Here is a 57671-nt window from a genome sequence, read left to right as displayed (position 1 = left end):
AGACGTGCGGCTCGTCGCCGTTGTCCGGGGTCAGGATGACCTTCTTCTGCTTCTCGGTCTCCTCGATCGTGATGCGACCGGTCGCCTCGGCGATCGGGGACGCACCCTTCGGGGTACGGGCCTCGAACAGCTCCTGGACACGCGGCAGACCCTGGGTGATGTCATCGGCCGAGGCCGAACCACCCGTGTGGAACGTACGCATCGTCAGCTGGGTACCGGGCTCACCGATCGACTGGGCCGCGATGATGCCGACGGCCTCACCGATGTCCACGATCTTGCCGGTGGCCAGCGAACGGCCGTAGCACTGCGCGCAGACGCCGACGGCGGAGTCACAGGTCAGCACGGAGCGGACCTTGATGTTCTCCACGCCCGCCTCGATCAGCTTGTCGATCAGCACGTCACCGACGTCCTCACCGGCTTCGGCGAGCACGGTGCCGGACGCGTCCGTCACCGCGACGGCGAGGGTCCGGGCGAACACCGAGTTCTCGACGTTCTCGTCGCGCACCAGGGTGCCGGTCGAGTCCGCCTTCGCGATGACGTAGTCCAGACCCTTACTGGTGCCGCAGTCGTCTTCGCGGATGATGACATCCTGCGAGACGTCCACGAGGCGACGGGTCAGGTAACCCGAGTCGGCCGTGCGCAGAGCGGTGTCGGCCAGACCCTTACGGGCACCGTGCGTGGCGGTGAAGTACTCGGCCACCGACAGGCCCTCGCGGTACGAGGAGATGATCGGACGCGGCATGATCTCACCCTTGGTGTTGTTCACCAGGCCTCGAATACCCGCGATGTTCCGGATCTGCAGCCAGTTACCACGAGCACCCGAGGACACCATGCGGTTGATGGTGTTGTCCTCCGGGAAGTTCGCGCGCATGGCGGCCTGGACCTCGTCGGTCGCCTCGGTCCAGATCTTGATCTGCTCCTGACGACGCTCGGTGTCGGTGACCAGACCCTTCTCGTACTGGCCCTGCACCTTCGCGGCGATCTTCTCGTACTTCGCGATGATCTCGCCCTTGTTCGGCGGGGTCAGGACGTCCGAGAGCGCGACGGTCACACCCGAGCGCGTGGCCCAGTAGAAACCGGCGTCCTTGATGCGGTCCAGCGACGCGGCGACCTCGACCTTGGGGTACTCCTCGGCCAGCTTGTTGACGATCTGGCTGAGCTTGCCCTTGTCGGCCTGCTCGCGGACGAAGGGGTAGCCCTTCGGCAGCGTGTCGTTGAAGAGGATCTGACCGAGCGACGCGTCCACGAGGCCGTGGTCGTCGTAGCCCTCCGGGCCCTCACCCTCGAGGAAGGTCAGACCCGGGATGCGGATGCGGACCTTCGCCTGCAGGTCGAGCGTGCCCTCGTCCCGAGCCATCATGGCCTCGGCGACCGAACCGAACGCGCGGCCCTCACCGGCAGCACCGGCCTTGACCGTGGTCAGGTGGTGCAGACCGATGATCATGTCCTGCGAGGGCAGGGTCACCGGACGGCCGTCGGACGGCTTCAGGATGTTGTTCGACGCGAGCATCAGGATGCGCGCCTCGGCCTGGGCCTCCACGGACAGGGGCAGGTGCACGGCCATCTGGTCGCCGTCGAAGTCGGCGTTGAAGGCGGTGCAGACCAGCGGGTGCAGCTGGATGGCCTTACCCTCGACGAGCTGCGGCTCGAAGGCCTGGATGCCCAGGCGGTGCAGGGTGGGGGCGCGGTTCAGCAGCACCGGACGCTCGCGGATGATCTCCTCGAGCACGTCCCAGACCTCGGGACGGGTGCGCTCGACGGCACGCTTGGCGGCCTTGATGTTCTGCGAGTGGCCGAGGTCGATCAGGCGCTTGATCACGAACGGCTTGAACAGCTCCAGAGCCATCTGCTTGGGCAGACCGCACTGGTGCAGCTTCAGCTGCGGACCGACGATGATGACCGAACGGCCCGAGTAGTCCACGCGCTTACCGAGCAGGTTCTGGCGGAAACGACCCTGCTTACCCTTCAGCATGTCGCTGAGGGACTTCAGGGCGCGGTTGCCGGTACCGGTGACGGGACGACCGCGGCGGCCGTTGTCGAACAGGGCGTCGACGGCCTCCTGCAGCATGCGCTTCTCGTTGTTCACGATGATCTCGGGGGCACCGAGGTCGATCAGGCGACGGAGGCGGTTGTTGCGGTTGATCACGCGACGGTAGAGGTCGTTCAGGTCCGACGTGGCGAAGCGGCCACCGTCGAGCTGAACCATCGGACGCAGCTCCGGCGGGATCACCGGGACGACATCCAGCACCATCGATGCCGGCGACATGCCCGTGGACAGGAAGGACGAGACGACCTTCAGGCGCTTGATCGCACGGATCTTGCGCTGGCCCTTGCCCTCGGAGATCTGCAGACGCAGCGACTCGGCCTCGGCGGCCAGGTCGAAGGTCTCCAGGCGCTTCTTGATCGACTCCGCGCCCATGTAGGCCTCGAAGTACTGACCGAACCGGTCCTGCAGCTCGTGGAAGACGTCGTCCTCCGGCTTCAGGTCACCGACGGACAGGGTGCGGAAGTCCTCCCACACGCGCTCGAGCTTGGCGATGGCCTCGTCGGTGCCCTTGCGGAGCTGAGTCATCTCCTTCTCAGCGGCGTCCTTGACCTTCTTCTTCTGGTCGGCCTTGGCGCCCTCTTCCTCCAGGGTCGCCAGCTCCTCCTCCAGTTTGGCCAGACGCTCGGCGATCTTCGCGTCGCGACGGTCGGAGAGGGTCTTCAGCTCCAGGCGGATGTTGCCCTCCTGGGTGGCCAGGTCGCGGTGACGCGCGTCCTCGTCCACCGAGATGACCATGTACGCGGCGAAGTAGATGACCTTCTCGAGGTCCTTCGGCGCCATGTCCAGGAGGTAGCCCAGGCGCGACGGGACGCCCTTGAAGTACCAGATGTGGGTCACGGGAGCGGCGAGCTCGATGTGTCCCATGCGCTCACGACGGACGGAGGACTTGGTGACCTCCACGCCGCAGCGCTCGCAGACGATGCCCTTGAAGCGGACACGCTTGTACTTGCCGCAGGCGCACTCCCAGTCCCGGGACGGTCCGAAGATCTGCTCTCCGAACAGGCCGTCCTTCTCCGGCTTCAGGGTGCGGTAGTTGATCGTTTCGGGCTTCTTGACCTCACCGAAGGACCAACGACGGATGTCGTCGGCGGTCGCGAGTCCGATGCGAAGCGAATCGAAAGTGGTCGGTTCGAGCACGTGTTCTCCTGTGTCGATTCTCTAAATCTGTGTGGAAGGTCGTGAAGAGACTTAGATCTCTTCGACCGAGACGTTCTCGAAGCGGCTCGAGATGTTGATGCCGAGCTCTTCCGCTGCGCGGAACGCTTCGTCGTCGGTGTCGCGGAGGTTGACCGCATTGCCGTCGGCGCCGAGGACCTCGACGTTCAGGCAGAGCGACTGCATCTCCTTCATGAGCACCTTGAACGACTCCGGGATACCGGGCTCCGGGATGTTCTCGCCCTTGACGATCGCCTCGTACACCTTGACGCGGCCGAGGATGTCGTCGGACTTGACCGTGAGGAGCTCCTGGAGGGCGTATGCCGCACCGTAGGCCTCGAGGGCCCACACCTCCATCTCACCGAAGCGCTGTCCACCGAACTGCGCCTTACCACCGAGCGGCTGCTGCGTGATCATCGAGTAGGGACCCGTCGAACGCGCGTGGATCTTGTCGTCCACGAGGTGGTGCAGCTTCAGGATGTACATGTAGCCCACCGAGATCGGCGCCGGGTACGGCTCACCGGAGCGACCGTCGAACAGCGTGGTCTTACCGGTGTGGTCGATCAGGCGGACACCATCGCGGTTCGGCAGCGTCGCATCCAGCAGACCCGAGATCTCGGACTCCTCGGCACCGTCGAACACCGGGGTGGCGACCTTCGTGCCGGGAGCGGCCTCGCGGGCGTTCTCCGGGATCTTGACGGCCCACTCCGGGGTGCCCTCGATCTTCCAGCCCTGCTGAGCGATCCAGCCGAGGTGAACCTCGAGCACCTGACCGAAGTTCATTCGACCCGGGATACCGAGCGGGTTCAGGATGATGTCCAGCGGCGTTCCGTCGGCGAGGAACGGCATGTCCTCGGTCGGCAGGATGCGCGAGATGACGCCCTTGTTGCCGTGGCGGCCGGAGAGCTTGTCACCCGCGGTGATCTTGCGCTTCTGGGCGATGTAGACCACGACGCGACGGTTGACGCCCGAGCCGAGCTCGTCGTCGCCGTCCTCGGCGTTGAACTCCTTGACCGCGATGATCGTGCCCTGCTCACCGTGGGGCACCTTCAGCGACGTGTCGCGGACCTCGCGGCTCTTCTCGTTGAAGATCGCGCGGAGCAGGCGCTCCTCAGCGGACAGCTCGGTCTCACCCTTCGGCGTGACCTTGCCGACGAGGATGTCACCGGGACGAACCTCGGCGCCGATGCGGACGATGCCGCGCTCGTCGAGGTCCTTCAGCAGCTCCGGGCTGACGTTGGGGAGGTCACGGGTGATCTCCTCCTTGCCGAGCTTGGTGTCGCGCGCGTCGACCTCGTACTCCTCGATGTGGATCGAGGAGAGGGTGTCGTCCTTGACCAGGTCCTGGTTCAGGATGATCGCGTCCTCGTAGTTGAAGCCTTCCCACGTCATGAAGCCGACGAGGAGGTTCTTTCCGAGCGCGAGCTCGCCGTTCTCGGTGGACGGACCGTCGGCGATGACCTCGCCGGCCTCGATCCGCTCGCCCGCCGAGACGATGACGCGCTGGTTGTAGGACGTGCCCTGGTTCGAGCGGTCGAACTTGCGCAGGTAGTAGTCCTGCGTGCCGCCCTCGTCGAGCTGGATGGTCACCTTGTCGGCGGACACCTCGGCGACGACACCGGCCTTGGCGGCGGTGATCACGTCACCGGCGTCGATGGCGGTGTAGCCCTCCATACCGGTCCCCACGACGGGGCTCTCGGAGCGCAGCAGCGGCACAGCCTGACGCTGCATGTTCGCACCCATGAGGGCGCGGTTGGCGTCGTCGTGCTCGAGGAACGGGATCAGCGACGTCGCGACCGACACCATCTGGCGCGGGGAGACGTCCATGTAGCCGATCTCATCGCGCGGGAACAGGTCGACCTCGCCGCCCTTGCCGCGACGGGCCAGCACGCGCTCATCCGCGAACGAACCGTCCTTCTTCAGCACGGCGTTGGCCTGCGCGACGATGTAGTCGGCCTCCTCCGCTGCGGTGAGGTAGTCGATCGTCTCGGACACGCGGCCGTCGATGACGCGACGGTACGGGGTCTCGATGAAGCCGAACGCGTTGATGCGCGCGAACGATGCGAGCGAACCGATGAGGCCGATGTTCGGGCCTTCCGGCGTCTCGATCGGGCACATGCGGCCGTAGTGCGACGGGTGGACGTCGCGGACCTCGACACCGGCGCGCTCACGCGAGAGACCACCGGGGCCCAGCGCCGAGAGGCGACGCTTGTGCGTCAGACCCGCGAGCGGGTTGTTCTGGTCCATGAACTGCGACAGCTGCGAGGTTCCGAAGAACTCCTTGATCGCGGCGACGACGGGGCGCACGTTGATCAGGGTCTGCGGCGTGATCGCCTCGATGTCCTGCGTGGTCATGCGCTCGCGAACGACGCGCTCCATGCGGGACAGTCCGGTGCGGACCTGGTTCTGGATGAGCTCACCGACCGCGCGGATGCGACGGTTGCCGAAGTTGTCGATGTCGTCGACGTCGATGCGGATCTCGGCCGGCTCGCCCTTGCGGACGCCCGTGTACGAGGTGTCGCCGGCGTGCAGACGCACGAGGTACTTGATCGTCGCGACGATGTCCTCGACGGTCAGCACCGACTCGCTCAGCGGGGTGTCCAGACCCAGCTTCTGGTCGATCTTGTAACGGCCGACCTTGGCCAGGTCGTAGCGCTTCGGGTTGAAGTAGAAGTTGTCCAGCAGCGCGCGGGCGGCCTCGGCGGCGACCTGCTCGCCCGGACGCAGCTTGCGGTAGATGTCGCGGAGCGCGTCCTCCTTGGTGAGGATCGTGTCCTTGGACAGCGTCTCCTCGATCGAGGGGTAGCCGGCGAACTCGGCGAGGATGTCCTCGCTGGACAGACCCAGGGCCTTCAGGAAGACCGTGACGGACTGCTTGCGCTTGCGGTCGATGCGCACGCCGACCTGGTCGCGCTTGTCGATCTCGAACTCGAGCCAGGCACCGCGCGAGGGGATGATGCGGGACGAGACGATGTCCTTGTCGGAGGTCTTGTCCGGCGTCTTGTCGAAGTAGACACCCGGGGAGCGGACCAGCTGGGACACGACGACACGCTCGGTGCCGTTGATGATGAACGTGCCCTTGTCGGTCTGGAGCGGGAAGTCGCCCATGAAGACCGTCTGGGTCTTGATCTCACCGGTCTGGTGGTTCATGAACTCGGCCTCGACGTACAGCGGGGCGGCGTACGTCTTGCCGCGCTCCTTGCACTCCTCGATCGAGTACTTCTCCGGCTCGAGGTACGGGTTCGTGAACGAGAGCTGCATCGTCTCGCTGAGGTCCTCGATCGGCGAGATCTCCTCGAAGATCTCCTCCAGACCGCTGACCTCGGGGACGTCGGTGCGACCCTCGGCCTGCGCCTCGGCGACGCGGGCCTTCCACTTCTCGTTGCCGACGAGCCAGTCGAACGACTCGACCTGAAGGGCGAGCAGATCAGGGACCGTCAGCGTGTCGCTGATCTTGGCGAACGAGACGCGCGAGTGTGCGCGTCCGTTCTTGGGGTTGGTGGATGCGTTACTCGCAGCTGCCAAGGGAATGACCTCCATGGGCCCCGGCCGGGCCTCGTGATTCCTTGTCGTCAGGTGGATCGCGCGATCCCCGAAACCCGAGCCGTCCTTGCGGACGGAGACACGAGCACAGCCGACCACCATATGAGGGCAGGGGGATACGAGCGCAACTACCTACATTACACACGATTCGGCGACACGTCCACCGCCAATGCTTGAAGGTTGCTGGGTCCCGGTGTATAACCCTCGGGCTCAGACCGCCGACGGCATCAGAGTCGGGGCCGCCGCGTCCGGACGAGCCGCCCGTCGCTCGCTCGCGCGCCGCAGCATCAGGCCCACGCCGACGCCGATCAGCAGCGCCCCGAGGGCGCCGATCCAGAACCCGGGCACCTGCACGCGCAGGTCGTCCGTGACGCCGCGGATCTCCGGAGCCAGCGTCCCCATCAGGAGGAGGTTCGCCCCCACCAGCAGCACGCCGCACACGAGCGCCACCGCCCCCGACGCCCGAGTCGCCAGCAGCAGCACGGCGAAGACGACCGTGGCGAGCAGCAGCATCCACAGGCCGCCGAGGTCGGCGCGCAGCTGCACCAGCAGGCCGAGAGCGAAGCGGCCACCGCCGACCAGCGCGAGAACGGCCGCGGCGAACGCCAGCAGACCGACGAGGGCGCTCACGAGTGCGGCAACGGACCCGCCGGCTCCGCGCGCGCCGGCGAAACCGGCGACCAGCAGCACCATCGCCGCGAGCAGTCCCGGGCCCGACGCGAACCACGCGGGCGTGAGTTCCATGCCGATCACACTGCCGTGGAACAGGCGCAGCAGCGGCGACATGAGCTGCGGATCGCCGGCGTAGGTGGCCACGGCGACGAGCGAGATCACCAGCAGCACGAACCCGACCATCACCGCGGAGCTCCGCGACCAGGCGATGCACAGCCCGGCGAGGCCGAGCAGCAGAGCGCCACCGCTCGCGGCCGCGAGCGCATCGACGCTCGGCGAACGGGCGTACCCGGCCAGTTGCGTGGCCAGGGAGGACGAGCCGAGGAGCCAGAGGCCGCCACCGGTCAGCAGCAGGGCCAGCACCGTGACGCCGAGCCGCCGCAGAATGTTCATCTCTCCCCCACCCCGACGATGGCGGAGGCCGTCCCCTGCGGCCTGCGTCACCGTCCGATTGTGGGCGAGCCTAGCCGAGCGTCGCGGGTGCCCGAGGGGTATCGCCGTGTGTCGGTTCAGGTCAGCCGCGACGACGGCCGCCGTGGAAGGCGATTGCGGGCGGTCCCGAACTCACTCCCGCAGCCGGAGCCGATCACCGGGACGGAGCTGACCGAGCACGTCCCGGTCCGCCGCGGCGACCACCGCGATCACCGGATAGCCGCCCGTGACCGGACCGTCGGCGAGCAGGATCACGGGACGGCCGGAGGGGGGCACCTGCAGGGCACCGATCACCATGCCCTCGCTCGGGAGCTCGGTCGTGTCGGCTCGGCTCAGTTGCGGCCCGTCCAGCCGGACGCCGACGCGGTCGGCCTGCGCGGACACCGTCCATTCCGACCCGGTCAGGACCCGCCAGGCCTCCGGCGCGAAGCGGTCCAGCCGCGGACCGCGCCGCACCCGGACGGTCGCCGGCCCCCGCGGAGTCGTCCACGGCGCCACGTCGTTCGGCGGGGGCGGGGCCGGGGGCCCGACCGGCAGGACGACACCGGCCACGACCGGGTCCGGACCCAGGCCCGACATGGTGTCGGTGGCGCGCGAGCCGAGAACCGGTGCGACCGCGATGCCCCCGGCGACGGCGAGGTAGACCCGCACGCCATGATCGGCGATGCCGAGGGTGAGCTCCCGGCCCGCGCGCAGCAGCGTGGCACGCCAGAGGTCCACCGGTCGATCGTCGATCCACGCCGGGACGGCCGCGCCGGCGAGGCAGACCCACGCGTCGACGTCGCTGCGCACCCGCAGCCCGCCCAGCGTGATCTCCAGGGCGGCCGCCGTCTCCGGATTGCCGACCAGTCGGTTCGCCACCCGCAACGCGCCCTGGTCCACCGCCCCGGAGGGAGCGATGCCGATCGCCCGCAGCCCGGGACGCCCGAGGTCCTGGATCGTCGTTCCGGGCGATGCGGCGAGCACCCGCAGACTCATTCCGGCCCCCTCCGCTCGAACCGGACGCGCGTCCCCGGCGCGAGCAGGGCCGGCGGGGTGCGGTCCGGATCGAACAGCGTGAGGTCGGTGGAACCGATCAGACGCCAGCCGCCGGGGGTGGCCCGCGGGTACACGCCCGCGTGGCCGTCGGCGAGCGGGTCCGCCCCGGCCGGGACGCGCGTCCGGGGCACGGCCAAGCGCGGCACCCGGTGCGGCCAGTCGGTGCTGACGAGGTAGCCGAATCCGGGCGCGAAGCCCGTGAGCGCCACTCGCCACGGCGCGGACATGTGGTCCTCGATCAGGCGGTCGACCGTGACCCCCAGCAGCGCAGCGGTGTCGGCGAGGTCCGCCCCGTCGTAATGCACCGGGATGACGACGTCCTCTCCGTCGTCCGTCACCGCCACCGCGCCCGCCGCTGCGGACGCGATCCAGGACCGAACCGCGGCCGGTCCGATCCGGGTGCGATCGAACGCGACCAGGACGGTGCGTGCCGCGGGGACCACGTCCACGACGCCGGCCGGCGGCTGCCCGAGCGCGTGCGCCAGCGCGAGCACGGCCGCATCGTCGTCCGCCTCGATCAGCAGCGCCTCATCCCCGAACGGACGGATCTCACTCATCGCTCACCAGACCGTGCGGACGATGACGCCCGCGGCCGCCAGAGCGGTGCGCACGGCCACGGCCATCGCCACCGCTTCGGCGGTGTCGCCGTGCAGGCAGAGCGAGGCCGCGTCAACCGCGACCGTGCTGCCGTCCACGGCCGTGACCGTGCCGTCCGCGGCGAGCCGCACCGCACGCGCGGCGACCTCATCCACGTCGTGCAGGACGGCGCCCGGCTCTCGCCGGGGAACCAGGGTTCCGTCCGGACGGTAACCCCGATCCAGGAACGCCTCGCGGACCACCGGGATGCCGGCCGCGCGCGCCCGCCTTTCGATCTGTCCACCCAGGACCAGCAGCCCGACGTCGTGCCCGAGCTCCGCTGCCAGGTCGCGAACGGCGGCCACCACCGCGTCCGCGTGGTCCGGGTCCCCGACGATCTCGTTGTAGAGCGCCCCGTGCGGTTTCACGTAGCGGACGTCGACACCGAGCTCGGGGAACCTGCGCAGCTGCCGTGTGAGCGCGCGCGTCAGCGCCGGCCCGTCCACGTCCATCCGGTGTCGACCGAAGTTCGCGGGGTCCGGGTAGGAGGGGTGGGCGCCCAGGGTGACCCCGAACCGCGCTCCACGATCGGCGGTGGCTCGGATGGACGCATCGTCGCCGGCGTGCCCGCCGCACGCGACGTTGGCGCTGGTGATGAGCGCGAACATGCTCTCGTCATCCGCGGTCGGAACGCCGTCCACCGTCTCGCCGAGGTCGGCGTTCAGATCGATCGACGCTGTCATGGGGCCACTGTATCGGCTATTCCGTGACGTCGAATAGGATGCTAGCATCCGAGCATGACAGTAGAATCGGCACCGGCGAGCGAGGCGAAGGCGCAGTTCAACGTGTACCTGCCCCGCCCGCTGATCACGGCCATCAAGCATCGCGCGATCGATGAGGGCGGGAGCCTCTCGGCTCTCGTCGAACGCGCCCTGACCGCCTACCTCGACACCCCGACAGGAGACCGCTCATGACTCTCACCGTGCAGGCCATCCGTTTCACCACGGACGTCCCGGCGATGCGCACGTTCCTGGAACGCCTCGGCCTGGTGGCCGTCATCACCGCCTCGGATCCGGAAACGGACGCGGACACCTGGGCCGTGATGCGCTCCGGGTCCGGCGACGTGCTCCTGCACGCGCTGGCGACCGCGACCTCTCCCGCCGTCGCGGGTCAGACTGAGCTGAGCTTGGAGACCGACGATCTCGATGCGCTGGCGGACCGCTTCGGCCTCACCCCGATCGATGAGTCGTACGGTCGCATGGTGCAGCTCACCGATCCCCTGGGCGATGAGGTGTGGGTGAACGGAGCGCAGACCGACTTCTACGGCTATGCGACCGCGGACGCCTCTCCGGACCCGGCGGTCTCGGTCGCCCCGGTCCGTTTCACCGACCCGTCGGGCGCGTACGGCGCGTTCCTGGAGCGACTGGGGATGACCGCCGCGGAGGGCGGGGACGAGTGGTTCCGCTCCTTCCGCGCCGACCGCGGTTCGGTGGGCCTGCACGTGGCCCGGCCCGGTGAGTTCGAGCAGTTCCTGCGCGGAGATCACGGCGCCCGCGTGCACCTCACCCTGTCCACCACGCAGGATCTGCACGCCCTCGCCGACCGACTCCGGGCGGACGGGATCGACGTGCGCGTCGACGAATCGTTCGGCACGATGCTCGAACTCACCGATCCGGACGGCTGCCCACTGCAGATCCATCCGGCCTGAGGAAGACCGTTTAGCCTGTGCGAGTGGAACGGGTGCGCGGAGTGCGGGTGACGGAGGGAATGGTCGATCGCTGGCGCGCGTGGCTGATGCCGCGCGTGCAGCCGTTCGTGGTCGATCAGGATGAAGCCGAGGCCCTGCGGTCGATCGCGCACTCGCGTGTGCTGAGCGACGAACTGCGCGACACCTTCCGCCTGTACGCCATCCCCGACCATCACCACATCGTCTGGCTGGACCGCGCGGGCAGCGCGTCACTGAGCCCGGAGACCGTCCGGACGCAACCGACGCGGCATCTGTGGCCGACGCGGTCCACGCCCTACGATCGCCGCCGCACGACGTCATGGGTCGCGCGCTCCATCCACCCGGTGGATCACTCCCCGCCGCCGGAGGGAGTGTGGCGTCGCGCGGCCGACGTCCTGCCCGACGCGCGACGCCTGGCCGGACGCTTCCCCCTCACGTCCGGACCCAATTGCTTCGCCACCGTGATGGCGGCGGCGGGCGTCCCGGACGCCGAGGGGACGTGGATGCAGCGCGAGCCGTTCGAGGACTGGCTCGCCGACCACACCATCGCCGGCGGCAACGATTCCCTTCCCGGCACCGTGCTCGTCTGGCGGGACCGGGGCGGTTCGGTCGGGCACGCCGGCGTGACCCTCGGCGACGGGCACTACCTGCACAAACCCTCGCAGGGATGGATGACTCCGGCCCTCGTGCTGCCGGTGCGGGACGGCATCATCGCCGCACGGACCCCGGGTCAACACCTGGAACGGCACACCATCCGCTGACGCGCGCTACTGCACACGGCGGGCCGTGGACGCGGATGTCTTCGGCACGCCACGCGCGTTGCGGTGCGCTCGTACCGAAGCCCGCTGACGCGCGCCCGCCCGGTGGCACAGTCGGGATCGCGGTGGATTCCGCGCGAGGGAGGCGAAGATGTCCGATACCCAGAACATCCCGGCCACGATGCGAGCCGCGGTGGTGGTGTCCGCGGACCGTCCGCTGGAGCTGCGGACGGTCCCGGTCCCCCATCCGGGCCCGGGTGAGGCACTCGTCCGAGTGATCACCTCGGGGGTCTGCCATACCGACCTGCATGCGGCGCGCGGGGATTGGCCGGTCGCCCCGAAGTCCGAGCTCATCCCCGGACACGAGGGTTTCGGTGAAGTCGTCGCGCTCGGCGAGGGCGTGACCGAGCTGGAGATCGGACAGCTCGTCGGCAACGCCTGGCTGTGGAGCGCGTGCGGTGAGTGCGAGGCCTGTCGCACCGGATGGGAGACGCTGTGCGAACAGCAGCGCAACGGCGGCTATTCGGTGGACGGCAGCTTCGCGGAATACATGCTCGTCGACAGCCGGTTCGCCGCCCGCATTCCCGACGGCGCGGATCCGGTGGAGGTCGCGCCCGTCCTCTGTGCCGGAGTCACCGTGTACAAGGGTTTGAAGATGACCGACGTGCGCCCGGGGCAATGGGTGACCATCAGCGGCATCGGCGGGCTCGGCCACGTCGCCGTGCAGTACGCGCGGGCGATGGGAATGCGCGTCGCCGCGGTCGACGTGGACGACGACAAGCTCGACCTCGCCCGCGAGCACGGCGCCGAAGTCGTCGCCAACGCCGCCACCGAGGACCCCGGACGCGTGATCCAGGCGGCGACCGGCGGCACGCACGGTGCACTGGTCACCGCCGTCCATCCACGCGCATTCGGACAGGCGCTGTCGGTGGTGCGGCGCGGGGCGACGATCGCGTTCGTCGGGCTGCCGCCGGGAGATTTCCCCGCGAACATCTTCGACATCGTGCTGCGCGCGATCACGATCCGCGGGTCCATCGTCGGCACCCGCCAGGATCTGGCCGAAGCTCTCGATTTCTACGCCCGCGGCGAGATCCACCCCACCGTGACGGCGGCGCACCTCGAGGACATCAACGAGATCTTCACCCGCATGGAGCGCGGCGGCATCGAGGGACGCATCGTGATGCAGCTCTCTGACGCCTGAAGCGGACTCGTGTCCCGCTCTTCGCCGATTCCCTGCCTTCGCGCGACGAGAGCGGGACACGTCGCGCTCGGAAGGGGTGTCCGCGGAACGGTCTAGGCTCGGCGCCATGAGTACCCACGAGACCTCCGCCACCTTCACCGTCGAGATGACGCCGGCCCCCGGGCTCTTTCCCCAGAGCGGGCGCTTCGACGTCGTGAAGGAGTGGACCGGCGGAGTCCGCGGCAGCGGCGTCGGCGTGATGCTCTCCGCCGGAGACCCGCGCACCGGCGCGGCCGGGTACGTCGCCCTGGAAACCGTGGACGGGTCGATCGACGGGCGCGCCGGCACCTTCGCCCTGTCGCAGCAGGGCACCATGACCGCGACCGGCCAGACTCTCGCCTACGCCGTCGTGCCGGGCTCCGGCACGGGCGAGCTCACCGGACTGACCGGGACCGTCGAGCTGACCGTGGATGAGGACGACACGCACCGTGTCGTCCTGCACTACGCCCTTCCCGACACCGCGTGAGAGGGTGAGGCCATGCCCGAACCCGTCCGCCGCGCGCTGACGATCGTGTCCGCGTGCCTGGCGGGGACGCCATGCCGATACGACGGTCGGGCCAAGCCGGACGCGGAGATCGTCGCGGCCGCCCGGCGCGGCGAGGTCGTGCCGCTGTGCGCCGAAGTGGCCGGGGGGCTGTCGACACCACGCCCGCCGGCGGAGATCCGGGGCGGAGACGGGGCCGACGTGCTCGCGGGCCGCGCGCGGGTGGTCACGGACGCCGGCGACGATGTCACCGCCGCCTTCGTCGCGGGCGCGCGCGAGGTCGCCGACCGGGCCGTGGGTCTGGGCGCGAGTCACGCCGTGCTGCAGGAGCGCAGTCCGTCCTGCGGCTGCGGGCGCATCTACGACGGCGGGTTCACCGGCACGCTCGTACCCGGTGATGGGGTCACGGCCGCCGCCCTGCGCGAGCGCGGCATCACGATCGAGGCCCGTCGCGGGGCCTCCGGCTAGCCGCCGATCGTCGGGCCGGACAGCAGCAGCACGTTCACCACGCACACCAGGACGGCGATGATCGTGCTCGTCCACGGGAACGGCCCGAGCCGGATCGGGTCGGATCCGGCGTTCTCCTTGGCGCTGCGCATGTTCGAGAACGACATCGCCATCGGCGCCCACACCCCGAGGGCGACCGCGCCCATGGCGACGGCGATCATGTCACCCGGACCGAGCTTGACGACCGAGAGCGCGGCCCACAGAAGGGTCAGGCCGACCGTGACGACGAGCCCGATCATCCAGGGATGGAACGACAGCGCGAGCAGACCCCGGACATCGCCGGGCGGGACGAAGCCGGTCATCCGTCGCGCGTACCCGATCGCGCAGAGCACCGTGATGCCGCCGCCGGCCGCGAGGGCGATCCAGCCGACGGAGTTCTGCAGCCCGTAGCGCGCGGCGACCTCCCCGGTGTCGCCGATGCCGAACGGTGTCAGCACCAGGTAGCCGCCACCCTCCATGACGTTGATGAACGCGAACCACACCGCGAACAGGTGGCCGGATCCGACGATGGGACCCGGGCGGACGAAGAAGACCAGGACCACACCGAGCACCAGGCTGAACGCCGGTCCGGCGAGGGTGACGACCGTCTGGGCGGTCTCGCTGAGGTGCGCGACCGGCATCGACGCGAACGGCACCTGCCGCACCGGCGAGCCGAACATCAGCGCGGCCACGGAGTGCGCGGACTCGTGCAGCAGGATCGTGAGCAGGAACGCGGCGACCATCGCCATCGTCGTATGCAGAAGGAGGCGACCGGTTCCCACCGTGCCCCGAACGCCGTCGTCCATGACTCCCCCCATCCCCCGGCAGCTCCCCGACTGCGGCTGACGCGCCCGAGCGTAGCGGGTCGCGCCCGCCCAGCACACCCCCGCCGTCGATCGCGCCGGAGCGGACGGATACGCTCGAAGCATGGGCCGGGAACGACGAACACCACCAGCGGAGTCCCCCCGGACGCGATTGAGCGACGGATCGCTCGCCCGGGTGGCGCCGAGCGAGTTCACGTCGGGGTGGGAACTGCTGGTCGATGAGACGCCCCAGTCGCACGTCGACCTGGACGATCCCACCCACCTGCACTTCGAGTACGTTGCCCGGATGGGCGCGGTGATCGACACGTTCCGCCCCGCCGGGGACGCCATCACAGCGGTGCATCTGGGCGCCGGCGCACTGACGATCCCCCGCTACGTCGCGGTCACCCGTCCCGGCTCCCGCCAGCAGGTCGTCGAGCTCGAGGGCGGCCTCTGGGACCTCGTGCGCGAGAACCTGCCCCTGCCACGCGGTGCCCAGATCCGGGTCCGGATCGGGGATGCTCGTGCCGTCGTGGAACGGATGCCGGCTGGGATCCTCGGCCAGGTCGACCTCGTCGTCAGCGACGTCTTCTCCGGCGCACGGACACCGGCGCACGTCACGTCCGTGGAGTTCTACACATCGCTCGCGAAGCTGCTCACGTCGTCCGGCGTCGTCCTGGTGAACATCGCGGACGGACCGGGGTTGGCCTTCACGCGCCGCCAGGTGGCGACCCTGCGCCAGGTGCTGCCGCACGTGGCCGTGCTCGCTGAGGCGCAGGTGCTGAAAGGCCGACGCTTCGGAAACCTGGTGCTCGCCGCCTCCCGCGAACCGCTGCCGGACGAGTGGCTGCCGCGGTTGCTCGCCGCGGGTCCGCACCCGGCGAAGATCGCCTCCGGAGCGGAGGTCGCCACGCTCTCGCGCGATGCCGGGCCGGTCTCGGACGCGGACGCCGTCCCCTCTCCGGCGCCGAACTCCTCCCTCTTCGAACGCTGAACCGCGTCGCCGCGAGCGGCGGTGACGGAGCCAAGCTGAGAGTCCGAGTCCCGGGGCGAGGCGACCCGGCGTGCCGGGATCGATCCCCAGCGCGGGCAATGCAGACTGGGACGGACCGGAAGGAGCGGGCAGTGGTGGGTTTGATTCGTGGCTACGATCCCGAGACGCTGCGCGAGCTGATCGATCCGCGCGAGTGTGAACAGCGTCTCGAGGAGATCGGCGCGCAGCGAAGCCTGCCCGATCTGATGGAGCGCGTCTGGCTGCTGAAGGTGCTGGGCCGCTTCGATGAGGCGCTCACCGTCTCCGAGCAGTCCGTGCGCCAGGCGCGTATGGGCGGCACCCGGAAAGACCTTCTGCGCGCCCGCGTGCTGCACGCGTCGGTGGTCCATTCGCGCGGCGGAAGCATCGCGGCGGAGCAGGAGCTGACCACCTGCATGGCCGAGGGCGAAGGTCAGGGCTGGCCCGCCATCGCCGCCTTCGCCGCCCAGCACCGCGGCCGCGTGCACTACGACAACGGCGACTTCCACAGCGCGCGGCGCGACTTCAAGCACGCGCTGTTCCTCCGCCAGCAGTCCGGTGCTTCCGAGGACGACCTCGAATCGACGCTCATGGCGGTCGATTCCGCCGACCAGCGCTGGGCCCATGAGTCCGCCCAGGCCCACGAATCCGTGAGCGGTGACGTGGCGAGCGAGCCGGCGGACCTGGTCGAGGCGGCCGAACGCGCCGCGCGTCCCTGACGGTTCCTCCCCACCGTGGATTCCCGTCGCCGCCCGGGGGCTCCGGCTCGACGTCGCCGGCGCGGCCTAGGCTGAGCCCGTGTCGGATCTGAAGCGCGTGCAGGTGTGGGCGGACGCCCTCATCGCCCTGCATCTGGATGGGACGTGGACGTTCGGCTTCGACAACGCGAAGCGCCGCGCCGGACTCTGCGACTACGGCCGCAAGCGCATCAGCGTCTCGCGGTACCTGACCGCACGCTACGACGACGACACCAATCACCAGACCCTGCTTCATGAGGTGGCCCACGCCATCGCCGGCCCGTCCGCCGGCCACGGAGCGGCCTGGAAGCGGGTGGCCCGCGACCTCGGTTACGTCGGCGGCACAACGCACCGCGGCGAGACGGCGACGGAGTTGGCCCCGTGGGTCGGCGTCTGCCCGAACGGCCACACCGCGTACCGGCATCGCAGGCCGACGCGCCCCACCTCCTGCGTGCAGTGCTCCAAGCGCTACGACGAGCGCTACCGGTTCCGGTGGGCCAAGCGCGAGATCACCGCGGCCGTCCGCCGGGCCGCACTCCTGCCCCGCTGACCCACGGCATGATGGACGGCATGTTGTCCGACGAAGACCGTCTCCGCCTGCGCGCTCTGCAACGTCGGCGCTTCGGCACCGCCGACAACGGCCTCAGTGCGGCGGAGGCGGCCGAACTGGATCGGCTCACCGCGCGTGCACGAGCCGCAGCCCCGACCGCGAGCGCGGCGTCGCCCGCGGAGGGCGGGACGTCGGCGCGCGACGACGAGGCCTCGACGACGACGACCTCGAACCGCAGCGGGCGACGCCCGTGGGTCACCTCCGTCGTGGGCGGCATTCTGCTGGTGGCGCTCGGGACCGCGGGCGGCTGGGGAGCGCACGCGGCGCTGTCCGCGCAGACCGTCCCGATCGTGTCGGACGGGGTCGCCACGGTGTTCGCGAAGGTGGACGCTCTGCGCAACTGGGACGAGGGTTCTCCGCAGATCGTGGGGATCATCGACGACACGGTCTACCTCGCCGGGACGCACAGCAACGGACGAGTGCGCTGCCTGACGACGGGGCTTCCGGATATTCCGTCCGTCCCGATCCAGCCCCTGGAGTGCCGCGCCAAGGATGACCCAACCCCGCTGACCGAGACCGTCCGCGCGGCGAACTCCGCGGGGTCGCAGACGATGACCTATGAGATCACGTGGGACGACGGTCGCGCGGTGATGTCGCCGGTTCCCCCGGTCACGGAAACGACGACCGGAACCACCACCGATGTTCTCGCCGCTGACCTGGAACTCATCACCGGCTTGACCGAACCGCGCACCGGATCACCGACGCTGCTGGCGAACCTGGACGGCGCACGCGTGTGGGCGTTCGTCACGGACGACGGCCAGAAGCCCACCCGGTGCGCGATCCTGATCGTGGATCATCCCGGCGACACGGAGCCGGGCGCCCTGGCGATGTGGACGGAGCCGGAGGAGGACGCGAAGCTCACCACCGGCCCGCTGCGCACCGCCGACGGCATCGTGCTCTCAACAGCGCCGCTGGTGGTCAGCTTCGCGAACGGCGTCCCGGAAATGGTCAGCGGCGGCGCCGGCTGACGCGGCCGGGTCAGCCCCGGAAGATCCCGTCCTGCAGTCGCGGCGCGACCGCGTCCGCGTTCCACGCCGCAGCCTCGGCGGAGAGCTCACCGTTTCCGTGCCCGACCAGTTCCCGCCCGGACCCGGACGCACCCAGCAGGTGCCGTAGCGCCGGGCGCACCGCCCGGAAAGCCGCAGCGGCGACCGTCGCTTCCGGGGAGGCGTCGTCGATGCCTCGGTCGGCGAGGGCGTCGACGATCGCCCCGACGCCGAGCTGGTCCTCGATCGCGAAGCGCAGGTCCGCGTCCGGATCCCGGGAAGTGAGCTCGCCGCCGGCGATGACGGCGACGCTGACCGGTTCCCCGTTCTCGCTCTGCAGCGCGAGAACGGCGTCCGCGATCGCACCCGCGTTGCGCAGGCACCCGGCCAGAACGACGGGTCGGTGCGGGAGCCCGGCGGCGGTGTCCGCCACGGCCGCACCGTTGAGCGAACGCGGCCGCATCTCGACCATCGGAACCTCTTCCCCCGCCGCGACCCGCGCCGAGATGACCGTCGAGAAGCGGATCACGTCGACCACGACCACGACATCCGCCGGCGCCAGACGTCCGAGGCCCGGCACCCCCCACTCGGTGCGCACGCGGTGGATCGACTGCGCGAACGGTGCGTCCGAATCGGTCGGGGGCTGCTGAGAATGCGCCGGGTTCACCGCACCACTCTACGGATGACTCCTCGGCCGGGGCAGGATGGCCGCATGCGCGTGCTGCTGAAGTTCACCATCGCCTGTGACGCCGCCGCCGCCTGGCGTGCCGTCCACTCGCCGACGGTGCTGACCGAGATCACGGCCCCGCTGATCGGCCTGGAGTCCATCGACGGTCTGCCGACCGCATGGGAACCGGGCGATGAGGGCGCCCTCCAGATGCGGGCCGCCGGGGTGCTTCCGGTGGGCAAGCAGCTCGTGCACATCAGCGAGACCGAGCGGGTGGTGGCGGGAGCCCGAGTCCGGATCCTGCGGGACACCGGGATCCCCCTGTCCGGTCCGCTGGCGGCGCTGGATGTCTGGGATCATCAGATCGCGACCAGCCCGGTGCCCGGCCACCCGGACCGCACGCTGTGGCGGGACCGCCTCGTGATCGGGGGCGCCGCGGCCCCCGTCCTGTGGCCGGCCCTGTGGGCGGCGTGGCAGTGGCGGCAGGCGCGCATCGTGGCGCTGGCGCCGAGCTGGGCCTACGATCCGGAGTTCGAGGACGCCTGACCCCCCGGCGCGAGGTTGCGTCGCCTGCGGGGGCGGACGAAGCTGGCGGCATGACCGAAACGGACCTGGACGACACGGACCTCGACGAGCTCGTCGCGCGATGGCTGCCCTTCTATGAGGACGCGCACCGTCACCCGGAACTGTCCGGGCAGGAGGTGCGGACCACGACCCGTATCGAGGCGGAACTGGACCGCCTCGGCGTCGAACACTTCCGGGTGAGCGAGACCGGGGTCGTCGGCGTCCTGCACAACGGTCCCGGCGAGACGGTGGCGTTCCGCGCGGACATCGACGGACTTCCGGTGACCGAGGAGACCGGACTGCCGTACGCGTCGACGGACCGGGCAGAGTTGAACGGCAATGAGGTCGGCGTGATGCACGCGTGCGGTCATGACACGCACTTCACGAGTCTGCTCGCCACCGTCGAGCATCTGCGCACGCACCCGGAGCTGTGGGCGGGCACCATCGTGCTGCTGTTCCAGCCGGCCGAGGAGACCGGCAGCGGCGCCGCGGAGATGATCGCCGGTGGAGTGTGGGACCGTGCTCCTCGACCTTCGGTGGTGCTCGGCCAGCACGTCATGCCGCTGGAGATCGGCATGACCGCCCTGAAGGCGCAGAACCTGATGAGTCTCGCGGACTCCTTCACGGTGACCGTCCGCGGCAAGCAGGCGCACGGGTCGCAGCCGAACGCCGCCATCGACCCCATCGTGACGTCCGCGTCCATGATCATGAAGCTGCAGACGATCGTCTCGCGCGAGGTGGCGCCCGGCGCCGGCGTCGTGGTGACGGTCGGATCCATCGCCGGCGGCACCGCGCCGAACATCATTCCCGACCTGTGCACCTTCACGGTGAACATCCGCACCCCCGACGAACGCACCCGCGAGAGCGTGCTCGCCGCCCTGCGGCGAATCCTGCAGTCCGAAGCGGAGGCGGTCCGCGCGTCCGTCGACATCGGCGAGCTGAACCGGTTCCCGCGGTGCTACAACGACCCGGAGCAGACGACGGTGGTGGTCGCGGCGCTCTCCGAGGAGTTCGGCGCCGACCAGGTGCTGCGCATGCCCGCCGCGGCGACCGGATCGGAGGACGTCGGTGCCTTCGCGGACGCCATCGACGTTCCGCTCGTGTACTGGTACTTCGGCGGATTCCCGCCGGGGGCGCCGACGATCAGCAACCACTCGCCGAAGTTCGGCCCCGACGGACCCGGCGCGCTGCGCACCGGTGTCTCCGCGGCCCTGGCCGTCCTGCTCCGCTATCGCGGTCGCCCCTGAGGTCCACCGGCCCCTGCCGCCGGAAGTCGTTCCCCGCCACGGGTTGTTCCCGGCTCCCCGGCGAGGTCCTGGGGCTGAGCCTGACTTGACGCGGGTGCGAGGTCAATCGGCGGCGAGAGCCTGGACGGGGGTGATCCGGGTCGCGAGGCGAGTGGGGACGACGGCGGCCGCAAGGGTGAGCAGGACCGTGGCGACGATCACCCCGACGATGACCACCCAGGGCACCGCCGGCAGCACGAACGTCGGGGACGTGTATTCCGGAGGCACCGTGACCGCGCCCAGCGATGACTGCGCACCGATCCACCCGTAGAGGACCCCGAGCACCAGGCCGGTCAGCAGCGACGCGATGGAGACGTGCGCGGCCTCCAGCAGCACCATGGTCCGCACCTGGCGCGAGGTGAATCCGAGCGAGCGCAGCAGGCCGAGCTCGCGGCGGCGCTGCACGACGCCGATCGTGAGCAGATTGACCAGCCCGACCGCTGCGATCACGGCGGAGACGCCGACCAGACCCATCATCACGCCGGAGAATCCGTCCAGCACGGCGTTCAGTTGCGGGTCGGGGGTGCCACCGGAGGCGGCCGTCAGCACGGACTTCGCCGATTCCGCGGCGACGGCGAACATCGTCACCAGGGTGACGCCCATGACCACACCGATCGCCATCCGGCTGGAGCGTTCGGGTTCGCGCAACGCGTTCCCCGCCGCAAGACGGGCCGTGGCACTGCCGCCGAAGAGTCGCCCTACGAGACGCAGCACCGGCGGCATGATGAACGTCGCACCGAGCGCGAGCCCGGTGAAGGACAGGACACCGCCGACGAAGGCGATGATCACGCCGCCCGGCGAGACGAGCCCCGCCAGCACGCCGGCTGCCAGCAGCAGTCCCCCCGCGACGAGCAGTGCGACGGCGGTCACGGTGCGCGTGCGGGAGCGCACCTCCACCGCGCTGCGCGCCTCGGCCCCGGACAGCGCCTGCAACGGTGCGACGGTGAGCACCCGACGCGACCCCGCCCAGGCCGCGCACCAGGTGGTCAGGGCGACCGCGGCCGCGGGCAGCACCAGGGTGGGCTGCAGCGGCGAGTAGTCCAGACCAACGTGGCCGAGCAGGCGGTTCATGATCGGAACGGCGATCACGGCGATCACGGTGCCGACGAGCAGTCCGACGACGGCGCCGATCACACCGACACCGAGTCCCTCGCGGGCGACCTTGGCCCGCTCGGATCGGGCCGAGGCTCCGATCAGCCGCATCAGCGCGATCTGGCGCGTGCGTCCGGCCACGATCGTCGCGAACGTGTTCGCGGTCACGATCGCGGCCACGTACATCGCGATCCCGATCAGGAGCACGGACAGGATCGTCACGACGATCGCCAGGTCGTCGGAGTCTCCGAGGTACGGATCGGCGCGCAGCATCGCACCCAGGTAACCGGTCGCGGCGATCAGCAGCACACCGAAGCCCGCGGACAGCCCCGATACCAGGACGGTCGCCCCCATTCCTCGCTCACGCAGCCAGGCCAGGGGCACTCGCCGGGCGACGGGGACGGCGAGCGCGCTCACGCCGCCACCTCGGCCGCCAGCATGTACGCCGAGATCTGCTCCGGCGTCTGACGCGGCTTGTCGGCCACGATGCGTCCATCGCCGAGGAAGAGGACGCGGTCGGCGTAGGACGCCGCGATCGGGTCGTGCGTGACCATCGCGATCGACTGCCCCTGCTCGCGGCTCGCGGTCGCCAGCAACTGCAGCACCTCGCGCCCGGTGCGGGAGTCGAGGTTTCCGGTCGGCTCATCGGCGAAGAGCAGGTCCGGGGCCGTGGCCAGCGCCCGGGCGATCGCGACCCGCTGCTGCTGCCCTCCCGAGAGCTGGTGCGGTCGGTGCGTGAGGCGGTCGGCGAGCCCCAGGGAATCCACCAGGAGGTCGATGCGGGCACGTTCCAGGGCCGTCGGGGCCCGGCCGTCCAGGGCGATCGGCAACGCGATGTTGCCGGCCACGTCGAGGGTCGGCACGAGGTTGAAGGCCTGGAAGACGAAGCCGATCCGACGGCGGCGCAGGAGCGTCAGCTCGGTGTCGGCGAGGTCGGTGATGTCGTCATCGCCGACCCAGACGCGCCCCTCCGTGGGCGTGTCCAGGCCCGCCATGATGTGCATCAGCGTCGACTTCCCGGAGCCGGACGGGCCCATGATCGCCGTGAACTGGCCCCGGCGGACACCGACGCTGATGTCGTCGAGGGCACGAACCGTGCTCTCCCCCGAGCCGTAAGTCTTGGTGAGGTGCTGGACCCGGGCGGCCAGGCCCAGATCGCTAGTCGTGATCTGCATGATTCCACGCTAGGAATCCGCCGTCCGCGACGCGTCCGCCGCCGGACTCATCCGCCTACATCGGGAGGATGATCGGCCCGTCCGTCGGCCGGCGCGGTCGCTCCCGATATCTGCACTTCCACGCGGACATTTCTGCCGCGGGCGGGAGCGACCCCGGGGTTGCTCCCGAAATCGCCAGGAAAAGCGCGGCAGAAGTGTCGCGGGTGGGAGCGTCAGGCCAGGCCGTGCTCGAACGCGAAGACGACGAGCTGAACGCGGTCGCGCAGCGCCAGTTTGGTCAGGATCCGACTGATGTGCGTCTTCACCGTCGCCTCGGACAGGAACTCGCGCCGCGCGATCTCGGCGTTGCTCAGCCCGCGGGCGGCCAGGGCGAAGATCTCCCGCTCGCGCTCGGTGAGAGTCTCGTACTCCGGCGGCAGGGGCTGGGTGTTCGCCCCGGTGAAGTGCGCGAACAGGTCTCGGGTGGCGGCCGCGGCGATGACGCTGGATCCGGAGTGCACCGTGCGGATCGCGGCGAGCAGCGCCTCCGGATCGGCGTCCTTGAGCAGGAATCCGCTGGCGCCCTGCTGGATCGCGCGGGCCGCGGCCTCGTCCAGGTCGAACGTCGTCAGCATCACGATGCGCGGCGGGTTCGGCCTCGCCAGCAGCTCGGCGGTGGCCGTCAGCCCGTCCATCACGGGCATGCGGATGTCCATCAGCACGACGTCCGGGTGGGTCTGCTCGACGACCTCCAGCGCCTCCCGACCATCGCCGGCCTCGCCGACGATCTCGATGTCCGGCTGTGAACCGGCGAGCATGCGGATGCCGGCGCGGAACAGCGCCTGATCGTCCACGAGCACCAGTCGGATCGGAGCGGACCCGGTCCCCTGCGTCATGCGTCCTCCTGCTGGATCGGAATGCTGGCCCGGACGTCGAAGTGCGCGCCGTTCGGCCCCGCATCGAGTCTGCCACCGACCAGCTGTGCGCGTTCGCGCATGCCGATCAGTCCATGCCCGCCGGAGGGGGCACCGCCGTCGGGACCGAGAACGTTGCGCACCCCGAGGTCGACCCGGTCCGGATGCCACGCGAGGTGCACGTCCACGCCGGACCCGTCACCGTGACGGAGGGCGTTGGTCAGCGCTTCCTGGAGAACCCGGTACACGGCGATCTGCACCGCGCCGGGCGGGTCCGCCCGCGGCACCGGGTCGACGTCGACCCGGAGATCCACACCGGCACCCCGCACCTGCGCGTACAGCGCTTCCAGGTCGGCCAGCGTCGGCTGCGGTCCCTCCGCCTGCGAGTGCCGCAGCTGTGTGAGCAGCAGTCGAACATCACCGAGGGCCCCCCGCGCGGTGGTCGCGATGGTCGCGAGCGCATCGGTCGCAGCCGTCGGATCCGCCGCGGCGGCGTAGCGGGCGCCGTCCGCCTGCGCGATCACCACGGCGAGCGAGTGCGCCACGACGTCGTGCATGTCCCGAGCGATCTGATTGCGTTGCTGCTCGGCCACCGCCAGCGCCTCGGCGACCAGGCGGTCCTGCTCCAGACGACGGTTGCGCAGGCGCATCCGGACCAGCAGTCCCGCCGCCCAGGAGAGGCCGCACGAAGCCAGACTGGCGACCAGCAGAAGTCCGCCGAGGAAGAGGGTGGCCCACAGCGAGTCGCCGCCGAGACCGAGCAGACGCAGGTCCCGTTCCATCAGGAGCATGTAGGCGGAGGCGAGAGCGGCCCCCACTCCCGCCGATCCGAGCCCCCACCACATCGTTCGTCGACTGCCGTACGCGGAGGTCGCGAACAGCACGATGAAGACGCCGAGGTTCTCGATGCCCGGCGTGAGCAGGAACGCCATCTGCAGGACGGCACTCACCCAGGCCGCCGCCAGAGCGAGCGGGGGGGACCACCGTCGGATCGCCACCGCGATGCACATCACGACGGTGTCGACGCTGCCCACGACGAGCGAGAGCGTGACCTGGAACGGTGTGCCGCCGGCGTGCCACAGCCGCCCGTCCACACCGGCCGTCGTCGCCAACGCGAGCACCAGCAGCAGCACCGCGCCGACGAGGTCCCACGTCAGCTGGGCGGGAGTGAGCTTGCGAAACACTCCCCCACGCTATCCAGCCCGACGCGCACGCACATCCGTCGGTCGATGTATCCCTGTCCGCACCCGGCTGCGGGGCATTAGGATTTCGTCTGATAACCCGTCAACCCGCCGCCGCCCCGCTCCCCCAGGCGTGGCGCCATGCATTGCTGCGGCCCGAGCCTCGAGATCGGAGGTTCCCATGCCCATCAGCCAGACGCACGATTCCCGTGCCGACAAGGCCATCATCGGAGAGCCCGAGGTCGTCGAGGACGGCTTCGCGACGGGCGTGGAGGATTCCCCCGACTGGCTCGCGCTCAGGGCGGCCGCGACCGAGCTCCAGGGCCTCCAGGTCAAGGACGGCTCCGTCGCCGAGGCCGCGGATCACGTCCGGTCCGGCGAGCTGGTCGATGCGATCATCGCCTCGGTGACCGCTCTCGCCCCGCGCTTTCCGCACGACGCCGAGTACCTGACCGCCCTGGTCGCGGACTTCCGCCGCTGGGCGCAGGAGGGCTTCGGTGTTCCGGACTTCCTGGACTCCCTCGTCGCGTTCCAGCCGCAGCAGCACCGGATCGACGGCCTGCGTCACCTCGTGGTGTTCCCGATGTACACGCAGAACGGCTCGCGGAACCGGCACGTCGAGGCGCTGATCGTCGAGGTCATCTGGCCCGAGTTCATCGCGGACCTGGAAGCCGGCGACTACGGCAACAAGCTGTTCGTGTCCCTGCGACTGGTGGATTTCACCCCCGGTTACGACACGAACTCGGCCGTGCTCTTCCCGGAGACCGTCGCGATGCGGGAGATCCCCACCTTCACGTGGGGTGCGATCTTCCAGGACCGCGAGGCCGCCCGGTACCGCCGGGTCGTCGCGGCGGCATCCGAGATCACCAAGCTCGACCTCCCCGAGGACGCGGCGCGCATGCTCACCGACCAGACGCTGGCCGAGGAGACGTTCGTGATGTGGGACATCATCCACGACCGGACGCACATGCGCGGCGACCTGCCGTTCGATCCGTTCATGATCAAGCAGCGCATGCCGTTCTTCCTCTATTCACTGGAGGAGATGCGGTGCGATCTGACCGCCTTCCGGGAGAGCGTGAAGATCCAGCGGTCGCTGCAGGCGCGCGTCGACGCGGGCGAGGAGCTCGACGCGTCCGAAACGGAGATGCTGGAGAAGGCCGGACTCGTGCAGTACGCCGTGCTGTTCGACCGGATCTTCCGCTTCGCCCTGACCGGCGCGCGGGTGCGCAACTACGACGGGCTCGGCGGGCAGCTGCTGTTCGCCTGGTTGCACCGCCGTGGCGTGCTGCACTGGACGGACGTCTCCCTCGCGATCGAGTGGGACCGCCTGCCGGACGCCGTGGTGGCGCTCGGGGACGCGATCGATGATCTGTACTGGCGCTCGATCGACCGCCCGAAGACGGTGCACTGGCTCGCCGCGTACGACCTCGTCCGCGAGACCGTGACCCCGCACCCGGCTTCGGCCTGGAACCGGGGGCTGAGCGACGAGATCCTCTCCGGCCCCCCGAAGGGGTTCACCGATGCGGTGCTGGACGACGAGTTCCCACTGTCGATGTTCTTCGAGGCGCTGGATAAGAAGATGTCCGACGTCATCGCCTCGACCAAGGGCATCCGCGGAACCGACTGAGCGACGTCGCACGACGGGCCCGGGCAGAGATGCCCGGGCCCGTCGTCGTTCGAAGCTCAGCGGGGGCGCGGTGGCCGATCCGCGCGAGGGGGTGACACGTATTCGGGACGCGCCCCCACTGAGCGGCCTCCGCCCGTCGCGGAAGCTGAGTCGCGCACGATGTCCGACCGCTCATCACAGTGTCACGGTCGGGCGCCGTCCCGATTGCCCGATCTCAGCTTCCGCCATGCGTCCGGAGGGGACGCCCGGCGGAGACAGAACGATCCGGGCGAACCCGGCTCGTTGCTCTCACCGTACGGGCGTGCGCGAAGAAGTGTCAACAGCGACACGTGCCGTGGACACAAGCCGTTATCGAGCCGTCACGCGAGCGCATCCGGCCGGTCGACGCGGGCGCGCACCCAGCACGATGAGCCCGCTTGCCACGGGCGTCCGGCCGACCCGTGGGTGGGGGGCCGCGTTCAGAGTGCGGCGAGCACGTCCGCGAATCGCCGGCGGCCGGGCGCCGCGGGCTCGGCGGCCGGGGTCCGCCCCCGCGTGGCGGGCACCGCCGCCCCGGGCGCGCGCCGCGGGCCGACCGCGGCCGAGAGGCGGGGCCCCGCCCGCCGCCCCCCCCGGGCCGTTATCGAGCCGTCACGCGAGCGCATCCGGCCGGTCGACGCGGGCGCGCACCCAGCACGATGAGCCCGCTTGCCACGGGCGTCCGGCCGACCCGTGGGTGGGGGGCCGCGTTCAGAGTGCGGCGAGCACGTCCGCGAATCGCCGGCGGGCGGTCGCCGCGGTCTCGGCGTCCGGGATCCGCTCCTGCGTGACGGTCACCGCCGCACCGGTCGCGCGCTGCGGGCCGACCGCGACCGAGAGTCGGGTCCCGTCCGGCAGCCGCCACCGGACGTTCGGCAATGCGGCATCGAGGGACTGACCGTGGGGTTCGCCATACTCCACCGCGAGGGCGTCCGCGGCTCGGGCGAGCAGTGCGAGACGGTCACCCGGCAGGGTGCGGGACTTCTGTGTCGCGAAGGTGCCGTCCGCCCGTTGCCCGGGTTCGCGCCCCTTGCGGGTCTGCTCGTAGTCGACCGTGATCCCCTGCGCCCACCATGCCGGAAGCGCGTGTTCGGTGAGCAGCCACTGCACCGTCTGCGGATGGGACCAGGCCGCCGCGCCGGCCTCATCCAGCACCAGGCGCCACTCGCTCTGCGTCCGTCCCGTCGCGGCGCGCATCGCCGCGGGTCCGTTGCTCTGTTCCTGCCGCCGCGCCATGCCCCCGAGCCTACGACCTTGACGGCGACGGACCGCACCCCGAGCACGGCAGCGGGGATCCCGTCCGACACGCCGCTGTCCAGGGCCGCAGGTCCGGCGTGCCCCGCTCCCGTCCCGCCCCGGTGCATGCGGTCGAGACGGAACCGGCCGACCAGCGGGACCGGCTCAGTGCTGGTCGAGCATGTTGCCGGCGAAGAAGGCGGCGAGTTCGTCCGTCGCCGAGAGCGGCAGGACGTGGGCGACGTACTGGTCCGGCCGCACCACGACCACGACACCATCACGGCTGAGGCCACGTTCGTCGAAGATGTCCCCGCGCTGCGGATCGGCGGCGTAGACCTTCTCGTGGTCGGTGAGCCGGAACGGTCCGACCTCGGGACGGAAGATCGCCGGCACCCGCGTCGGGTCGACCTGGTCGTTGGTCTGCTGGTAGATCACCTTGACGTCGAAGACGGCGTCGAGGTCCGCACCGTCCGGTGTGAACCGGACCACGGGCGAGGACGGTGAGGTCAGCATCCACTCGGCCCAGTCGGTCAGTTTCGACGCCTCGCCGGGTGCCGCCGCGTCCGCGAACGCGTACACGCGCCAGCGTCCGTCCGCCCGCGCGTGATGACCGAGGTGAACCGGATTGGTGTCCGCGACCCGCACCGCACGGGCGGATTTGAACCGCTTGCCGATGGGGAACCCCTCGGCGAGCGCCTGGTGGGTGTCGTTCCCGGTGAGCACGCCCGGCGTGTACTGGGTCATGAAGCCGGCGGGGAACTCGGCGGTGTCGGTGTAGAACTTGGCGAGTTCGTCCGGGCTGGAGAAGTCCTCGGGCTTGCGCGCCATCATCGCGGACCACTCCTTGTCGAAGTCGATGAGGTTCTGCGCGATGACCTGGCGCTCGCCGGAGTAGGTGTCCAGCAGCGACGGATCGCTGCGCCCCTCGAGCACCTGTCCGAGCTTCCAACCGATGTTGAACCCGTCCTGCATGGACACGTTCATGCCCTGCCCCGCCTTCGCGCTGTGCGTGTGGCAGGCGTCGCCGGTGATGAACACCCGCGGGGCCTTCGAGCCGGTGAGCTCAGCGGGCACGTCGTCGAACTTCGGGGTGACGCGGTGTCCGACCTCGTACACGCTGTGCCACGCCACATTGCGCACGTCGATCGCGTAGGGCGTCAGAATCTGGTTGGCCCGCTCGATGATCTGCTCGATGGTGGTGGACCGGATGGAGCGGTTGTCGCCCTCGCCTACCTCGCCGAGGTCTACGTACATGCGGAACAGGAACCCACCCTCACGCGGGATGTGCAGGATGCTGCCGTGCTCGGAGGTGATCGCGCACTTGGTGCGGATGTCCGGGAAGGTGCTGTTGGCGAGGACGTCCATCACGCCCCAGGCGTGGAAGGCCTGATCCCCGACCGGCACCTGACCGATCGCGTCGCGGACCCGCGATCGCGCCCCGTCGCACCCGACGACGTACTTGGCCCGAATGACGCGCTCGCTGCCCTCCTGCGGCCCGGCGGTGCCGCGGACGGTGACCCGGACCGGGTACTCCCCGGCGTCCTCCACGGTCAGATCGACGAACTCCCACCCGTAGTCCGGACGGATGCGGGCCGGACCGTTGTGGGCGTACGCGGCGAAGTAGTCCAGCACGCGCGCCTGGTTGACGATCATGTGCGGGAACTCGCTGATGTGTCGCGGGTCATCGAGCTCACGCGCCGTGCGGATGATGTGCCCGTGGTTGTCCGGATCCGGGCTCCAGAAGTTCATCGATGTCAGCTGGAAGGCCTCGTGGATGATCTCCTCGGCGAAGCCGAACGCCTGGAACGTCTCGTTGCTGCGGGCCTGGATGCCATCCGCCTGACCGATCACGAGTCGCCCGGGGCGCCGCTCGATCATCCGCGTCATGACCGACGGGTACTCCGTCATCTGGGCGGCCAGCAGCATGCCGGCGGGACCGGAACCGACGATGAGAACGTCCATCGTGTCCGGGAGGTCGTCGGGACGGTCAAGACCTGTGCCCGCCGCCGGACGGACCCGCGGGTCACCGGAGACATAGCCGTGGTGGTGGAACTGCATCGTCATCGATCCCTTCCTCGACGGCCATCGTCCAGGTCGCTGCTCTCAGGCTTGTGTTCGATAATCGAATCTGGAATTCTACTATTGAACACGGCAATCGTAGGTGACCGTGGAGGGCCTGACAAGGGTCACTCCGCAGCGGAGAGGACGATGATGGCGAACGCCGGAGCGGGCGGTACACCGGGACCCGCCTCGCAGACGCTGAGCCGGGGCATCCGGATCCTCGAGGTACTGGCCGATGCGCATCGCGCTCTCACCATCGACGAGATCGCGTCCGGGCTGGACGTGCACCGCTCGATCGCCTACCGCCTCGTCCGCACGCTCGAGGACCACGGGCTCGTGTCGCGAGACGCCGCCGGGCTCGTCACCCTCGGCGTCCGGCTCGCGGCGCTGTCCGCCGGCGTGGCACGGAACCTGCAGGCCGAGACCCTGCCGGAACTGACCGCCATCGCGAACGAACTGGGGATGACGAGCTTCCTGGCCGTCCTGGAGCGCGACCAGTGCGTGACGCTCGCCAGCGTCGAACCACGGCACGCGGTCGCGTCGATGGCCCAGCGCCCCGGCGCCAGCCACCCGGTCATCGTCGGCGCGCCCGGCAAGGCGATCCTGTCGCTGCTGCCCGAGAGCGAGTGGCCGGACGGGATGAGCGCACACCTGGCGGACGAAGTCCGCGCGATCCGCGCGGGCGCGATCGCCACCAGCCACGATGAGGTGATCCCGACGGTCCGCGCCGTCGCGGCCCCGCTGTCCGTGCGCGGCCAGCGTCCGGCCGCGATCGCCGTGGTGCACCTCGGTGCCACCCCCGCGGACGAGACCGCGATCGCCGCCCGACTGGAACGATCGATCGCGGTGATCCGCGAAGCGTTCGGCGAAGGCTGAACACGGGCCGCGGCAGTACCATCGCGCCATGAGCACGTTGCCGAGCGAGGACGCGCAGCGGCGCGAGTACCGGCGCTCGGCCCGACTCATCGGCGTCCAGGTCGGAGCGGTGGTGCTCGCGCTCGTGGTGCTCGGCGGCGTCGGCGCCATCGGCTATCTCCTCTGGCAGGCGACCCCCGGCCAGCGCGCCGAGACTCCGGAGCCGGGTGATGTGCGCATCTCCCTCAATCCGGAGCAGATCACCGTCGCGCTGATCATCGTGGGCCTGTCCGCCGTCGCAGCGGCGGGGCTGGCGGCGTGGCTGATCGCCCGCCGCGCGGTCCGTCCGCTCGATGACGCGGCGCGAACGCAGCGCCGCTTCGTGGCCGATGCCAGCCACGAGCTGCGCACTCCCCTCGCCGTGATGAGCGCCCGGGCGCAACAGCTGCGCGCTCTGCTCGACGAGCGCAGTCCGGTCCGTCCGGTGGCGGACGAGCTTCGTTCGGACGTCACGGCGATGGCGGACATCGTGGATGACATGCTGCACGCCGGGTCCGGCGAGAGCCCGAGCGTCACGGCCGACCTCGCGCTGACGATGACCGCGGCGGCGAACGACATCGCGCTGATCGCCACGGCCGCCGAGATCACCATCACCGTCGCCACGGTCGATGTCCGCGTCACGCTCGGTCCCGCGCGGCTGAAGCGGTGCCTGATCGCACTGCTGGACAACGCGCTCTCGCACGCACCGATCGGCTCGGAGATCAGCCTGTCGGCTCGGACCGTCGAGGGCGCCGCGGTCATCGACATCACCGACCAGGGTGGGGGCATCCGCGGCATCGCCCCGGAGCGGGTGTTCGACCGCTTCGCCCACGGTGAGGATGCGGTGCGCCCCGGACGCACCAGCACCGGGATCGGCCTGGCCCTGGTCGCCGAGATCGCGGCGCGGTCCGGCGGCGCGGCGGAGGTCGCCGACTCCGGCCCCGGCGGCACGACGATGCGCCTCCGACTGCCGCTGGCCGAGGGAACCCGATGAGCGGGCCTCGGGTTCTGATCGTCGAGGACGACCCGCGACTCGGACCGATCATGCGCGATGTCCTCGCGGCCCGCTGGGACGTCATCCTGACCGCGAGCGCCGAGGAGGCACTGGAGCGGATCACCACCGAGCACGTCGCGGTCCTGGTCGTCGATCGGCGCCTGCCCGGCATGAGCGGCACGGACCTCGTCACGCGCCTGCGCCGCAGCCGCGTCGACGTGCCGGTGATCCTGCTGACCGCGCTGGGTGAGCTGGCGGACCGGGTCGCGGGGCTGGACGCGGGCGCGGACGACTACCTCGTCAAGCCGTTCGAGTTCGCCGAGCTCGAGGCGCGGCTGCGAGCCCTGACCCGGGAGCGCGTCGACCGCGGCGAGGACATCGCGATCGGCAGCTGGTGGTTCTCCGCCGAGCAGTCCTGCATCACCTCGCCCTACCGCGGCCGGGTCATGCTCACCCGGACCGAGACGGCCCTTCTCTCCCTGCTGGCCGAGCACCCGGAGCGGGTGTTCTCCCGCGAGGTGATCCTCGACGCCGTGTTCCGCCGGGGTGAGGACCCCGGAACCGTGGACACGTACGTGTCGTACCTGCGCCGCAAGACGGACCGAGACCTCATCACCACCGTCCGCGGCAGCGGCTACCGGGTCGGCACCCCGGACTGACGGACCGAGCGCGCACGGTCCCATCGCGCCAGCAGGACGTCCTGGACCACCCAGCGGGCGGCCGGCGCGGCGCACAGCACCCACGTGATCGAAGCCAGGGCATCTGTCGGATGGTGCAACCCGGTGATGACCACGGTGCACCCGATCAGCACGACCAGGAGCGTCCCGACCAGGAGCACCGCAGCCCGGAGGCGTTCGCGGTCCCGAACGACGAACCACAGCGCGACCACCAGCGCCGTGACGAACGCGGTGTGCCCGCTCGGGAACGACGAGTCGGTCGGTGTCGGCAGGAACGGGTGGGCGAGCAGGCCCGGATCCGGTCGGGGACGGTCCACGATGAGTTTGGCGAGGATCACCGGACACCAGGTGAGGGCGAGCACCCCGAGGAACAGGAATGACGCGCGCAGGTCCCGCGCCCGCCACCACACCGCGGCCGCGACGAGCAGGGCGAGGACGAGGGCGAAGGCGGGCTCCAGCCCGCGGTACACGGCGTCGGTCAGCGCGCCCACGACACCGACGTGCGCGGTATTGGCGGCGATGACGAGTCCGAGGTCCACGTCGTGCGCGGTCAGCAACCGGCCGGCGCCGAGCAGCGCGACCGCCGCGACGACGGCGAGCACGATGCGCCGCGCACCGCCCGCACCGGACACGACGGCTCGCCCCGGCAGGGTGATCAGGATGAGCCCGTCACGGACGGGTGTTCGATCGCTGCGGGTCTCGGGTGTCATCCCTCGATGGCATCACCGAGGTTCCCAGAAACCGCCCAGACGGTGAGCGGGTGCTCAGGAACCGGGATCGACGGCAACGCGAACCGGGGCGCCCGCAGCGCCGGCGCGAGCGATCGCCTCATCGATGCGGGACAGCGGCACGGGCGCGCTGACCAGGTCGGCGAACGGTCGACGGGTCCGCTGCAGGAAGCGCACGGCACCGTCGAGATCCGTGGGTGCGTAGTTGTGCACGCCTCGGATCGTCAGGCATGCGCGGACGACGTGTTCCGGGTCCAGCTCGATCGGGGTCGTCGCGAACACGCTGCCGACCAGCGCGATCGCGCCCCCCACCGCGACCGCGTCCAGTGCACCGAGCACCGCGCGCCGCGCTCCGGAGGCCTCCACGACCGCGTGCACCTCCGTGGCCCGCAGGGCGGTGAGGGCGGTGGACAGCGCGTCCGGGTCCGACGGGTCCACGACGACGGTTGCACCGAACTCCCGAGCGGTCGCCCGTCGGTCCGGGGCCGGGTCGCTGACGATGACACGCGCTCCGCGGTCGTCCGCCATCGCCGTCACGGTCAGTCCGATCAGCCCGGCGCCGCTGACCAGCACGACGGCGCCGTCCAGATCGAGCAGGTCATCGAGCGCTTCGACCGCGGCGTGCGCGGTCGCCGTGCCGCACGCGGCCGGAGCCAGCACCGCCGCGGCCAGGTGCTCCGGGGCGCGGACGATCGCGGTCCCGGCGCGAAGGTGAACGTGCGTCGCGAACCCGCCGGTGAGCTCCCACCCGGCACCGATCCGCTCGTGACCGTACTTGCGCAGATCACGACACTTCTGCGGCAGCCCGCGGCGGCAGCGGTCGCACTCCCGGCACGCCGCGAACACCGACCAGACCACGCGATCCCCGACGGACAGGGGCGAGCCGTCAACCGTGCGCACGACACCCGCTCCGAGTGAGATGATCCGACCGACGTACTCATGTCCGAGCACGAGCGGCACAGGAGCCGGGCGATCTCCGGCCACGGTGTGGACGTCGGATCCGCACACGGTCGCCAGTTCCACCCGGACCAGCGCCTCGCCCGCGGACAGCGTGATCCCGGGCACGGCGATCGTCTCGTGCGGGTGGTCCGGCCCGATCCAGACGCGTGCGGTCGCCGGTGGTCGCAGGCACACGTCGAAGGCGTGCGCCGAGCCGCTCCGTTGCAGCGTGTCCCTCATGTCAGGCGATCACGCTCGCGCGAGCACCCACACCCGGCAGCAGCGCAGCCAGGTCCGCCACCGAAGCCAGGACCCGGTGCGCGCCCGCGGCCCGGAGCGCGGCCTCATCGTGAGCGCCGGTGAGAACACCGGCCACGACGCCCGCTCCGGCCGCCAGGCCGGAGCGCACGTCACTGGCGGTGTCGCCCGCGACCGCGACGGCCCGAACGTCCGACACCCGGGCACGAAGCGCCGCAGCCAGCACGAGGTCCGGCGCCGGACGCCCGCGCCCGGCATCGATGGGCGAGAGCACGCCGTCCACGAGGTCGCGCCAGCCGAGCGCGTCCAGGAGGGCGTCCCGAGTCACGGGAGCGAACCCGGTGGTCAGGTACACCTGCAGCCCGGCCGCCCGCAGCGCCTCGATCGTCTCGCGCGCCCCCGCGATCGGCTCAGCGCCGCCGTCCGCGATGAGCTCCGCGTAGGCCGCCTCGAACGCGGCGGTGGCCACCTCGGCGCGGTCACGATCGCCACCGGCGAGGTGCGTGAAGACCTCCACCTTCGACTGCCCCATCGTGTCGCGAACGTACTGCAGCGCGCGATCCCACCCGATGTCCGCCGCGACGCCGGTGCGCTCCGCGGCCCGGCGGAAGGCGGTCTCCACGACGCCGTCGTCCCGCACGGTGGTTCCGGCCATGTCGAGGACGACGAGTTCGGTCGGGGTGGTGGTCATCGGAGGATCCCTTCGGTGGAGGCGAGCGCGTCCAGGCGCGCGGCCAGTGTGTTCTCGGCCAGCCCCAGGCCGGTCGTCATGCCGATCCCCGTCGTCGCGGCGAGCACGACGGTGCGCTCGTCCGGTTCGGTGACGAGGAAGTCGTCGGGCCCGCTGGCGTAGACGCCCTGCCATCGCTCGAGGACGTCGACGCGCGCGCCGAAGAGCGTCTCGACCTCGTCCGCGAGGGCGTCCGCGGCGGCCTCCGGCTGGAAGGGGGCGATCGACGCGCCGCGAACGTGGGTGTCTCCGATGAGAATCGTCCCGTCCGGCAGCGGCGTGTACATCTGGTTCAGATCGAGCGCGGCGAGGTCCGGGCGCTCGGCATGGAGCCGCTGCCGAACCACCGCGGTCTCCCCCATCCCGCTGAATCGGCCGTACCGCAGCAGCGACCATCCGGTCAGCAGCGGCGCCGGCAGCGGACGGGGCAGCGCGATCCGGGCGCGGAGCATGTCGAGTCCGCACCGGACCACCCCGACCGATTCGGCGAGCTCCGGCAGCAGCTGGTCGAGATCATGGTTCACGGCCACGACGACGAGGTCGGCGGACACCGGACCGCGACTGGTCTGCACCCGGCCGCCGCCGACCGCACCGGCCGACGTGCGCAGGCGGAACTCGACGCCTCGGCTCGCGAGGTGCCGCCGGATCGCGGCCGACGCCGAGCGCGCGTCGGTCTGCAGGTCGCGCGCCACCCGTGCGCCACCGACCGCGACACCCGGCGCGGACGGCAGCAGCGCGTCGAGCTCGGCAGCGGTGAGGAGGGCGAGGTCGTCGGCGACGGCCGCCTCCAGCAGCGCGCGCTCGTCCTCGTGCCGCGCGATGATGAGGGTGCCGGACTCGCGGACCCAGAACTCCGCTGCGCGGCCCAGCTCCAGCCACAGCTCGCGGGCGCGATCGGCGTGCACCCGAGCGGCGCCGGTCTGCTCGCCGATGCAGAGGTGACCGAAATTGCGCACCGTCGCGCCCTGCGGATCGGCCTGGCGGTCCACCACGATCACCCGGAGGCCGCGCTTGAGCGCGGCGTAGGCGGCGCCGAGACCGATGATGCCGGCGCCGACCACGGCCAGGTCGTACGTGTCGTTCACCGGAACACCTTGCGCATCCACATCGCGATCGCCTCGACCACGAGCACGGTCGCGAGGATCATCAGCACGATCGCGGTGACCATGCCGTAGTGCGAGCCCTGACTGGCGTTCAGCAAGTAGTAGCCGACGCCACCGCCGCCGACCACGCCGAGGATCGTGGCGGCGCGGATGTTCGTGTCGAGCAGGTAGAAGACGTGCCCGATCAGGGCGCGGGTGCCCTGCGGCACGGTGGCCCCGGCGTAGACCTGAAGCCGGGTCGCGCCGGTGGCCGCGAGCGCGCGTTCCGGTCCGCGCTGGACCTCTTCGAACGAGTCGGCGAGAAGCTTGCCGAGCAGTCCGATGCCACCGACGGCGAGCGCGATCGTGCCGGCCTGCATGCCGAGTCCGGTGATGACGATGAGGACGATCGCGAGGATCAGCTCCGGGATGCCGCGGATGCCGACGAGGAGGAAGCGGCCGGTCAGGCGCGTCCCGCGATTCGGCGCGACGTTGCGCGCGGCGAGGGAGCCGAGCACGAGCGAGGGCAGGAACGCGAGCAGCGTCGCGGCGAGCGCGATCGCGATGGTCTCCCGCATCGCCTCCAGCATCGTCGCGACGCCGTACACACCGAACGTGGGCGGCCAGAACTGCACGGCGACCGCGGGGATCTTGGCCCAGACGGTGAGGAAGTCACCCCACTGGATCTGGCACACCTCGACCCCCGCGATCACCACGGCGACGGTGATCCAGCCCGCGAGGACGTTGCGGACGCGGGTGGCGGTCCACGGACGGTGCAGGGCGGTGGCGGGGCTGATCGCCCACGCCGGCGGGCACGCCGCCGAGGCGGTCGCGGTCCGCGGCGGACGGACGCGCGCGAGCAGGCGGTCCGCCCAGGTGCGCCGAGCGCCGAGCTCGCCGAGCATGGCCGCGCGAACGGCCGAGGAGACGATCTCCATCACCACGCACAGCAGGAAGATGATCAGCGCGATCCCGAGGCCGCGTCCGTAGTCGAGCGCTTTGAAGGCGTAGGACATCTCGAGCCCGAGCCCGGCGACCCCGACGTAACCGAGCACGACGGAGCCGCGCAGATTGATGTCGTTGCGGTGCAGCACGGTCGCCACCCAGCTGGGCAGCACCTGGGGCAGAATCCCAGCGGTGAACTCCTGCCACCGGGAACCGCCCGCCGCCCGGATCGCGAGGCGCGGGCCTTCGTCGATCTGCTCGATCGCGTCGGCGAACATCTTCGAGATCATGCCCACCGAGTGGATCCCGATCGCGAGGATGCCCGGAAGCGCGCCGAGCGAGAACATCAGCACGAACACCATCGCCAGCACCACATCCGGCAACGCACGGGTGAGGACGCCGATGAAGCGCGCGATGGCGCGTGCCGTGTTGGACGGGGTGGTGTTCTCGGCGGCCAGGTAGGCGATCGGCACGGACAGCACCGCGGCCAGCAGGGTGCCGGTCAGGACCAGACCGAGCGTGAGGGCGATGAGTCCGACCAGGTCGGCCGGATCGGGGAAGGTCAGTGCGCCGACGCGGGCGAAGAAGCGCGCCGCGTTGTCGCCGGACGCGATCATGTCGGGGATCGAGATGCCGACCTCGGCGAGCCCGCCGACCGCGAGCGCTGCGATCACCGCGAGGGTGATGCCGGCGCTGATGCGCTCCGGGGACAGCGGGCGCTTCGGCGCGCGCTCGGCGACCGAAGGGCGCGCCGCGCCGCGCACCGGGGCGGGGGCGAGGGCGGTCACCGCACCGGCTCCAGCAGTTCGTTCGCGACCGCGGTGAGCTCGCCGGTCGAGGTCGCGACGCGGCCGTAGATCTCCATGACCTGCTCCTTGGTGAGCCCGTCCGTGGGCAGGTCGAGGACGACCTCACCGTGGCGGAGTCCGACGATGCGGTCCGCCCACGAGATCGCGAGGTCGACCTGGTGGAGGCTGCACAGGACGGTCAGCCCCTCGTCGGCGGCGATCTCACGGACCAGTGCCATCACCTGCGCACTCGATTCCGGGTCGAGCGAGGCGACCGGTTCGTCCGCGAGGAGCACTTCGGGGTTCTGCATCAGCGCGCGGGCGATCGCGACACGCTGCTGCTGTCCGCCGGAGAGCGTGTCCGCGCGCTGATACGCGCGATCGAGCAGTCCGACGCGGTCCAGGTGGCACAGCGCACGGAGCTTCGCCGGGCGGCGATACGAGAACAGCCCGAGCCGCGGGCCGCGCACGCTCGCCAGCGACCCGGTGAGCACGTTCTCCAGCACCGACAGCGAGGGCACCAGCTCGAACTGCTGGAAGATGAATCCGATTCGGCTGCGCAGGGCGCGCAACGGCGCCCCGCGCAGCCGCGCCACGTCCTCCCCCAGCACCCGCACGGACCCGGACGTGGGGGTCTCCAGGCCGTTCAGGTGCCGGAGGAGGGTGGACTTGCCGGAGCCCGACAGCCCGAGAACGACGACGATCTCACCCCGCCCGATGGTCAGGTCCACGTCCTGCAGCGCTGTCGTGGTTCCGTAGGTCCGTGTCAGTCCACGGACGTCGATGACGGGTTCGGTCGTCGCCTTGCTCATGTCGTTCTCCCGGGCGTCAGCGGATCAGGACTGGCACTGCTTGGCGTCGGTCTTCTTGCAGATGTCGCGGATGACGTCGTAGTACGCGTCATCCACCGGCTTGGTGCCGTAGAAGACGCTGCGGAAGCCGTCCGAGTCGGCGGAGGTCACTCCGGCGGCGACGATGTCGTCGACCGTGACGTTCGCGAGGATCTTCACGAGCTGCGCCGAGACGTCCTTCGGCAGCGCGTCGGCGTACACGAGGGGGGCGCCGGGGACCATCGTCTTGGCGATGGAGACGACCTTGTCGCTCTTTTCCACCTCGCTGTCCTCGGCGAAGCCGGCGTCGCACTCCTTGCCCTCACCGACCTTCTGCACGGACACGTCGTGCTTGCCGGCGAACACCGGAGTGATGTCCTTCTGCGGGTCCACACCCGCCTTGAGGAGGTTGTAGGACGGGAAGAGGTAGCCGGAGGTGGAGGCCGGATCGACGAAGCAGACGCGCTTGCCGGCGAAGTCGGCGAGGGTCTTGATCGCGGACCCCTTCGGCACGATCGCCTCGGAGTAGTAGCCGGGCTCCTGCCCCTTCTCCGTGATGATCGAGGAGATCGGCGTGAGCTTCGCGCCGTTGTTGGTCGCGGTGATGTAGGTGAAGCCGGAGAAGGAGGCGACATCGACCTTGCCGGCGATCGCGGCCTCGATGAGGGCGGCGTAGTCGGTCGACTCGTGGTACTCGACCTTCTTGCCGGTCTCCTTGGCGATGTAGTCCATCAGCGGCTGGTAGTTGGTCTGGGTGTCGGCGGAGTCCGGGACGACGCCGAACACGAGCGTGTTCGCGTCGACCGCGTACGAGCCGTCGGCGGCGGCCGTGTCGGTCGCACCGCCCGAGGCTCCGGCGGCGGTGGAGCACCCGGACAGGCCGAGAGCGAGCAGTGCGGCACCGGCGACGAGCAGCGGCGACTGGGAGGCACGGAGGTTCATTTCTGCCTTTCGATGACGGGGTCGGAACCTCTGGAAGGCTCGCATCCGGCCGCCCACGTGTATACCTATCTCACCGGACGTTCGCCACGTGTTCACCTCTCTGACGCGGCCGTGAACGGGCGGCTCGCCCGCCGGTCCGGCCAGTCGTCGGGCACCTAGGATGCGAGGGTGACCACCGTCGTCTACAAGCAGATCGCCGAGGATCTCCGCGCGCGGATCCGCCGCGGCGAGCTCGCCCCCGGCGATGACGTGCCGACCGAGGCCGAGCTCGCGCAGACGTGGCGCACCTCCCGTGGCCCCATCCGCAACGCCCTCGCCGAACTGCGGCAGGAGGGGCTCATCGAGACCGGCCGAGGCCGCCCCGCGCGGGTGACACCACGCAAGCCGCATCAGGCGGTGGACGTGTCGATCCCCTTCACCCGATGGGCGCGTGAGATCGGCGCGCAGCCCGGTGCACGGACGCAGGAGGTCGCCCTGCGCAAGGTCGATGCGGAGAAGGCCACTCTGCTGGAGGTTCCCGAGGGAACGCCCGTCGTGGACGTGCTGCGCCTGCGGTCACTCGATGGCCGCCCGGCGATGCTGGAGCGGCTGACCTTCCTCGGCGACGTCGGTCGGGCGCTGTTCGACACGGACCTGGACACGGTGTCCATCACCGAATACCTCGAGTCCCGCGGGCATCGCTCGTTCGCCGTCGAGCACGAGATCGACGCGGTGGCCGCGGACGCCGTGGACGCGCGCCTGCTCGGGGTCGCCGTCGGCTCCCCCATCCTGCGGCTGCGCCGGATCAGCCACGACGGCGCCGGACGCGTGTTCGAGGCGTCCGATGACCGCTACCTGCCCGACGTCATCCGCTTCACGGTGACCGCTTCCGGACGCTCGCGCGCCGGGGATGCGTACGTCCGTCCGCTGCGCGCGCTCTGACCGGAACCCCGTCCGGATACGCTCGGGGGATGGCCCGCTCCTATCCCGCCACGATCGCGGCGCCGGTGTCGGGCGAGCTGGAGATCAAGCGCTCGCGCTTCCTCACGCACGTGCATCCGGTGTCATCGGTCGCGGACGCGGACGCGGTGATCGCCGACGTCCGCAAGCGGTACTGGGACGCGCGCCACAACTGCGTCGCGATGGTGACGGGTCTCCTCGGCGATCAGACCCGCTCGAGCGATGACGGCGAGCCGTCCGGAACCGCCGGGGTACCGATGCTGGAGGTGCTGCGGCGGCGCGACCTCACGGATCTCGTCGTGATCGTGACGCGCTACTTCGGCGGGGTGAAGCTCGGCGCGGGTGGGCTGATCCGGGCGTACTCGACCGCCGTCTCGGAAACGCTGGACGCCGCCCGGCTGCTGCACCGCGAAGCCCTCGTCCGGGCCACCGTCACCGTCCCGCACGCCGAGGCGGGTCGGGTCGATCACGCGCTGCGCGCATGGTCCGGAGCCCACGGCGCGACGCTCGGCGAGACGACCTACGCCGCCGCCGCGACGCTCGAGGTCTGGGTCCCGGATGAGACGCGCGGAGATCTGCAGGCCACGGTCGAGGCCGTCACATCCGGTGCCGCCTCCCCGGAGTTCGGGGAGACGCGCGTCGTCGACGTCCCGGTGTGATCACATCACCGGGGGCAGCGTCACGAGGTGGTCGCCGCAGGCTCCGGACAGGTTCGCCCGCAGCGCCGTCTGCTCCCGCTCGTCGACGGCCAGCGACCACCGGTACTTCACGAGCGCCCACGCCGTGACGTACTCGCAGACGTAGGCGCCGTTCGTGGGCAGCCACCGTCCCGGATCCTTGTCCCCCTTGGACTGGTTCGCCATCGTCGAGGACGCCACGAGCGCGTACGGCACGTCCAGGTCGTTGGCGAAGGCGCGACGCCGCGCGTCGCTCCAAGCCGAGGCACCCGAGCGCCAGGCCTCGGCCAGCGGAACATGGTGATCGATCTCGATGTCCCCCGGCTCGAACGCCACGGTGCCGTCCATCGGCGACACCCACGTTCCGCCGCTGATCCGGCACCGCCCGGTGATCGTCACCGGGGTGGTGGACTCCTCGATCAGCACCTCGGAGCGCGTGTTGCAGCCGTCGCGGTCGGCGTCGATCCAGTGCTCGAACAGGTCTCGACGATAGGGCGGCGTCGTCGTCTCCGGTCGGACGGCGAGGAGGTCCGGCAGCGTGCTCGCCGCCACGACCGCCGCCGGCCCGACGGACACAGGGGGATCGGACGGTGCCGGCCCCTTCGTGATGGTCACCACCGGCGCCGGGTCGGCGCCCCTCACGCGCTGCAGCAGCGCGGCGCCGACGGGAGTCGCAGACAGCACGACGAGACAGACCGCGCACACGAGAAGCGCCACCGGCCAGGACGAGTGCCGCCCCGCTCCCCGCCGTGTCATGATCTCCCGCTGCGCCCCCGCGACGATCCGCGCCGCGACCGGGGGCTCGCGGCAGTGTTGACGCTACGCCATCCCCCGGACACCGCCGCCCGACCCGCGTCGGTGTCCGCGTATCATCGACCCGAGCGCGAGGAGGTGTCGCACATGCGTCGAAGCGCCTCCCGACGCGCGCCGCTGAACGCCGTGGTGATCATTCCCGCCGCGCTGGCCCTGTTCTCCGCGTTCGTGGTGGTGCTGACCATCCGCACGATCGGATTCGCCGTACTGTTCGGCATCGCCGTCTTCCTGGTCTCGTTCGCCCTCACGCTGCTGCTGGACCGCTTGATCGCTCGCGGACCCGCGCGAGAGGCAGCGGTCAGGCGATCACGACGATGACGCCCGCGTCGCGCAGGCGCTGAAGCTCGGCCGGGTCCGCGTCCCCGTCGGTGATCAGGACGTCCACCTCGGGCGCCGTCGCGATCCGCGCCAGCGCGACGTTGCCGATCTTGGACGAATCCGCGACCACGACCGTGGTCTTGGCGTGCATGACCATGGCCCGATTCGCCCGCGCCTCGGTCTCGTCGTAGGTCGTGAGTCCGGATGCCGCACTGAACCCGTCCGCGCCGAGAATGGCCATCCCGATGTTGAGGGAGTTGAACGTGTCCTCCGCGAGCACCCCGACCAGCTCGAGCGACTGCGCCCGCAGGATGCCACCGGTCATGATGATCTTCAGCTTCGGGTAGCGCGAGACGAGATTGGCGATCGGCAGTGAGTTCGTCACGATCGTCAGGCTGGAGTGGCCGGCGAGCTCCCGCGCGACCCCCGCGGCCGTGGTCCCGCCGCTGAGCGCGACCGCGTACCTCTCCCGAGGCACCCGCGCCGCCGCGGCCCGCGCGATGCGGCGCTTCGCCTCCCGGAACCGGGTGTCCTTGAGCGCGACCGGACGCTCCGTGAGCGAGGACGCCACCTTCGCGCCGCCGTGCGTGCGCAGGATCAGGCCGTGGTCGGCCATCGCCGCGAGGTCCCGGCGCATCGTCGCCGATGATGTCGAGAAGTGCTCGGCCAGCTCGGCGAGCTCGACCTCGCCGCGCTCGGCGATCATGTCCAGCACGTCAGCCATGCGCCGCGAGCGCTTGGCTGATCCGCCGATGCGTTCGAACACCGATTCTGCACGTTCACCATTCACCATATGAGCATCTCAAATGAGCGATTGATCGTCAATATGCCCTTTTCACTTGCGAAGAACGATCGCGTTTTGAAGAATCCTGCCATGTCAAAGATCGCGTTCACGGGTGCCGGCAGTGTCGTCTTCACTCGTCAGTTGCTCACTGATCTCCTACGTTTTCCGGACCTTCCGGAGGTGGAGATCGCCCTGCACGACACCGACCCCGATCGCCTCGACGTCGCCGGACGCACCGCCGACAACGTCGCGACTCAGCTGGGTCGGAAAGTGCGCATTCACTCATTCTTGGATCGCCGCGCCGCTTTCGAGGGCGCGGACTTCGTCGTCAACATGGTTCAGGTCGGCGGAATCGACGCCACCCGGGTCGATCTCGAGGTGCCGGCGTCGTACGGGCTGCGCCAGACGATCGGCGACACCACCGGCGTCGGCGGGGTGTTCCGAGGGCTGCGCACCTTCCCGGTCCTGACCGGCATCGCCGAGGACATGCGGGCAGTCTGCCCGGACGCCCTCCTGCTGAACTACACCAACCCGATGGCCATGAACATCTGGTGGCTGTCGGTGGTCGCCCCGGACATCCGCGCCTACGGGCTGTGCCACAGCGTGTACTGGACCGTCAACGATCTGTGCGAGCTGATCGGCGTGCCGCTGGAGGGCACGGACTACGTCGCCGCAGGTGTGAACCACCAGTCCTGGCTCACCCGCTGGGAGCGTGACGGCGAGGACCTCTATCCGCGATTGCGCGCGAAGATCGCGAGCGATCCGGAGCTGGAGCGCCGGGTGCGCGTGGAGATCTTCCGACGGATCGGCTACTACCCCACCGAGACGAGCGAGCACTCGGCCGAGTATCTGGACTGGTTCCTGCGCTCCGACGAGCAGATCGAGCGCTTCCGCCTGCAGCCGTCGGAGTATCTCGGCATCTCCGAGGAGAACGTCGCCGAATTCCACGAGGCCCACCGGATCCTGGACGCGGGCGGGAACGTGCCTCTGCACGATCCGAGCGACGCCGCCGAATACGCGCCCCAGATCATCCACGCGATGCTCACCGGGCAGCCGCGCCGCATCTTCGTCAACGTCCCCAACCGCGGCCTGATCACGAACCTGCCCGAGGGCGCCGTCGTCGAGGTGCCCGCGGACGTCGACGCCACGGGAGTGCATCCCCTGCCCTACGGCGAGGTCCCGTTGGCCGGCGCCGCACTGAACCGCCGGTACCTGTCCGTCGCCGAGCTGACCATCGAGGCGGCCCGCACGGGGGATCCGGAGCTGATCCGACGCGCGGTCCTGGTCGATCCGAACGCGGCATCCTCGATCACGCCCGACCAGATCTGGGCGATGTGCGACGAGATGACGCGTCGGCACGCGCGGTACCTTCCGGTCGCCCTGGGTGGGGACCTCGTCGACCAGCCGTGAGGCTGGAACGGCCGTGGGCGTCCCGCTGCGGCGGGGCGCCCACGGCTGTTTCAGCGGTTTTCCTTTCATCCCAAAACGCTCATTCTGAGTGAGCAATACGTGCAAAGTATTCCCAAACACGCAAGACGAGTTCAGGATGGGCGAAACGCGCGGCTCCCTCGGGGGCTCCACCACCACCGCGACTCCAACGAAGGAGAAGGACATGGCTCGTCACACCGCTCGATCGTCCCGGCTGGTTCGCGTCGGCGCGACCGCCGCCGCTCTCGCCCTCACCACCGCCGGCCTCAGCGCCTGCGGCGGCGGACAGGGCGCCACCAAGCTCGACACGTCCGCTCCCGTGACGATCACCTGGTGGACGGGTCAGTCCGACCAGGCCGAGACTCTCCTGGAGCAGCTCGCGAAGGAGTTCGAGTCGGCGCACAAGAACGTCACCGTCGAGGTCTCCAGCGGTGCACCGGAGACCGCCGACCTGCTGCAGAAGCTCTCCGCGGGCTTCGCCAGCGGCAAGTACCCGAACGTCTCGTACGCATTCGGTTCCTGGGCGAGCCAGCTGGAGGCCTCCGGTCGCACGCAGGACATCTCCAAGCAGGTCGCCGAGCCGGACGTCAAGTGGGACGAGTTCTCCGACGCGGCGCGGCAGACGGTGCAGCCGACGGGCAAGAAGACGATCGGCTTCCCGGCCGTCGTCGATAACATCTCGCTGCTGTACAACAAGAAGGTCTTCGACGCCGCCGGGGTGAGCTACCCCACCGATCAGTGGACCTGGGATGACTTCCGGGCCGCCGCGAAGAAGCTGACCGACTCCGCCACGCAGACGTACGGCTACGCGTACTCGGTCTCCGGCACCGAGGAGACGACCTGGCAGTTCTGGCCGCACCTGTGGCAGAACGGTGGGGACATCCTGAACAAGGATCAGACCAAGGCCACCTTCGACAGTGACGCGGGCGTCAAGTCCCTCACCTTCCTGCGCGACATGGCGGTGACGGACAAGAGCGTGTACCTCGACCAGACCGACACCAAGTTCGCCCAACTGTTCGCCAACGACCGCATCGGCATGATCACCTCCGGGCCGTGGCAGCTGACGGACCTGAAGACCGCCGGCACCGACTACGGGGTCACGGTCCTGCCGGCCGTGAACGGTGAGCACACCACCGTGTCCGGCCCCGACATCTGGGCGCTGCTGGACACGAAGGACGCGAACCAGAACTACTGGTCGTACGAGCTCGTGAAGTGGCTGACGGATGCGAAGCAGGATCTCCGCTGGAACGTGGCCTTCGGCAACCTGCCGCTGCGCGCCAGCGAGCAGGATTCGCCGGAGTTCGCCGCCCAGGTCAAGGCCCTTCCGGGCCTGGACGTGATGGCGAAGAACAGCGTCAACGCCACCAAGGCGCGTCCCACGGTGCCCGGCTACGTGGGGCTGTCCGAGGCGATCGCCAATGCGATCTCGGCGGTCCTGCAGGGGCAGGGCGAGCCCGCGAAGGCGCTGAAGGACGCCGCCGCGAAGGCCGACGAGGCGCTCGCGGACGAATGAGACCCGTGCGCGGGGTTCACCCTCACTGTGGCCCCGCGCACGTTCACGACACGGCATGGAGAGGAGCAACGATGACCGTCACGGAGACCGAGACTCTCATCACCCCGCGCCGACCCGGACGACGACCGGCCGCCAAGCGGTCGATGTCGCGAGGACGACGCTGGGCGGAGAACCTCAGCGGTTGGGCCTTCGTCGGCCCCGCCATGGTGATCGTCCTGGGATTGTCCATCTTCCCCGCCGTCTGGGCGTTCATCCTGTCGTTCCAGAAGTGGGACGGCTTCTCGGACCCGCAGTTCGTCGGCGGGAAGAACTACGTCAAGCTCGTCAGTGATTCCGAGTTCTGGGACGCGGTGACCCACACGGGTCTGTACGTCATCCTCTTCGTTCCGGCGTCCGTGCTCGCGGGGCTCTTCCTCGCCGTGGCCCTGAATCGCAAGATCCGCTTCATCGGCCTGTACCGCACGGCGATCTTCATCCCGTTCGTCGCCTCCGCGGCGGCCACCGGCATCCTGTCGACCTACCTGTTCAGCCCCCAGTACGGCCTGATGAACAACGCCCTGCGCGTCGTGGGCATCCCGGCGCAGGGTTGGCTGGAGGATCCGTCCCAGGCGATGGTCGTGATCGCGATCATGTCGCTGTGGGGTCAAGCCGCGTTCACGACCGTCATCTACCTCGCGGCCCTGCAGGACGTGCCGCAGGAGCTCCTCGAGGCCGCGCGCATCGACGGCGCGAACCGGTGGCAGACGTTCTGGCGCGTCATCTGGCCGGAACTCGGTCCGGTGACGGTGTTCGTCACCATCTGGCAGGTGATCGGTGCCATGCAGCTGTTCGACCTCGTCTACACGACCACGCGCGGCGGCCCCCTGGACGCGACCAAGACCATCGTCTACTTCCTGTGGGAGAAGGCTTTCCGCTCGATGCAGTTCGGCTACGGCTCGGCCGCGGCGTACGTGCTGTTCTTCTTCACCCTGGTGGTGACCGTCGCGATGGTCATCTACTCCAAGCGCAAGAACGTGGAGGCGTTCTGATGACTGACACCCTCGCCGCGGCGCCCTCGATCCGCACCGCGCCCGCGCGGCGGCGCCGGCGGTTCTCCGGCTGGCACTTCGTGCTCGCCCCCATCGCCCTGCTGTTCCTGATCCCGTTCCTGCAGATGTTCCTCGCAGCCCTCTCGCCGGCGGCGGACCTGGTCAAGTTCCCGCCGCCGTTCATCCCGTCCCGTCTGACCCTGGACGGTTTCATCTCACTGTTCACCAAGACGGACGTCCTGCGCTGGCTCGCGAACAGCACGATCGTCTCGGTCATCGCGATCGTCGGGCACATGGTGCTGTGTTCGCTGGCGGGGTACGGCTTCGCGCGTCTGAAGTTCGCCGGTCGCACCCTCGGGTTCTTCATGATCGTCGCGACCATCATGATTCCGACCCAGCTGCTGATGATCCCGACGTACATCATGTTCTCGACGGTCGGCATCATCGACACCCTCGCCGCCGCCTTCGTGCCCTGGCTCGCCTCGGCGTTCGGCATCTTCCTCATGCGTCAGTTCTTCCTCTCGCTGCCGGCGGAGCTCGAAGAGGCCGCCGCGCTGGACGGGTGCAATCGCTGGCAGATCTTCTTCCGCGTGGTGCTGCCGCTCGCCCGGCCGGCGCTGGCCACGCTCGCCATCTTCACGCTGCTGAGTTCCTGGAACGACCTGATCTGGCCACTGATCGCGATCAACGACGACAGCGTCTTCACGGTGCAGCTCGGTATCGCGAACTTCCAGGGATCGCGGCGGACCGACTGGTCCCTGCTGATGGCGGGTAACGTCGTGGCGACGTTGCCGTTGATCCTGTTCTTCCTGTTCGCGCAGAAGCAGTTCCTGGCCACGATGACGATGTCCGGGATGAAGGGATGACTTCGGTGAGAGTGCTGGTCGCGGGCGACGCGAACCTCGATGTGGTGCTGCGGGGCGACGTGATGCCCCGTTTCGGCCAGGCCGAACAGCTGCTGACGGCGGCGGACGTGGTGCTCGGTTCAAGTGCCGGCATCGTCGCGTGCGGTCTCGCTCGGCAGGGGGTCGAGGTGGATCTCAGTGCGCGGGTGGGCGATGACCTGTTCGGCGGCGAGGTGCTGCGGCTGCTCACCGAGCACGGTGTGGGCATCGAGCTGGTGGAGAAGGTGGACCAGTCCACCGGCGTCAGCGTCATCCTTTCCATGCCGGACGATCGCGCCATCCTCACCCACCTCGGGGCCATGTCCTCGCTGGACGGCGCGGCGGTGACCCGAGCCCGCCGTGACCAGGGCGCGACGCACCTGCACGCCGCCTCGATGTTCCTCATCCCCCGGTACGGTCGGGATCTGCCGACGGTGCTCGCACAGGCCAAGGCCGACGGTGTGACCACCAGCCTCGACACCAACTGGGACCCGGCCCAGCGCTGGGAGGGCGTCACGGAGTGCCTGCCGTTCGTGGACATCATGTTCCCGAACGGCCCGGAAGTCGTCGCCATCGCGCGCGCGGCAGGTGGCACCGGCGAGGACGTGTTCACCGCGGCGCGCGAGCTCGCCCGGTTCGGTCCGCGGGTCGCCGTGAAGGATGGTCCGGCCGGAGCCATCCTCGCGTTGCCCAATGGAGACGTGATGCGTGCCCCCGCTCTCGAGGTGGACGTCGTGGACACCACCGGCGCGGGTGACAGCTTCGACGCCGGATTCATCGCGGCGTGGTGCGCGGGCGCCGACGACGAGACCGCGTTGCGCCGGGCGGTGGCGGCGGGTTCGTTGTCCACGCGAGGTGCCGGCGGCACGGCTGCGCAGGCCACGCGCGAGGAGATCGACGCGGCGGTCCGGACACCGGAGCGGTTGGCCGGCTGAGGATCTCCTCCGGACGCATTCCGATGCGGGACGGGGCAGGGTACACTGAGTCCCAAACTTTGTGAACCTCCGTCTCACATCCGGAAAGAAGGAGCCCTCATGGCCGAGCCCGACTACCGCGCCCCCGTCGACGACTACGCATTCCTCTACGGCGAAGCGTTCGGTCTCGATCTGATCGAGCGCTCGACCGGTGGCGAGATGAGCGCGGATGACGCCGCCGAGATCATCGGCGGCGCCGGTGAATTCGCCGCCGGAGTCCTGGCCCCCCTCGCGACGATCGGCGACACCGAGGGCGCTCGCTTCGAGGACGGTCAGGTGCACCTGCCCGACGGCTTCGCGGATGCGTACGCCGCATTCGTGGACGCCGGGTGGATCTCCGCCGAGGCACCCGTGTCCGCCGGCGGCGACGGCCTGCCGGGATCGGTCCAGGCCGGACTCGGTGAGATCTGGAACGGCTCCAACGCGGCGTTCGCGCTGTGCTGGCTCCTGACGGCCGGTCAGATCCACGCCCTGGACGCGTACGCCTCCGACGAGATCCGCGAGACGTACCTGAGCCGCCTCGTCGAGGGCCGCTGGACCGGCACGATGAACCTCACCGAGCCGGACGCCGGCACCGACCTCGGCGCGATCCGCACGGTCGCGACGCCGCGTGGCGACGGGTCCTGGGCGGTCAAGGGCCAGAAGATCTTCATCACGTGGGGTGACCACGACGTTGCGGAGAACATCGTCCACCTGGTGCTCGCCCGCACCCCGGACGCCCCCGCCGGCGCGAAGGGCCTGTCCCTGTTCGTCGTGCCGAAGTTCCTCGTGAACGCGGACGGTTCCCTCGGGGATCGCAACGGCGTCGAGACCGTGGCGATCGAGCACAAGCTCGGCATCCACGGCAGCCCGACCTGCGTGCTGGCCTACGAGGACGCCACCGGCTACCTCGTCGGCGAGGTCGGCGGCGGGCTCGCGGGCATGTTCGTGATGATGAATTCCGCGCGTACCGGCATGGGCTTCCAGGCCACCGGCATCTCCGACCGCTCCTACCAGCTCGCGTCGGACTACGCCGCGCAGCGCCGGCAGGGCCCGGTCATCGACCGTCCCGCCGGTACCCCGATCGCCGAGCACCCGGACGTCCGTCGCCTGCTGCTGTCGATGTCCAGCCGCATCTTCGCGATGCGCGCGCTGGGTGTCTACGTGGGCGACCTGTTCGACCGCGCCGAGACGGACGGCACCGGCACCCTCGCCGAGTTCTTCGTCCCGATCATGAAGGGCTGGGCGACCGAGGAAGCGCAGTCGATCACGAGCGACGGCATCCAGGTGCACGGCGGCATGGGCTTCATCGAGGAGACCGGCGCCGCCCGTCACTACCGGGACGCGCGCATCATGCCGATCTACGAGGGCACCACGGCGATCCAGTCCAACGACCTCGTCGGCCGCAAGACCCTGCGCAACGGCGGCGCCACCGCCGAGGAGCTGTTCACGCAGATCGAGGAGACCATCGCCGCATTGCGCGCGTTCGGTGACGCCACCGCCGCCCGCGTCGCGGATCGCCTCGCCCGCGCCGTGGACAGCGCGCGTCGGGCCACGACCGCTCTCCTCGGTTTCGCGGACTCCGCCCGCGACGCCTACGCCACGAGCGTCCCGTTCCTGATGCTGCTCGGCACGCTCGCCGGCGGCTGGATGCACGCCCGGGCCGTCGTCGCCGTGCTCGCGCACAGCGCCGCTGCCCCCGCGGACGCCGCACGTCTGACCGCCGCGGACTTCTACACGGCGCACGAGCTGCCCCGAGTGCACGCTTACGCGGAGACGGTGGCCGCCGGCGAAGCGGTCTGACACCCGTACACGAGAAAGCGGCGCCCGGTTCTCCGGGCGCCGCTTCGCTTTTCCGCCTCAGCCCAGCAGAGCCGACGACGCGCGCAGCCGCGCCTCGCACTCGCTCATGATCTGCTCCACGACACACGAGGACCCGCACTCGTGCGCACCGTCCTGCACTGGCTACGCTCAACAGATGCCACCCGTTCGCGGAGCCCGCTGACGTGCTCGAGTCTCTCGGCCTGACGTTGCCCGCATTCCTCGCGCTGGCAGCGGCCACGGTGGTGGTCGGAATCAGCAAGACCGCGATGCCCGGCGCGGGGACGTTGCCCGCGGCGATCTTCGCCGCAGTGCTCCCGGCCCGTGCCTCGACGGCCACGCTCCTGGTTCTGCTGATCCTCGGGGACGCGATGGCGATGCTGCTGTACCGGCGACACGCTGAGTGGCGCGTCCTCCTGCGGCTCGCGCCCGCGGTCATCGCCGGAATGATTCTCGGGGCCCTTTTCCTGCTCGTGGCGAACGACGTCGGCGTCCGCCGCACGATCGCCGTCATCCTGCTCGCCATGATCGGCCTCACCCTGTGGCTGCGCCGCCGCGGGACCCCGATCCAACCGGGCGTCGGCGGACCGCGCGCTCGCGCGATGTCGATCGGCTACGGCTCCCTCGGCGGTTTCACCACGATGGTCGCGAACGCCGGCGGACCGGTCATGTCCATGTACTTCCTGGCGTCAGGGTTCCCCGTGAAGGCTTTCCTCGGCACCAGCGCCTGGTTCTTCGCGATCGTCAACCTCCTCAAGGTCCCGTTCGCCGCCGGGATCGGCCTGATCAACGCGCACAGTCTGCTCGTCGACGCGGTCCTCGCCCCGGCCGTCCTCATCGGCGGTGTGATCGGCTGGTTCATCGCCAAGCGCATCAACCAGCGCGTCTTCGAGATCGTGGTCATCACCCTCACGGCGATCAGCGCCCTCTATCTCCTCTTCTGACCCCGCGCCCCTCAACGGCCCTTCCCTCCGGTGGTTCAACGAGCGCAGGGAGTCGAATCATCGCCACCGGCGCCGTGAGCTGCGGATCCGCAGTGGTCGTGCCCGGTATGGGTGCTGGTTAACGACGAAAGCCCCGACCAGCGTTGGTCGGGGCTTTCGTTTAAAGGAAGTCCGGCGGTGTCCTACTCTCCCACAGGGTCCCCCCTGCAGTACCATCGGCGCTGAGAGGCTTAGCTTCTGGGTTCGGAATGTGGCCAGGCGTTTCCCTCTCGCTATGGCCGCCGAAACACTATTGATGTGTTCGTTCAGCCACAAACGATCAGTTCGTTTGTGGTGTTCTCGACCGTACATCGAGAACCACTCAGTGGACGCGAATCATCCGCAGGATGAAAGTGTTATCAAGTCATCGGCTTATTAGTACCGGTCAGCTTCACGTGTTGCCACGCTTCCACATCCGGCCTATCAACCCAGTAGTCTGGCTGGGAGCCTCTCACCCCGAAGGGTATGGAAATCTCATCTTGAGGCCGGCTTCCCGCTTAGATGCTTTCAGCGGTTATCCATCCCGAACGTAGCTAACCAGCGGTGCACTTGGCAGTACAACTGGCACACCAGAGGTTCGTCCAACCCGGTCCTCTCGTACTAGGGTCAGATCCTCTCAAATTTCCTACGCGCGCAGCGGATAGGGACCGAACTGTCTCACGACGTTCTAAACCCAGCTCGCGTACCGCTTTAATGGGCGAACAGCCCAACCCTTGGGACCTACTCCAGCCCCAGGATGCGACGAGCCGACATCGAGGTGCCAAACCATGCCGTCGATATGGACTCTTGGGCAAGATCAGCCTGTTATCCCCGAGGTACCTTTTATCCGTTGAGCGACAGCGCTTCCACAAGCCACTGCCGGATCACTAGTCCCGACTTTCGTCCCTGCTCGACTTGTCAGTCTCACAGTCAAGCTCCCTTGTGCACTTACACTCGCCACCTGATTGCCAACCAGGTTGAGGGAACCTTTGGGCGCCTCCGTTACTTTTTGGGAGGCAACCGCCCCAGTTAAACTACCCACCAGGCACTGTCCCTGAACCGGATCACGGTTCGAAGTTAGATATTCAGAGTGACCAGAGTGGTATTTCAACAATGACTCCACACTCACTGGCGTGAATGCTTCACAGTCTCCCACCTATCCTACACAAGCCACACCAAACACCAATACCAAGCTGTAGTAAAGGTCACGGGGTCTTTCCGTCCTGCTGCGCGTAACGAGCATCTTTACTCGTATTGCAATTTCGCCGAGTTCGCGGTTGAGACAGTTGGGAAGTCGTTACGCCATTCGTGCAGGTCGGAACTTACCCGACAAGGAATTTCGCTACCTTAGGATGGTTATAGTTACCACCGCCGTTTACTGGGGCTTAAATTCTCAGCTTCGCCTTACGGCTAACCGGTCCTCTTAACCTTCCAGCACCGGGCAGGCGTCAGTCCGTATACATCGTCTTGCGACTTGGCACGGACCTGTGTTTTTAATAAACAGTCGCTACCCACTGGTCTCTGCGGCCACCACACCCTTTCGGAGTAAATCCTAATAAGTGGGTGGCCCCCCTTCTCCCGAAGTTACGGGGGCATTTTGCCGAGTTCCTTAACCACGATTCTCTCGATCTCCTTGGTATTCTCTACCTGACCACCTGAGTCGGTTTGGGGTACGGGCGGCTGGAACCTCGCGTCGATGCTTTTCTTGGCAGCATAGGATCACCCACTTGATACGCATCGTGTCTCAGCCTTGATGAGAGACGGATTTGCCTATCTCTCGGCCTACGCACTTGCACAGCGACAACCATCGCGCTGCTGGGCTACCTTCCTGCGTCACACCTGTTAATACGCTAGCCGCACCAGAATGGGGTCGTACGCTAGGCCCAGACCGTCACCCCGAAGGGATCAGTGACTGGGATTCAGATACTTAGCACTACTGGATTGACTGGGGCGGTTCTTCGCCGGTACGGGAATATCAACCCGTTGTCCATCGACTACGCCTGTCGGCCTCGCCTTAGGTCCCGACTTACCCAGGGAAGATTAGCTTGACCCTGGAACCCTTGGTCTTTCGGAGGACGTGTTTCTCACACGTCATTCGCTACTCATGCCTGCATTCTCACTCGTGTAGCGTCCACGGCTGGATCACTCCGCCGCTTCACTCGCCACACGACGCTCTCCTACCCATCAACACGGCTGGACCACGAAGGCCTACCAATAATGTCAATGCCACAACTTCGGTGGCGTGCTTGAGCCCCGTTACATTGTCGGCGCGGAATCACTTGACCAGTGAGCTATTACGCACTCTTTCAAGGGTGGCTGCTTCTAAGCCAACCTCCTGGTTGTCTGAGCAACTCCACATCCTTTTCCACTTAGCACGCGCTTAGGGACCTTAGATGGTGGTCTGGGTTGTTTCCCTCTCGACTATGAAGCTTATCCCCCACAGTCTCACTGCTGCGCTCTCACTTACCGGCATTCGGAGTTTGGCTGACGTCAGTAACCTGGTGAGGCCCATCGGCCATCCAGTAGCTCTACCTCCGGCAAGAAACACGCAACGCTGCACCTAAATGCATTTCGGAGAGAACCAGCTATCACGAAGTTTGATTGGCCTTTCACCCCTATCCACAGCTCATCCCCTCAGTTTTCAACCTAAGTGGGTTCGGTCCTCCACGACGTCTTACCGTCGCTTCAACCTGGCCATGGATAGATCACTTCGCTTCGGGTCTAGGACACGCGACTGAATCGCCCTATTCAGACTCGCTTTCGCTACGGCTACCCCACACGGGTTAACCTCGCCACGTATCGCTAACTCGCAGGCTCATTCTTCAAAAGGCACGCTGTCACACCTACCAGGGGTGCTCCAACGGTTTGTAAGCAAACGGTTTCAGGTACTATTTCACTCCCCTCCCGGGGTACTTTTCACCTTTCCCTCACGGTACTTGTCCGCTATCGGTCATCTGGGAGTATTTAGGCTTATCAGGTGGTCCTGACAGATTCACACGGGATTTCTCGGGCCCCGTGCTACTTGGGATACTCACCACGCCAGCACACGCATTTCGACTACGGGGTTGGCACCCTCTATGACTGGCCTTTCAAGACCATTCGTCTATACGCTGCTGTCACGTTGAAACTTCGGCAGAAGAATCCGGTAAGTCCCGCAACCCCCTGCATGCAACGCCTGCCGGCTATCACACACGCAAGGTTTAGCCTGATCCGATTTCGCTCGCCACTACTCACGGAATCACGGTTGTTTTCTCTTCCTGTGGGTACTGAGATGTTTCACTTCCCCACGTTCCCTCTACCCGCCCTATATATTCAGGCGGGAGTCACTAGGTCGGCAAGCCGCCCAGCGGGGTTTCCCCATTCGGACATCCTCGGATCAAAACTTGCTTATCAGTTCCCCGAGGCTTATCGCAGATTGCTACGTCCTTCTTCGGCTCCAGATGCCAAGGCATCCACCGTTTGCTCTTAAAGACTTGAATACATGAGTTAAAGAAATCTCAACCCCCACAAAAGTGAGGGCCAAAAATATTTCAAAAACAATCGACCCCGAAGGGTCAGATCATCTTTAAGATGCTCGCGTCCACTGTGTAGTTCTCAAAGTACGGGCGGTACCTTCCACTCCCCGACTCACGCCGGCTCGAAGAAGGCCCAGAGGTACAAACCCACAACCCGAAGGCCATGGTGTCCGGTCCCTCAGGACCCAACAGCGTGCAAGCACCAGCCCCGCCGGCCCCACGTTCCAACACCGAAGTGCGTACTAGCAGAAACCCTTGGTTCTGATGCCATGTCAAATGTTCCACCCATGAGCTCCCAGCGAAGAACGTGTGCCTTCGAACTGGGCTCTGCAGTCCCGAAGGACTGAGATGCTCCTTAGAAAGGAGGTGATCCAGCCGCACCTTCCGGTACGGCTACCTTGTTACGACTTAGTCCTAATTACCGATCCCACCTTCGACGGCTCCCTCCACAAGGGTTAGGCCACCGGCTTCAGGTGTTACCGACTTTCATGACTTGACGGGCGGTGTGTACAAGACCCGGGAACGTATTCACCGCAGCGTTGCTGATCTGCGATTACTAGCGACTCCGACTTCATGTAGTCGAGTTGCAGACTACAATCCGAACTGGGACCGGCTTTTTGGGATTCGCTCCACCTCACGGTATCGCAGCCCTTTGTACCGGCCATTGTAGCATGCGTGAAGCCCAAGACATAAGGGGCATGATGATTTGACGTCATCCCCACCTTCCTCCGAGTTGACCCCGGCGGTATCCCATGAGTTCCCACCATTACGTGCTGGCAACATAGAACGAGGGTTGCGCTCGTTGCGGGACTTAACCCAACATCTCACGACACGAGCTGACGACAACCATGCACCACCTGTAAACGAGTGTCCAAAGAGTTCCCTATTTCTAGGGCGTTCTCGAATATGTCAAGCCTTGGTAAGGTTCTTCGCGTTGCATCGAATTAATCCGCATGCTCCGCCGCTTGTGCGGGTCCCCGTCAATTCCTTTGAGTTTTAGCCTTGCGGCCGTACTCCCCAGGCGGGGAACTTAATGCGTTAGCTTCGTCACGGAATCCGTGGAAAGGACCCCACAACTAGTTCCCAACGTTTACGGGGTGGACTACCAGGGTATCTAAGCCTGTTTGCTCCCCACCCTTTCGCTCCTCAGCGTCAGTTACGGCCCAGAGATCTGCCTTCGCCATCGGTGTTCCTCCTGATATCTGCGCATTCCACCGCTACACCAGGAATTCCAATCTCCCCTACCGCACTCTAGTCTGCCCGTACCCACTGCAGGCCCGAGGTTGAGCCTCGGGATTTCACAGCAGACGCGACAAACCGCCTACGAGCTCTTTACGCCCAATAATTCCGGATAACGCTTGCGCCCTACGTATTACCGCGGCTGCTGGCACGTAGTTAGCCGGCGCTTTTTCTGCAGGTACCGTCACTTTCGCTTCTTCCCTGCTAAAAGAGGTTTACAACCCGAAGGCCGTCGTCCCTCACGCGGCGTTGCTGCATCAGGCTTTCGCCCATTGTGCAATATTCCCCACTGCTGCCTCCCGTAGGAGTCTGGGCCGTGTCTCAGTCCCAGTGTGGCCGGTCACCCTCTCAGGCCGGCTACCCGTCGACGCCTTGGTGAGCCATTACCTCACCAACAAGCTGATAGGCCGCGAGCCGATCCCAGACCGAAAAATCTTTCCAGTGAATGACGATGCCGTCTCCACTCGTATCCAGTATTAGACGCCGTTTCCAGCGCTTATCCCAGAGTCTGGGGCACGTTGCTCACGTGTTACTCACCCGTTCGCCACTGATCCACAGAGCAAGCTCTGCTTCACCGTTCGACTTGCATGTGTTAAGCACGCCGCCAGCGTTCATCCTGAGCCAGGATCAAACTCTCCGTGAAAAACAGTTGCATAACTCCCAGTCGGAAAAAGACCAGAAGAAAGCGAGTTTGAAACTGACCAAAAAAGGATGTCATTACTGACTTCCATATAATTGATCCAAAGGAATCTCTCACCCCAAAAAAGGGATGACGAGGTTATTTGGCATTTGACAAGTGCACGCTGTTGAGTTCTCAAGGATCGGACGCACCCACCAGACCACCCTCCCAGGCAGCCCAACGGGGCAACTTCTCAATCTTAGGAC

49 protein-coding genes and 3 rRNA genes (1 of these 52 running past the window's edge) are annotated in these 57671 nt (G+C 68.6%); 26 read left to right on the top strand and 26 right to left on the bottom strand.

The genetic code is table 11. The features are described from left to right. The 6 genes from rpoC to BN1193_RS00375 all read right to left on the bottom strand — a co-directional run. Positions 1 to 3184: the 5' portion of a DNA-directed RNA polymerase subunit beta' gene (gene rpoC / locus BN1193_RS00400; RefSeq protein WP_040162857.1), read on the bottom strand. 698 nt of this gene lie to the left of the window's left edge; only the first 3184 of its 3882 coding nucleotides appear in the window; the start codon lies at positions 3182 to 3184; the stop codon falls past the left edge of the window. Between the two features lie 51 nt (positions 3185 to 3235). Beyond that, complete coding sequence (gene rpoB / locus BN1193_RS00395; RefSeq protein ID WP_040163154.1) at positions 3236 to 6727, bottom strand: DNA-directed RNA polymerase subunit beta; 3492 nt, start codon at positions 6725 to 6727, stop codon at positions 3236 to 3238. A 228-nt stretch (positions 6728 to 6955) separates the two neighbouring features. Further along, positions 6956 to 7861 (bottom strand): hypothetical protein, encoded by a 906-nt coding sequence (locus tag BN1193_RS00390; protein ID WP_141396588.1) that lies wholly within the window; start codon positions 7859 to 7861, stop codon positions 6956 to 6958. Between the two features lie 120 nt (positions 7862 to 7981). Further along, complete coding sequence (locus BN1193_RS00385) at positions 7982 to 8827, bottom strand: 5-oxoprolinase subunit C family protein (protein ID WP_094770186.1); 846 nt, start codon at positions 8825 to 8827, stop codon at positions 7982 to 7984. Next, positions 8824 to 9444 carry a 5-oxoprolinase subunit B family protein gene (locus BN1193_RS00380; protein ID WP_040162851.1) on the bottom strand — a complete coding sequence of 207 codons (621 nt, stop codon included), beginning with the start codon at positions 9442 to 9444 and terminating at the stop codon, positions 8824 to 8826. Before BN1193_RS00380 ends, BN1193_RS00385 begins: the two co-directional genes overlap by 4 nt. Before the next feature lie 3 nt (positions 9445 to 9447). Continuing rightward, a complete protein-coding gene (locus BN1193_RS00375; protein ID WP_040162849.1) occupies positions 9448 to 10206 on the bottom strand; it encodes a 5-oxoprolinase subunit PxpA in 759 nt (252 codons plus the stop codon). A gap of 54 nt (positions 10207 to 10260) precedes the next feature. Here BN1193_RS00375 and BN1193_RS00370 point away from each other — a divergent pair, with 54 nt between their 5' ends. From BN1193_RS00370 to BN1193_RS00345, 6 genes are all read left to right on the top strand, one after another. Next, on the top strand, positions 10261 to 10437 hold the full coding sequence (locus BN1193_RS00370; RefSeq protein ID WP_040162845.1) for a ribbon-helix-helix domain-containing protein: 177 nt from the start codon (positions 10261 to 10263) through the stop codon (positions 10435 to 10437). Further along, positions 10434 to 11171, top strand: a complete 738-nt coding sequence (locus tag BN1193_RS00365; RefSeq protein WP_040162842.1) for a glyoxalase/bleomycin resistance/dioxygenase family protein — start codon at positions 10434 to 10436, stop codon at positions 11169 to 11171. The genes BN1193_RS00370 and BN1193_RS00365 overlap by 4 nt, the downstream gene beginning before the upstream one ends. A gap of 23 nt (positions 11172 to 11194) precedes the next feature. Then, positions 11195 to 11950 (top strand): C40 family peptidase, encoded by a 756-nt coding sequence (locus BN1193_RS00360; RefSeq protein WP_141396587.1) that lies wholly within the window; start codon positions 11195 to 11197, stop codon positions 11948 to 11950. A gap of 178 nt (positions 11951 to 12128) precedes the next feature. After that, the gene (adhP, locus tag BN1193_RS00355) at positions 12129 to 13148 is read left to right on the top strand and encodes an alcohol dehydrogenase AdhP (RefSeq protein ID WP_040163147.1); all 1020 of its coding nucleotides are present in this window, start codon (positions 12129 to 12131) and stop codon (positions 13146 to 13148) included. A 106-nt stretch (positions 13149 to 13254) separates the two neighbouring features. Continuing rightward, entirely contained in the window at positions 13255 to 13653 is a 399-nt protein-coding gene (locus BN1193_RS00350; RefSeq protein WP_040162839.1) for a DUF3224 domain-containing protein, read from the top strand. Positions 13654 to 13665: 12 nt separating this feature from the next. After that, positions 13666 to 14139, top strand: a complete 474-nt coding sequence (locus BN1193_RS00345; RefSeq protein WP_040162836.1) for a DUF523 domain-containing protein — start codon at positions 13666 to 13668, stop codon at positions 14137 to 14139. On the opposite strand, the gene BN1193_RS00340 is transcribed toward BN1193_RS00345, so the two are convergent. Then, entirely contained in the window at positions 14136 to 14963 is an 828-nt protein-coding gene (locus BN1193_RS00340) for a zinc metalloprotease (RefSeq protein WP_052460285.1), read from the bottom strand. The two genes, BN1193_RS00345 and BN1193_RS00340, sit on opposite strands and share 4 nt — an antisense overlap. 121 nt (positions 14964 to 15084) lie before the next feature. On the opposite strand from BN1193_RS00340, the gene BN1193_RS00335 reads away from it, so the two are divergent. The 4 genes from BN1193_RS00335 to BN1193_RS00320 all read left to right on the top strand — a co-directional run bounded on the left by BN1193_RS00335 (position 15085) and on the right by BN1193_RS00320 (position 18287). Beyond that, positions 15085 to 15954, top strand: a complete 870-nt coding sequence (locus tag BN1193_RS00335; protein ID WP_040162833.1) for a spermidine synthase — start codon at positions 15085 to 15087, stop codon at positions 15952 to 15954. A gap of 134 nt (positions 15955 to 16088) precedes the next feature. Further along, the gene (locus tag BN1193_RS00330; RefSeq protein ID WP_230206367.1) at positions 16089 to 16691 is read left to right on the top strand and encodes a hypothetical protein; all 603 of its coding nucleotides are present in this window, start codon (positions 16089 to 16091) and stop codon (positions 16689 to 16691) included. A 79-nt stretch (positions 16692 to 16770) separates the two neighbouring features. Next, positions 16771 to 17259 carry a SprT-like domain-containing protein gene (locus BN1193_RS00325; protein ID WP_040162830.1) on the top strand — a complete coding sequence of 163 codons (489 nt, stop codon included), beginning with the start codon at positions 16771 to 16773 and terminating at the stop codon, positions 17257 to 17259. A gap of 20 nt (positions 17260 to 17279) precedes the next feature. Then, a complete protein-coding gene (locus tag BN1193_RS00320) occupies positions 17280 to 18287 on the top strand; it encodes a hypothetical protein (RefSeq protein WP_141396586.1) in 1008 nt (335 codons plus the stop codon). A gap of 10 nt (positions 18288 to 18297) precedes the next feature. On the opposite strand, the gene BN1193_RS00315 is transcribed toward BN1193_RS00320, so the two are convergent. After that, positions 18298 to 18972: a 2-phosphosulfolactate phosphatase gene (locus tag BN1193_RS00315; protein ID WP_052460284.1), complete on the bottom strand. Its 675-nt coding sequence runs from the start codon at positions 18970 to 18972 to the stop codon at positions 18298 to 18300. 45 nt (positions 18973 to 19017) lie between these two features. Between BN1193_RS00315 and BN1193_RS00310 the strand changes: the two genes are divergently transcribed. Together BN1193_RS00310 and BN1193_RS00305 are read left to right on the top strand one after the other, a co-directional pair. Continuing rightward, positions 19018 to 19518: a hypothetical protein gene (locus tag BN1193_RS00310; protein ID WP_040162825.1), complete on the top strand. Its 501-nt coding sequence runs from the start codon at positions 19018 to 19020 to the stop codon at positions 19516 to 19518. 50 nt (positions 19519 to 19568) lie between these two features. Continuing rightward, positions 19569 to 20783: an amidohydrolase gene (locus BN1193_RS00305; RefSeq protein WP_040162823.1), complete on the top strand. Its 1215-nt coding sequence runs from the start codon at positions 19569 to 19571 to the stop codon at positions 20781 to 20783. A 102-nt stretch (positions 20784 to 20885) separates the two neighbouring features. On the opposite strand, the gene BN1193_RS00300 is transcribed toward BN1193_RS00305, so the two are convergent. The 4 genes from BN1193_RS00300 to BN1193_RS00285 form a co-directional block, all read right to left on the bottom strand. Beyond that, positions 20886 to 22268, bottom strand: coding sequence for an ABC transporter permease (locus BN1193_RS00300; protein ID WP_094770185.1), 1383 nt, complete (start codon positions 22266 to 22268; stop codon positions 20886 to 20888). A gap of 59 nt (positions 22269 to 22327) precedes the next feature. Beyond that, a complete protein-coding gene (locus tag BN1193_RS00295; protein ID WP_040162817.1) occupies positions 22328 to 23089 on the bottom strand; it encodes an ABC transporter ATP-binding protein in 762 nt (253 codons plus the stop codon). A 212-nt stretch (positions 23090 to 23301) separates the two neighbouring features. After that, the gene (locus tag BN1193_RS00290) at positions 23302 to 23964 is read right to left on the bottom strand and encodes a response regulator (RefSeq protein ID WP_040162816.1); all 663 of its coding nucleotides are present in this window, start codon (positions 23962 to 23964) and stop codon (positions 23302 to 23304) included. After that, positions 23961 to 25166, bottom strand: a complete 1206-nt coding sequence (locus BN1193_RS00285) for a sensor histidine kinase (RefSeq protein ID WP_040162815.1) — start codon at positions 25164 to 25166, stop codon at positions 23961 to 23963. The genes BN1193_RS00290 and BN1193_RS00285 overlap by 4 nt, the downstream gene beginning before the upstream one ends. Positions 25167 to 25344: 178 nt before the next feature. Here BN1193_RS00285 and BN1193_RS00280 point away from each other — a divergent pair, with 178 nt between their 5' ends. Beyond that, entirely contained in the window at positions 25345 to 26790 is a 1446-nt protein-coding gene (locus tag BN1193_RS00280) for a DUF6421 family protein (protein WP_052460283.1), read from the top strand. A 729-nt stretch (positions 26791 to 27519) separates the two neighbouring features. Here BN1193_RS00280 and BN1193_RS00275 read toward each other — a convergent pair. Both BN1193_RS00275 and BN1193_RS00270 read right to left on the bottom strand, forming a co-directional pair. After that, positions 27520 to 28044 (bottom strand): DUF4287 domain-containing protein, encoded by a 525-nt coding sequence (locus tag BN1193_RS00275; RefSeq protein ID WP_052460282.1) that lies wholly within the window; start codon positions 28042 to 28044, stop codon positions 27520 to 27522. Between the two features lie 165 nt (positions 28045 to 28209). Continuing rightward, positions 28210 to 30102 (bottom strand): FAD-binding monooxygenase, encoded by a 1893-nt coding sequence (locus BN1193_RS00270; protein WP_040163129.1) that lies wholly within the window; start codon positions 30100 to 30102, stop codon positions 28210 to 28212. A gap of 150 nt (positions 30103 to 30252) precedes the next feature. Here BN1193_RS00270 and BN1193_RS00265 point away from each other — a divergent pair, with 150 nt between their 5' ends. The 3 genes from BN1193_RS00265 to BN1193_RS00255 are packed head-to-tail and all read left to right on the top strand — an operon-like array spanning position 30253 to position 32652. After that, a complete protein-coding gene (locus BN1193_RS00265) occupies positions 30253 to 30981 on the top strand; it encodes an IclR family transcriptional regulator (protein WP_040162812.1) in 729 nt (242 codons plus the stop codon). Positions 30982 to 31009: 28 nt separating this feature from the next. Next, on the top strand, positions 31010 to 31993 hold the full coding sequence (locus BN1193_RS00260) for a sensor histidine kinase (RefSeq protein ID WP_052460281.1): 984 nt from the start codon (positions 31010 to 31012) through the stop codon (positions 31991 to 31993). Beyond that, positions 31990 to 32652 (top strand): response regulator transcription factor, encoded by a 663-nt coding sequence (locus BN1193_RS00255; RefSeq protein WP_040162809.1) that lies wholly within the window; start codon positions 31990 to 31992, stop codon positions 32650 to 32652. Before BN1193_RS00260 ends, BN1193_RS00255 begins: the two co-directional genes overlap by 4 nt. Here the strand turns inward: BN1193_RS00255 and BN1193_RS00250 are convergent. From BN1193_RS00250 to BN1193_RS00220, 7 genes are read right to left on the bottom strand one after another with little or no spacing between them, the layout of a single operon-like run. Continuing rightward, positions 32628 to 33380 (bottom strand): phosphatase PAP2 family protein, encoded by a 753-nt coding sequence (locus tag BN1193_RS00250; protein WP_052460280.1) that lies wholly within the window; start codon positions 33378 to 33380, stop codon positions 32628 to 32630. The two genes, BN1193_RS00255 and BN1193_RS00250, sit on opposite strands and share 25 nt — an antisense overlap. A gap of 54 nt (positions 33381 to 33434) precedes the next feature. Continuing rightward, positions 33435 to 34577, bottom strand: coding sequence for a zinc-binding dehydrogenase (locus BN1193_RS00245; RefSeq protein ID WP_094770184.1), 1143 nt, complete (start codon positions 34575 to 34577; stop codon positions 33435 to 33437). 1 nt (position 34578) lies between these two features. Continuing rightward, on the bottom strand, positions 34579 to 35286 hold the full coding sequence (locus BN1193_RS00240) for a phosphonatase-like hydrolase (RefSeq protein WP_040162806.1): 708 nt from the start codon (positions 35284 to 35286) through the stop codon (positions 34579 to 34581). Further along, positions 35283 to 36410, bottom strand: a complete 1128-nt coding sequence (locus BN1193_RS00235) for a TIGR03364 family FAD-dependent oxidoreductase (RefSeq protein WP_040162803.1) — start codon at positions 36408 to 36410, stop codon at positions 35283 to 35285. Before BN1193_RS00235 ends, BN1193_RS00240 begins: the two co-directional genes overlap by 4 nt. Further along, a complete protein-coding gene (locus tag BN1193_RS00230) occupies positions 36407 to 38140 on the bottom strand; it encodes a PhnE/PtxC family ABC transporter permease (RefSeq protein ID WP_230206365.1) in 1734 nt (577 codons plus the stop codon). Before BN1193_RS00230 ends, BN1193_RS00235 begins: the two co-directional genes overlap by 4 nt. Beyond that, a complete protein-coding gene (gene phnC, locus BN1193_RS00225) occupies positions 38137 to 38952 on the bottom strand; it encodes a phosphonate ABC transporter ATP-binding protein (RefSeq protein ID WP_040162800.1) in 816 nt (271 codons plus the stop codon). The genes BN1193_RS00230 and phnC overlap by 4 nt, the downstream gene beginning before the upstream one ends. A gap of 24 nt (positions 38953 to 38976) precedes the next feature. Then, positions 38977 to 39912, bottom strand: a complete 936-nt coding sequence (locus tag BN1193_RS00220; RefSeq protein ID WP_040162797.1) for a phosphate/phosphite/phosphonate ABC transporter substrate-binding protein — start codon at positions 39910 to 39912, stop codon at positions 38977 to 38979. A gap of 168 nt (positions 39913 to 40080) precedes the next feature. On the opposite strand from BN1193_RS00220, the gene BN1193_RS00215 reads away from it, so the two are divergent. Both BN1193_RS00215 and BN1193_RS00210 read left to right on the top strand, forming a co-directional pair. Then, positions 40081 to 40833 (top strand): GntR family transcriptional regulator, encoded by a 753-nt coding sequence (locus BN1193_RS00215; RefSeq protein WP_040162795.1) that lies wholly within the window; start codon positions 40081 to 40083, stop codon positions 40831 to 40833. Between the two features lie 29 nt (positions 40834 to 40862). Further along, a complete protein-coding gene (locus BN1193_RS00210; protein WP_040162793.1) occupies positions 40863 to 41510 on the top strand; it encodes an IMPACT family protein in 648 nt (215 codons plus the stop codon). Here BN1193_RS00210 and BN1193_RS00205 read toward each other — a convergent pair whose 3' ends face one another. Beyond that, on the bottom strand, positions 41511 to 42284 hold the full coding sequence (locus tag BN1193_RS00205) for an HNH endonuclease family protein (RefSeq protein ID WP_141396585.1): 774 nt from the start codon (positions 42282 to 42284) through the stop codon (positions 41511 to 41513). It abuts the gene before it with no gap. Positions 42285 to 42428: 144 nt separating this feature from the next. On the opposite strand from BN1193_RS00205, the gene BN1193_RS00200 reads away from it, so the two are divergent. Further along, positions 42429 to 42659, top strand: coding sequence for a hypothetical protein (locus BN1193_RS00200; RefSeq protein WP_040162792.1), 231 nt, complete (start codon positions 42429 to 42431; stop codon positions 42657 to 42659). Here the strand turns inward: BN1193_RS00200 and BN1193_RS00195 are convergent. Then, a complete protein-coding gene (locus BN1193_RS00195; RefSeq protein WP_230206364.1) occupies positions 42640 to 43383 on the bottom strand; it encodes a DeoR/GlpR family DNA-binding transcription regulator in 744 nt (247 codons plus the stop codon). The genes BN1193_RS00200 and BN1193_RS00195 overlap by 20 nt on opposite strands. A 150-nt stretch (positions 43384 to 43533) precedes the next feature. Here BN1193_RS00195 and melA point away from each other — a divergent pair, with 150 nt between their 5' ends. The 7 genes from melA to BN1193_RS00160 all read left to right on the top strand — a co-directional run bounded on the left by melA (position 43534) and on the right by BN1193_RS00160 (position 52014). Next, positions 43534 to 44853 carry an alpha-glucosidase/alpha-galactosidase gene (melA, locus tag BN1193_RS00190; protein ID WP_040162789.1) on the top strand — a complete coding sequence of 440 codons (1320 nt, stop codon included), beginning with the start codon at positions 43534 to 43536 and terminating at the stop codon, positions 44851 to 44853. 202 nt (positions 44854 to 45055) lie between these two features. After that, positions 45056 to 46384, top strand: coding sequence for an ABC transporter substrate-binding protein (locus BN1193_RS00185; RefSeq protein WP_040163111.1), 1329 nt, complete (start codon positions 45056 to 45058; stop codon positions 46382 to 46384). A 71-nt stretch (positions 46385 to 46455) separates the two neighbouring features. Continuing rightward, positions 46456 to 47412, top strand: coding sequence for a carbohydrate ABC transporter permease (locus tag BN1193_RS00180; RefSeq protein ID WP_040162787.1), 957 nt, complete (start codon positions 46456 to 46458; stop codon positions 47410 to 47412). Then, positions 47412 to 48278 (top strand): carbohydrate ABC transporter permease, encoded by an 867-nt coding sequence (locus BN1193_RS00175; protein WP_040162784.1) that lies wholly within the window; start codon positions 47412 to 47414, stop codon positions 48276 to 48278. The genes BN1193_RS00180 and BN1193_RS00175 overlap by 1 nt, the downstream gene beginning before the upstream one ends. Continuing rightward, positions 48275 to 49231 (top strand): carbohydrate kinase family protein, encoded by a 957-nt coding sequence (locus BN1193_RS00170; RefSeq protein WP_040162782.1) that lies wholly within the window; start codon positions 48275 to 48277, stop codon positions 49229 to 49231. The genes BN1193_RS00175 and BN1193_RS00170 overlap by 4 nt, the downstream gene beginning before the upstream one ends. Before the next feature lie 99 nt (positions 49232 to 49330). Continuing rightward, positions 49331 to 51052: an acyl-CoA dehydrogenase gene (locus BN1193_RS00165; RefSeq protein ID WP_040162780.1), complete on the top strand. Its 1722-nt coding sequence runs from the start codon at positions 49331 to 49333 to the stop codon at positions 51050 to 51052. 203 nt (positions 51053 to 51255) lie between these two features. Next, positions 51256 to 52014 carry a sulfite exporter TauE/SafE family protein gene (locus tag BN1193_RS00160; RefSeq protein WP_040162778.1) on the top strand — a complete coding sequence of 253 codons (759 nt, stop codon included), beginning with the start codon at positions 51256 to 51258 and terminating at the stop codon, positions 52012 to 52014. 169 nt (positions 52015 to 52183) lie between these two features. On the opposite strand, the gene rrf is transcribed toward BN1193_RS00160, so the two are convergent. From rrf to BN1193_RS00145, 3 genes are all read right to left on the bottom strand, one after another. After that, positions 52184 to 52300, bottom strand: a 5S ribosomal RNA gene (rrf, locus tag BN1193_RS00155). 108 nt (positions 52301 to 52408) lie between these two features. Continuing rightward, positions 52409 to 55511: ribosomal RNA gene (locus BN1193_RS00150) — 23S ribosomal RNA — on the bottom strand. A gap of 395 nt (positions 55512 to 55906) precedes the next feature. Further along, a 16S ribosomal RNA gene (locus BN1193_RS00145) occupies positions 55907 to 57429 on the bottom strand. Together the 16S, 23S and 5S rRNA genes form the textbook arrangement of a ribosomal RNA operon. Positions 57430 to 57671 lie beyond the last annotated feature (242 nt).

The sequence above is a fragment of the Microbacterium gorillae genome (assembly GCF_000826185.2).
Classification (GTDB): Bacteria; Actinomycetota; Actinomycetes; order Actinomycetales; family Microbacteriaceae; genus Microbacterium; species Microbacterium gorillae.
Note: the sequence above shows the minus strand (reverse complement) of the source record. Positions and strands in the feature narration are given on the sequence as shown.

Excerpts from the sequence above, each read along its gene's own strand:
- BN1193_RS00340 (WP_052460285.1), bottom strand. The coding sequence starts at position 14,963 with ATGGACGACGGCGTTCGGGGCACGGTGGGAACCGGTCGCCTCCTTCTG.
- BN1193_RS00380 (WP_040162851.1), bottom strand. The coding sequence starts at position 9,444 with ATGAGTGAGATCCGTCCGTTCGGGGATGAGGCGCTGCTGATCGAGGCG.
- BN1193_RS00280 (WP_052460283.1), top strand. The coding sequence starts at position 25,345 with ATGCCCATCAGCCAGACGCACGATTCCCGTGCCGACAAGGCCATCATC.
- melA (WP_040162789.1), top strand. The coding sequence starts at position 43,534 with ATGTCAAAGATCGCGTTCACGGGTGCCGGCAGTGTCGTCTTCACTCGT.
- BN1193_RS00320 (WP_141396586.1), top strand. The coding sequence starts at position 17,280 with ATGTTGTCCGACGAAGACCGTCTCCGCCTGCGCGCTCTGCAACGTCGG.
- BN1193_RS00310 (WP_040162825.1), top strand. The coding sequence starts at position 19,018 with ATGCGCGTGCTGCTGAAGTTCACCATCGCCTGTGACGCCGCCGCCGCC.
- BN1193_RS00385 (WP_094770186.1), bottom strand. The coding sequence starts at position 8,827 with ATGAGTCTGCGGGTGCTCGCCGCATCGCCCGGAACGACGATCCAGGAC.
- BN1193_RS00200 (WP_040162792.1), top strand. The coding sequence starts at position 42,429 with ATGCGTCGAAGCGCCTCCCGACGCGCGCCGCTGAACGCCGTGGTGATC.
- BN1193_RS00255 (WP_040162809.1), top strand. The coding sequence starts at position 31,990 with ATGAGCGGGCCTCGGGTTCTGATCGTCGAGGACGACCCGCGACTCGGA.
- BN1193_RS00305 (WP_040162823.1), top strand. The coding sequence starts at position 19,569 with ATGACCGAAACGGACCTGGACGACACGGACCTCGACGAGCTCGTCGCG.
- BN1193_RS00185 (WP_040163111.1), top strand. The coding sequence starts at position 45,056 with ATGGCTCGTCACACCGCTCGATCGTCCCGGCTGGTTCGCGTCGGCGCG.
- BN1193_RS00290 (WP_040162816.1), bottom strand. The coding sequence starts at position 23,964 with ATGACGCAGGGGACCGGGTCCGCTCCGATCCGACTGGTGCTCGTGGAC.
- BN1193_RS00270 (WP_040163129.1), bottom strand. The coding sequence starts at position 30,102 with ATGCAGTTCCACCACCACGGCTATGTCTCCGGTGACCCGCGGGTCCGT.
- BN1193_RS00275 (WP_052460282.1), bottom strand. The coding sequence starts at position 28,044 with ATGGCGCGGCGGCAGGAACAGAGCAACGGACCCGCGGCGATGCGCGCC.
- BN1193_RS00240 (WP_040162806.1), bottom strand. The coding sequence starts at position 35,286 with ATGACCACCACCCCGACCGAACTCGTCGTCCTCGACATGGCCGGAACC.
- BN1193_RS00265 (WP_040162812.1), top strand. The coding sequence starts at position 30,253 with ATGATGGCGAACGCCGGAGCGGGCGGTACACCGGGACCCGCCTCGCAG.
- BN1193_RS00180 (WP_040162787.1), top strand. The coding sequence starts at position 46,456 with ATGACCGTCACGGAGACCGAGACTCTCATCACCCCGCGCCGACCCGGA.
- BN1193_RS00165 (WP_040162780.1), top strand. The coding sequence starts at position 49,331 with ATGGCCGAGCCCGACTACCGCGCCCCCGTCGACGACTACGCATTCCTC.
- BN1193_RS00210 (WP_040162793.1), top strand. The coding sequence starts at position 40,863 with ATGGCCCGCTCCTATCCCGCCACGATCGCGGCGCCGGTGTCGGGCGAG.
- adhP (WP_040163147.1), top strand. The coding sequence starts at position 12,129 with ATGCGAGCCGCGGTGGTGGTGTCCGCGGACCGTCCGCTGGAGCTGCGG.
- BN1193_RS00250 (WP_052460280.1), bottom strand. The coding sequence starts at position 33,380 with ATGACACCCGAGACCCGCAGCGATCGAACACCCGTCCGTGACGGGCTC.
- BN1193_RS00170 (WP_040162782.1), top strand. The coding sequence starts at position 48,275 with ATGACTTCGGTGAGAGTGCTGGTCGCGGGCGACGCGAACCTCGATGTG.
- BN1193_RS00335 (WP_040162833.1), top strand. The coding sequence starts at position 15,085 with ATGGGCCGGGAACGACGAACACCACCAGCGGAGTCCCCCCGGACGCGA.
- BN1193_RS00195 (WP_230206364.1), bottom strand. The coding sequence starts at position 43,383 with ATGGCTGACGTGCTGGACATGATCGCCGAGCGCGGCGAGGTCGAGCTC.
- BN1193_RS00365 (WP_040162842.1), top strand. The coding sequence starts at position 10,434 with ATGACTCTCACCGTGCAGGCCATCCGTTTCACCACGGACGTCCCGGCG.
- phnC (WP_040162800.1), bottom strand. The coding sequence starts at position 38,952 with ATGAGCAAGGCGACGACCGAACCCGTCATCGACGTCCGTGGACTGACA.
- BN1193_RS00350 (WP_040162839.1), top strand. The coding sequence starts at position 13,255 with ATGAGTACCCACGAGACCTCCGCCACCTTCACCGTCGAGATGACGCCG.
- BN1193_RS00295 (WP_040162817.1), bottom strand. The coding sequence starts at position 23,089 with ATGCAGATCACGACTAGCGATCTGGGCCTGGCCGCCCGGGTCCAGCAC.
- BN1193_RS00345 (WP_040162836.1), top strand. The coding sequence starts at position 13,666 with ATGCCCGAACCCGTCCGCCGCGCGCTGACGATCGTGTCCGCGTGCCTG.
- BN1193_RS00245 (WP_094770184.1), bottom strand. The coding sequence starts at position 34,577 with ATGAGGGACACGCTGCAACGGAGCGGCTCGGCGCACGCCTTCGACGTG.
- BN1193_RS00300 (WP_094770185.1), bottom strand. The coding sequence starts at position 22,268 with ATGGGGGCGACCGTCCTGGTATCGGGGCTGTCCGCGGGCTTCGGTGTG.
- BN1193_RS00175 (WP_040162784.1), top strand. The coding sequence starts at position 47,412 with ATGACTGACACCCTCGCCGCGGCGCCCTCGATCCGCACCGCGCCCGCG.
- BN1193_RS00205 (WP_141396585.1), bottom strand. The coding sequence starts at position 42,284 with ATGACACGGCGGGGAGCGGGGCGGCACTCGTCCTGGCCGGTGGCGCTT.
- BN1193_RS00375 (WP_040162849.1), bottom strand. The coding sequence starts at position 10,206 with ATGACAGCGTCGATCGATCTGAACGCCGACCTCGGCGAGACGGTGGAC.
- BN1193_RS00260 (WP_052460281.1), top strand. The coding sequence starts at position 31,010 with ATGAGCACGTTGCCGAGCGAGGACGCGCAGCGGCGCGAGTACCGGCGC.
- BN1193_RS00370 (WP_040162845.1), top strand. The coding sequence starts at position 10,261 with ATGACAGTAGAATCGGCACCGGCGAGCGAGGCGAAGGCGCAGTTCAAC.
- BN1193_RS00220 (WP_040162797.1), bottom strand. The coding sequence starts at position 39,912 with ATGAACCTCCGTGCCTCCCAGTCGCCGCTGCTCGTCGCCGGTGCCGCA.